Source organism: Paenibacillus baimaensis, from assembly GCF_025567575.1.
This window is the reverse complement of record NZ_JAOQIO010000016.1, coordinates 173,015-230,685: the sequence shown is the minus strand read 5'-3', so window position 1 is coordinate 230,685 and position 57,671 is coordinate 173,015. Positions and strand designations below refer to the sequence as shown.

General features: G+C 47.4%; 55 protein-coding genes (2 of these 55 running past the window's edge). 33 read left to right on the top strand and 22 right to left on the bottom strand.

Features of this window, described 5'->3' with window-relative positions; genetic code table 11:
- From OB236_RS07995 to OB236_RS07985, 3 genes are all read right to left on the bottom strand, one after another.
- Positions 1-396, bottom strand: partial view of a type 2 periplasmic-binding domain-containing protein gene (locus OB236_RS07995; protein ID WP_262683471.1) — the 5' end (the start) only. It extends 1,239 nt beyond the left edge of the window; 396 of the gene's 1,635 nt are visible here — the first part of the coding sequence; its start codon is at positions 394-396; its stop codon lies beyond the left edge, outside the window.
- Between the two features lie 82 nt (positions 397-478).
- Positions 479-1,363: a carbohydrate ABC transporter permease gene (locus tag OB236_RS07990; protein WP_262683470.1), complete on the bottom strand. Its 885-nt coding sequence runs from the start codon at positions 1,361-1,363 to the stop codon at positions 479-481.
- A gap of 26 nt (positions 1,364-1,389) precedes the next feature.
- On the bottom strand, positions 1,390-2,355 hold the full coding sequence (locus OB236_RS07985) for an ABC transporter permease (protein WP_408638425.1): 966 nt from the start codon (positions 2,353-2,355) through the stop codon (positions 1,390-1,392).
- Between the two features lie 205 nt (positions 2,356-2,560).
- Between OB236_RS07985 and OB236_RS07980 the strand changes: the two genes are divergently transcribed.
- The 7 genes from OB236_RS07980 to OB236_RS07950 all read left to right on the top strand — a co-directional run bounded on the left by OB236_RS07980 (position 2,561) and on the right by OB236_RS07950 (position 11,124).
- On the top strand, positions 2,561-4,849 hold the full coding sequence (locus OB236_RS07980; RefSeq protein ID WP_262683469.1) for a helix-turn-helix domain-containing protein: 2,289 nt from the start codon (positions 2,561-2,563) through the stop codon (positions 4,847-4,849).
- Positions 4,850-5,008: 159 nt separating this feature from the next.
- Positions 5,009-6,025, top strand: coding sequence for an LLM class flavin-dependent oxidoreductase (locus OB236_RS07975; RefSeq protein WP_262683468.1), 1,017 nt, complete (start codon positions 5,009-5,011; stop codon positions 6,023-6,025).
- 215 nt (positions 6,026-6,240) lie between these two features.
- Positions 6,241-7,068: a helix-turn-helix transcriptional regulator gene (locus OB236_RS07970; RefSeq protein ID WP_262683467.1), complete on the top strand. Its 828-nt coding sequence runs from the start codon at positions 6,241-6,243 to the stop codon at positions 7,066-7,068.
- Between the two features lie 93 nt (positions 7,069-7,161).
- Positions 7,162-8,190: an ABC transporter substrate-binding protein gene (locus OB236_RS07965; protein ID WP_262683466.1), complete on the top strand. Its 1,029-nt coding sequence runs from the start codon at positions 7,162-7,164 to the stop codon at positions 8,188-8,190.
- Between the two features lie 3 nt (positions 8,191-8,193).
- On the top strand, positions 8,194-9,213 hold the full coding sequence (locus tag OB236_RS07960) for a FecCD family ABC transporter permease (RefSeq protein WP_076233869.1): 1,020 nt from the start codon (positions 8,194-8,196) through the stop codon (positions 9,211-9,213).
- Positions 9,213-10,193: a FecCD family ABC transporter permease gene (locus OB236_RS07955; protein ID WP_262683465.1), complete on the top strand. Its 981-nt coding sequence runs from the start codon at positions 9,213-9,215 to the stop codon at positions 10,191-10,193. Before OB236_RS07960 ends, OB236_RS07955 begins: the two co-directional genes overlap by 1 nt.
- A gap of 205 nt (positions 10,194-10,398) precedes the next feature.
- Positions 10,399-11,124: a DsbA family oxidoreductase gene (locus OB236_RS07950; protein WP_262683464.1), complete on the top strand. Its 726-nt coding sequence runs from the start codon at positions 10,399-10,401 to the stop codon at positions 11,122-11,124.
- 248 nt (positions 11,125-11,372) lie between these two features.
- Here the strand turns inward: OB236_RS07950 and OB236_RS07945 are convergent, their stop codons facing one another.
- A complete protein-coding gene (locus tag OB236_RS07945) occupies positions 11,373-11,699 on the bottom strand; it encodes an MGMT family protein (RefSeq protein ID WP_262683463.1) in 327 nt (108 codons plus the stop codon).
- Between the two features lie 177 nt (positions 11,700-11,876).
- Here OB236_RS07945 and OB236_RS07940 point away from each other — a divergent pair, with 177 nt between their 5' ends.
- Positions 11,877-12,554 carry a class I SAM-dependent methyltransferase gene (locus OB236_RS07940; RefSeq protein ID WP_262683462.1) on the top strand — a complete coding sequence of 226 codons (678 nt, stop codon included), beginning with the start codon at positions 11,877-11,879 and terminating at the stop codon, positions 12,552-12,554.
- Between the two features lie 102 nt (positions 12,555-12,656).
- Here the strand turns inward: OB236_RS07940 and OB236_RS07935 are convergent, their stop codons facing one another.
- From OB236_RS07935 to OB236_RS07895, 9 genes are all read right to left on the bottom strand, one after another.
- Positions 12,657-15,008: a glycosyl hydrolase family 95 catalytic domain-containing protein gene (locus tag OB236_RS07935; protein ID WP_262683461.1), complete on the bottom strand. Its 2,352-nt coding sequence runs from the start codon at positions 15,006-15,008 to the stop codon at positions 12,657-12,659.
- A 34-nt stretch (positions 15,009-15,042) separates the two neighbouring features.
- Positions 15,043-16,656 (bottom strand): extracellular solute-binding protein, encoded by a 1,614-nt coding sequence (locus tag OB236_RS07930; RefSeq protein ID WP_262683460.1) that lies wholly within the window; start codon positions 16,654-16,656, stop codon positions 15,043-15,045.
- A 169-nt stretch (positions 16,657-16,825) separates the two neighbouring features.
- A complete protein-coding gene (locus tag OB236_RS07925) occupies positions 16,826-19,138 on the bottom strand; it encodes an AraC family transcriptional regulator (RefSeq protein ID WP_262683459.1) in 2,313 nt (770 codons plus the stop codon).
- Positions 19,139-19,370: 232 nt separating this feature from the next.
- A complete protein-coding gene (locus tag OB236_RS07920) occupies positions 19,371-21,026 on the bottom strand; it encodes an ABC transporter substrate-binding protein (RefSeq protein WP_262683458.1) in 1,656 nt (551 codons plus the stop codon).
- 18 nt (positions 21,027-21,044) lie between these two features.
- The gene (locus OB236_RS07915) at positions 21,045-21,938 is read right to left on the bottom strand and encodes a carbohydrate ABC transporter permease (RefSeq protein ID WP_076233860.1); all 894 of its coding nucleotides are present in this window, start codon (positions 21,936-21,938) and stop codon (positions 21,045-21,047) included.
- A gap of 15 nt (positions 21,939-21,953) precedes the next feature.
- Complete coding sequence (locus OB236_RS07910) at positions 21,954-22,928, bottom strand: ABC transporter permease (protein WP_144026536.1); 975 nt, start codon at positions 22,926-22,928, stop codon at positions 21,954-21,956.
- A gap of 116 nt (positions 22,929-23,044) precedes the next feature.
- On the bottom strand, positions 23,045-24,859 hold the full coding sequence (locus OB236_RS07905) for a cache domain-containing sensor histidine kinase (protein WP_262683457.1): 1,815 nt from the start codon (positions 24,857-24,859) through the stop codon (positions 23,045-23,047).
- A complete protein-coding gene (locus OB236_RS07900) occupies positions 24,859-25,881 on the bottom strand; it encodes a response regulator transcription factor (protein ID WP_262683455.1) in 1,023 nt (340 codons plus the stop codon). Before OB236_RS07900 ends, OB236_RS07905 begins: the two co-directional genes overlap by 1 nt.
- 150 nt (positions 25,882-26,031) lie before the next feature.
- Positions 26,032-28,359 carry a chondroitinase-B domain-containing protein gene (locus OB236_RS07895; RefSeq protein WP_262683454.1) on the bottom strand — a complete coding sequence of 776 codons (2,328 nt, stop codon included), beginning with the start codon at positions 28,357-28,359 and terminating at the stop codon, positions 26,032-26,034.
- Positions 28,360-28,645: 286 nt separating this feature from the next.
- On the opposite strand from OB236_RS07895, the gene OB236_RS07890 reads away from it, so the two are divergent.
- The 4 genes from OB236_RS07890 to OB236_RS07875 all read left to right on the top strand — a co-directional run bounded on the left by OB236_RS07890 (position 28,646) and on the right by OB236_RS07875 (position 32,546).
- Positions 28,646-29,602: an ATP-binding protein gene (locus OB236_RS07890; RefSeq protein ID WP_262683453.1), complete on the top strand. Its 957-nt coding sequence runs from the start codon at positions 28,646-28,648 to the stop codon at positions 29,600-29,602.
- Positions 29,603-29,616: 14 nt separating this feature from the next.
- Complete coding sequence (locus tag OB236_RS07885; RefSeq protein WP_262683452.1) at positions 29,617-30,507, top strand: tetratricopeptide repeat protein; 891 nt, start codon at positions 29,617-29,619, stop codon at positions 30,505-30,507.
- Between the two features lie 386 nt (positions 30,508-30,893).
- Positions 30,894-31,337, top strand: coding sequence for a DUF1641 domain-containing protein (locus OB236_RS07880; RefSeq protein ID WP_262683451.1), 444 nt, complete (start codon positions 30,894-30,896; stop codon positions 31,335-31,337).
- Positions 31,338-31,367: 30 nt separating this feature from the next.
- Entirely contained in the window at positions 31,368-32,546 is a 1,179-nt protein-coding gene (locus tag OB236_RS07875; RefSeq protein ID WP_262683450.1) for an NAD(P)/FAD-dependent oxidoreductase, read from the top strand.
- Positions 32,547-32,640: 94 nt separating this feature from the next.
- On the opposite strand, the gene OB236_RS07870 is transcribed toward OB236_RS07875, so the two are convergent.
- Positions 32,641-33,540 (bottom strand): NAD(P)-dependent oxidoreductase, encoded by a 900-nt coding sequence (locus tag OB236_RS07870; protein ID WP_262683449.1) that lies wholly within the window; start codon positions 33,538-33,540, stop codon positions 32,641-32,643.
- Positions 33,541-33,561: 21 nt separating this feature from the next.
- Entirely contained in the window at positions 33,562-33,963 is a 402-nt protein-coding gene (locus tag OB236_RS07865) for a DUF3052 domain-containing protein (protein WP_317259325.1), read from the bottom strand.
- Between the two features lie 241 nt (positions 33,964-34,204).
- Between OB236_RS07865 and OB236_RS07860 the strand changes: the two genes are divergently transcribed.
- The 6 genes from OB236_RS07860 to OB236_RS07835 all read left to right on the top strand — a co-directional run bounded on the left by OB236_RS07860 (position 34,205) and on the right by OB236_RS07835 (position 40,375).
- Complete coding sequence (locus OB236_RS07860; protein WP_262683448.1) at positions 34,205-35,950, top strand: cache domain-containing sensor histidine kinase; 1,746 nt, start codon at positions 34,205-34,207, stop codon at positions 35,948-35,950.
- 1 nt (position 35,951) lies between these two features.
- Complete coding sequence (locus OB236_RS07855; RefSeq protein ID WP_262683447.1) at positions 35,952-36,710, top strand: response regulator transcription factor; 759 nt, start codon at positions 35,952-35,954, stop codon at positions 36,708-36,710.
- Positions 36,711-36,833: 123 nt separating this feature from the next.
- Entirely contained in the window at positions 36,834-38,177 is a 1,344-nt protein-coding gene (locus OB236_RS07850) for an ABC transporter substrate-binding protein (RefSeq protein ID WP_262683446.1), read from the top strand.
- Between the two features lie 97 nt (positions 38,178-38,274).
- On the top strand, positions 38,275-39,168 hold the full coding sequence (locus OB236_RS07845; protein WP_262683445.1) for a carbohydrate ABC transporter permease: 894 nt from the start codon (positions 38,275-38,277) through the stop codon (positions 39,166-39,168).
- A complete protein-coding gene (locus tag OB236_RS07840; RefSeq protein ID WP_076233831.1) occupies positions 39,158-40,000 on the top strand; it encodes a carbohydrate ABC transporter permease in 843 nt (280 codons plus the stop codon). The genes OB236_RS07845 and OB236_RS07840 overlap by 11 nt, the downstream gene beginning before the upstream one ends.
- A gap of 90 nt (positions 40,001-40,090) precedes the next feature.
- Positions 40,091-40,375, top strand: coding sequence for a hypothetical protein (locus tag OB236_RS07835; protein ID WP_262683444.1), 285 nt, complete (start codon positions 40,091-40,093; stop codon positions 40,373-40,375).
- A gap of 65 nt (positions 40,376-40,440) precedes the next feature.
- On the opposite strand, the gene OB236_RS07830 is transcribed toward OB236_RS07835, so the two are convergent.
- Complete coding sequence (locus OB236_RS07830) at positions 40,441-41,655, bottom strand: MFS transporter (protein WP_262683443.1); 1,215 nt, start codon at positions 41,653-41,655, stop codon at positions 40,441-40,443.
- 229 nt (positions 41,656-41,884) lie between these two features.
- On the opposite strand from OB236_RS07830, the gene OB236_RS07825 reads away from it, so the two are divergent.
- A complete protein-coding gene (locus OB236_RS07825; protein ID WP_262683442.1) occupies positions 41,885-42,463 on the top strand; it encodes a TetR/AcrR family transcriptional regulator in 579 nt (192 codons plus the stop codon).
- A 591-nt stretch (positions 42,464-43,054) separates the two neighbouring features.
- Here the strand turns inward: OB236_RS07825 and OB236_RS07820 are convergent.
- On the bottom strand, positions 43,055-43,714 hold the full coding sequence (locus OB236_RS07820) for a TetR/AcrR family transcriptional regulator (RefSeq protein ID WP_262683441.1): 660 nt from the start codon (positions 43,712-43,714) through the stop codon (positions 43,055-43,057).
- 280 nt (positions 43,715-43,994) lie between these two features.
- Between OB236_RS07820 and OB236_RS07815 the strand changes: the two genes are divergently transcribed.
- The 5 genes from OB236_RS07815 to OB236_RS40000 all read left to right on the top strand — a co-directional run bounded on the left by OB236_RS07815 (position 43,995) and on the right by OB236_RS40000 (position 48,186).
- On the top strand, positions 43,995-44,849 hold the full coding sequence (locus tag OB236_RS07815) for an SDR family NAD(P)-dependent oxidoreductase (protein WP_262683440.1): 855 nt from the start codon (positions 43,995-43,997) through the stop codon (positions 44,847-44,849).
- Positions 44,846-45,856 (top strand): zinc-dependent alcohol dehydrogenase family protein, encoded by a 1,011-nt coding sequence (locus tag OB236_RS07810; protein WP_262683439.1) that lies wholly within the window; start codon positions 44,846-44,848, stop codon positions 45,854-45,856. The genes OB236_RS07815 and OB236_RS07810 overlap by 4 nt, the downstream gene beginning before the upstream one ends.
- A gap of 31 nt (positions 45,857-45,887) precedes the next feature.
- A complete protein-coding gene (locus OB236_RS07805) occupies positions 45,888-47,048 on the top strand; it encodes an SMP-30/gluconolactonase/LRE family protein (RefSeq protein ID WP_262683438.1) in 1,161 nt (386 codons plus the stop codon).
- Between the two features lie 24 nt (positions 47,049-47,072).
- Positions 47,073-47,861 carry an SDR family oxidoreductase gene (locus OB236_RS07800; protein WP_262683437.1) on the top strand — a complete coding sequence of 263 codons (789 nt, stop codon included), beginning with the start codon at positions 47,073-47,075 and terminating at the stop codon, positions 47,859-47,861.
- A gap of 187 nt (positions 47,862-48,048) precedes the next feature.
- Entirely contained in the window at positions 48,049-48,186 is a 138-nt protein-coding gene (locus OB236_RS40000) for a hypothetical protein (RefSeq protein ID WP_408638427.1), read from the top strand.
- Here OB236_RS40000 and OB236_RS07795 read toward each other — a convergent pair.
- From OB236_RS07795 to OB236_RS07780, 4 genes are read right to left on the bottom strand one after another with little or no spacing between them, the layout of a single operon-like run.
- Positions 48,154-48,291 carry a hypothetical protein gene (locus OB236_RS07795; RefSeq protein ID WP_262683436.1) on the bottom strand — a complete coding sequence of 46 codons (138 nt, stop codon included), beginning with the start codon at positions 48,289-48,291 and terminating at the stop codon, positions 48,154-48,156. The genes OB236_RS40000 and OB236_RS07795 overlap by 33 nt on opposite strands.
- Positions 48,292-48,294: 3 nt before the next feature.
- Positions 48,295-49,068 (bottom strand): DODA-type extradiol aromatic ring-opening family dioxygenase, encoded by a 774-nt coding sequence (locus tag OB236_RS07790; RefSeq protein ID WP_262683434.1) that lies wholly within the window; start codon positions 49,066-49,068, stop codon positions 48,295-48,297.
- Entirely contained in the window at positions 49,065-49,736 is a 672-nt protein-coding gene (locus OB236_RS07785) for an alpha/beta hydrolase (RefSeq protein ID WP_262683432.1), read from the bottom strand. The genes OB236_RS07790 and OB236_RS07785 overlap by 4 nt, the downstream gene beginning before the upstream one ends.
- Before the next feature lie 47 nt (positions 49,737-49,783).
- Positions 49,784-50,170, bottom strand: coding sequence for a DoxX family protein (locus OB236_RS07780; RefSeq protein WP_076233932.1), 387 nt, complete (start codon positions 50,168-50,170; stop codon positions 49,784-49,786).
- A gap of 333 nt (positions 50,171-50,503) precedes the next feature.
- On the opposite strand from OB236_RS07780, the gene OB236_RS07775 reads away from it, so the two are divergent.
- Together OB236_RS07775 and OB236_RS07770 are read left to right on the top strand one after the other, a co-directional pair.
- On the top strand, positions 50,504-51,040 hold the full coding sequence (locus OB236_RS07775; RefSeq protein WP_262683431.1) for a helix-turn-helix domain-containing protein: 537 nt from the start codon (positions 50,504-50,506) through the stop codon (positions 51,038-51,040).
- A gap of 79 nt (positions 51,041-51,119) precedes the next feature.
- Entirely contained in the window at positions 51,120-51,656 is a 537-nt protein-coding gene (locus OB236_RS07770; protein ID WP_262683430.1) for a hypothetical protein, read from the top strand.
- A 52-nt stretch (positions 51,657-51,708) separates the two neighbouring features.
- Here the strand turns inward: OB236_RS07770 and OB236_RS07765 are convergent, their stop codons facing one another.
- The gene (locus tag OB236_RS07765; protein ID WP_262683429.1) at positions 51,709-52,218 is read right to left on the bottom strand and encodes a GNAT family N-acetyltransferase; all 510 of its coding nucleotides are present in this window, start codon (positions 52,216-52,218) and stop codon (positions 51,709-51,711) included.
- A 169-nt stretch (positions 52,219-52,387) separates the two neighbouring features.
- Here OB236_RS07765 and OB236_RS07760 point away from each other — a divergent pair, with 169 nt between their 5' ends.
- From OB236_RS07760 to OB236_RS07730, 7 genes are all read left to right on the top strand, one after another.
- Positions 52,388-52,960 (top strand): dihydrofolate reductase family protein, encoded by a 573-nt coding sequence (locus OB236_RS07760; protein ID WP_262683428.1) that lies wholly within the window; start codon positions 52,388-52,390, stop codon positions 52,958-52,960.
- A 334-nt stretch (positions 52,961-53,294) separates the two neighbouring features.
- Positions 53,295-53,885: a CD3073 family putative ECF transporter S component gene (locus OB236_RS07755; RefSeq protein WP_262683427.1), complete on the top strand. Its 591-nt coding sequence runs from the start codon at positions 53,295-53,297 to the stop codon at positions 53,883-53,885.
- Entirely contained in the window at positions 53,872-54,402 is a 531-nt protein-coding gene (locus tag OB236_RS07750; protein ID WP_240415694.1) for a CD3072 family TudS-related putative desulfidase, read from the top strand. Before OB236_RS07755 ends, OB236_RS07750 begins: the two co-directional genes overlap by 14 nt.
- Positions 54,403-54,421: 19 nt before the next feature.
- The gene (locus tag OB236_RS07745) at positions 54,422-55,234 is read left to right on the top strand and encodes an ATP-binding cassette domain-containing protein (RefSeq protein ID WP_262683426.1); all 813 of its coding nucleotides are present in this window, start codon (positions 54,422-54,424) and stop codon (positions 55,232-55,234) included.
- Positions 55,231-56,130 (top strand): energy-coupling factor ABC transporter ATP-binding protein, encoded by a 900-nt coding sequence (locus OB236_RS07740; RefSeq protein ID WP_262683425.1) that lies wholly within the window; start codon positions 55,231-55,233, stop codon positions 56,128-56,130. Before OB236_RS07745 ends, OB236_RS07740 begins: the two co-directional genes overlap by 4 nt.
- Positions 56,118-56,912, top strand: a complete 795-nt coding sequence (locus tag OB236_RS07735) for an energy-coupling factor transporter transmembrane component T family protein (protein ID WP_262683424.1) — start codon at positions 56,118-56,120, stop codon at positions 56,910-56,912. The genes OB236_RS07740 and OB236_RS07735 overlap by 13 nt, the downstream gene beginning before the upstream one ends.
- A gap of 368 nt (positions 56,913-57,280) precedes the next feature.
- Positions 57,281-57,671: the 5' portion of an ROK family transcriptional regulator gene (locus OB236_RS07730; protein ID WP_262683423.1), read on the top strand. The gene runs 767 nt beyond the window's last position; only the first 391 of its 1,158 coding nucleotides appear in the window; the start codon lies at positions 57,281-57,283; the stop codon falls past the right edge of the window.

Below are 57,671 nucleotides of genomic sequence, written 5' to 3'. Positions count from 1 at the left end.
ACCATATTTCATCAAATCCGACGCAGGTACACGGGAAGAATAAAAAGCATCAGGGTAATCGCCTCCAGCCAAAGCCAGATTGCGCTTCTCTGTCAAATTGTCAAAAGGGACCAGTTGAAACTTAACATTGACGTTCGACAACTTTGCATATTCTTTCCATACTGTTGTTTCCTCAAAGTTATTACCGTTGGTCGCCGCCTTGCCCGTGAAAAATGTGAGCGAAACGGGCTGTTTAACGATCGGCATACCTGACTTCTCCAAATTGGGAACTTCCCCTTTTTTACCATCGGGACTGTTTGAATCTGGCGCGCTCGCGGAGTTTCCGCTACATGCGGATAAAAGGCTTCCTGCCATGGCGACGACTAATGCTGCAGATGTCCAACGTCTTCTTTTCATATGATGAATTTTCCTCCCTTATTCTGCTTTCTTATTGTATCTATAGACTAAAAGGGTGTCATCCCTTAATAGCTAATCCCTATCAACCTTTGACCGCTCCGATCATGACACCTTTGGTAAAATATTTTTGCAGAAACGGATACAGCAGCAGTACCGGCAGGTTGGCTACGATGACGACAGCGTACTTGATCGCTTCGCCTTCCAGAACGATTTGACTCTGAGTGTCATCACCGATGCCCAACATCTCCTGCATTTGCCCCTGAATTAATATTTCACGTAAAAATAGCTGCAGCGGATATTTATCGCGATCCGTCAAATAAATAAGGGCACTAAAATAAGCGTTCCAATGACCGACACTGTAGAACAAAATCATGACTGCTATGATCGGCATGGACAGTGGAAGCACAATCCGCATCAGCGTAGTCATATTCGAGCAACCATCAATCGAAGCGGCCTCCTGCATCTCATAGGGAATGCCATTTGCAAAAAACGTACGCATAATCAAGATGTTGTACACGGAAACGGCTCCAGGAATAAGGAGCGCCCACATGGAATTCAGCATGCCTAAATTTTTTACCAGCAGGTAGGTCGGAACCATCCCCCCGCTAAAAAACATTGTAAATACCATCATTGCAGCGATCACATTACGGCCGTAAAAGTCTTTGCGTGAAAGTGGATAGGCCGCAGCGACGGACATGATCAGATTGATGGCGGTACCAACGACCGTATACACAATCGTGTTAACATAACCAGTCAGCATTTCACTGTTTTGAAATATTCGCAAATAACCGATCCAGGTAATGTTTTTGGGCCACAGCCATACCTCTCCTCTCATAACCGCCTCGGGGCTGCTAAAGGAGGCGACAAGAACGAAGAGCAGCGGGTACAAAACCAGGATACATATGATCGCCAATATAGCATTAACGATCCAATCGAATATTTGTTCACTGGTGCTTTGATGATTCATGGGTAACCTCCCAGTCGTTATAGCTCTTACCATAAGCTTGTTCCGTTCACTTTGCGGGCCATACGATTGACAAATACAAGCAGAATGAAATTAACCACGGAATTGAACAGTCCAACAGCAGCCGAATAGCTATACTGTCCATCAATAATCCCTTTGTGATATACATGGGTGGAAATGATATCAGATGCGGCGATATTAAGAGAATTCTGCATCAGAAACACTTTTTCGAAGCCTACACCGAGCAAAGAACCCATGTTCAGAATGAGCAAAATCGTAATGGTCGGCATGATACCAGGCAGATTGATATGCCACACACGCTGCCATCGGCTTGCCCCATCCACCCTCGCTGCTTCGTGAAGCTGCGGATCTATGCCAGTCAGCGCGGCGAGATAAATAATGGAGCTCCACCCCATCTGCTGCCATACGCCGGATAGCACATAAATACTTTTGAACCAAGCCGGCTCTGTCAGAAACTCGATGGGCTCCCCAAGGAACCATACCACCACTTTGTTCAATAAACCCGTTTGCGGTGACAGGAAAATGAAGATGATTCCCACCATTACGATCGTAGACAAGAAATGCGGTGCGTATGTCACGGTTTGAACGAAACGGCTGAACTTCTTGGAGCGCACCTCATTAATGAGAAGAGCTAGAATGATCGGTACCGGAAAACCGACGAGCAGCTGGTACAGTCCAATGCCAAGCGTATTCTTGAGCAGCCGCCAAAAATAATAGCTGTTGAAAAAACGTTCAAAATGATTGAACCCGACCCATGGACTGCCCCAAATACCTTTGGTTGCGATAAAATTTTTGAATGCAATTTGTACGCCATACATCGGGATATACTCAAAAATAATAAAGAAGGCGATCACAGGCAATATGAGTAAATACAGGTCCCAGTTTTTTCGTATTTGTCTCCTGATTGCCAGATGCTTCGGTTTGTATTCAGCCTTTGCTGTTCCTACTGCTGATATCGAAGATTGCTTCGACAAATCCCCACCTGCTTTCTACTTGTTCTTCCCGGATCATAGCAGAGGGCTGCGAGGAATCAAATTTACATTTTTTTTGTTACCTTCCAACTCATGATGTCGATGATAAAATGATAACTTTATAAAAAAGAGTCAGGTTCTACAAAATGCGTTATAAGGTATAATGAAGAAACTGTACCAACAATAAGACTAACAAGACAAAAGGAGCATGCTGCGCTTGAAATGGGTAAGCCTGAACCGACAAAAGCTAATTGTCAAAATTTTTTCCAGCTTTCTAGTCATCATTGTTCTGTTTTCCGGGTTTAACCTGTTATCCGTTCATTTGTTCAGCAATATCGTACAAAATGAAATCATCCAATATAACCGCTTAATGCTGAAAAATACGTCAGAACGTTACCAGACTCACTTTGAACGGATCAAGACTCTCTTATTTGATATGTACATGAATGAAGCCACTGTCGCGTTTAACCGCCAGTTGATGAAGAAGAGCGAAGCGGACGTCGAGTTCTGGACAGCAACGGATCCACTGAAGGTTCTCCGTACTCAGGCTTACAACCCGATGTTTTATCTTAATAATTTGCTGATCTATTTCAATTCCCGCTCCCTTGTTATTGAAAAAGAAGGCAGCGTCCATGCGGATATGATGTTTTCACAGTTTTATGTAAGCAACGACTATCCTTTACTTTTCTGGAAGAATCAATTTTACCGAACCAGCAATTATGTGCTGCATCCGGAAAAAACGTTTACCGTAACCAATCTGAATTCTTCAGTAAAGGCTCAGCTCATACCCTTCTCGTTCCGTATGCCATCATCCAACTATCAGGTGATTGCGTTACTGGACGCCCGTTTGATGAAGGAAGCCTTCTATGGTGCAGAGGATAATCGGCAGTTCATGATTGTGCAAGAGGATGGATCGCTGCTGTATAGCTCTCCAGGGGAGCTGTCTGCAAGCGATATTCCTACTTTCCTTGACGGAAAAGAATACGGCTTGTCCGGTGATTATTACTTCTTCTTTGAGAAAAATGAAGGCTCGCCTCTCACCTATGTGACGGCCGTACCTTATTCCAATATTGCTTCCAAAGTAAAGAATGCCAGCTGGACGCTGGTTCTGATATTTGCGGTGTCCATTATAATCGGATTGCTTACTTCCGTATTTTTCAGCCGCAAGCTCAATCAGCCGGTCAAGCAGATGGTCAACTCGATTCTACGTCGTGACCCCGTCAAGCTGGAGAGCGCCATTCATGAATTCGATCTGATTCACCAAAACATCCGCCAATTACTGGACGAGAAAGATGCGGTTCACCAAGAGCTGGTGGACAAACGATCACTCCTGACCAGCTTTGGCTACATCAACAAGTTGAAGGCGATAACCTCTGACATCAATGACTGGAAGGATATCGCCGAAATGGATGAGCCCTTCATCATCGTACTGTTTCAGCTTCATTTCAAGGCGCGCTCCGTAGAGGACAGTGAGATGAAAACAGACCGTATGGCCTACTACATTCAGGAGTATATTAAGGTCCTCTTCTCCGAGCGTTTTCCTTCTTCACAGACGTTTCAAATGGAGAACAACCAAATACTGTCATTGATCTGTGGTACAGATGTAAGAAATGAGCTGGACCGCGCACTCATGATGCTGAAGACGATATTAGACCGTGATAAAGCCTATTTCCTTGTGACAATTGCCATCAGTTCGGCATATGAGCAATCGTCCCAATTCAATGAAGCTTATCGCGAGGTGCTGGACATGGTCCAGTTGGCAAGGCCCGTGGATGAAAGTCAGGTGATTCGGGAACGCAGCAGCACGCCTACTCAGCTGGTATTCACTGTGCCGCAGGAGCAGGAGCTGTACGCCAATTTGCAAGCAGGCAATGATCTTAACTGCATAACGTTTATGAATCGTATGCTCTATCAGCTGGACAAAAGAGGAGTGAGCGTTCAGCAATTGAGGCAGCTTGCCGAGGGGGTCATTGCCAGGGTCGTGAAGTTGTTAGAGCCTTATGGAATCGATGTGAATGGTTCCTCTTATCACCAGCAGCAGTTGGCGCTCATGGAGGAATGCTACACGCTTGACCAGTTTAAGCAATTTTATGCGGAGCTGTTTCAAACCAGCGCAGCCGTCATCCGATCCAGAAAGGACGAACAGGACCCCACCATTTCTTACGTCATGGATTACATTGAGAACCGGTTTGCGGACGATGTATCGCTCGACCAGCTTGCCGACAAATTGAACATTTCTGTAGGCTACCTGTCCGTCTATATTAAGGAAAAAACAGGAGCCAACTTCAGCGATCACATTAATGCTATTCGCATCAACAAGGCGAAGGAGCTGCTGTCCGATAATGCTCTCAGCGTACAGGAGATCAGCGTACTGATCGGTTACCGTAACGTCACCTCTTTTATCCGAATGTTTAAGAAGATGATTGGTATCCCGCCAGGGGAATACCGGAAAAATAAAGTGCTAGAGGCTGACGCAGAAAGCTTAGATCACAGATAATCAGGCTCTGAGCCCCCTGTTTGAGAGCGGCCTGTTTTATTCGATGCATTTTTTATATAATACATAGAGATACTGCGTTTAGTAGTAGCCTGTGACGAAGTCTTTGGATGGTCACAGCAGCTTTTTATATCGATGTAACTGACAGGAGGCAACTATACGATGCTTACTCGAGATATCCCGATTTCTGTGCTGGATCTAGCCCCTATTGTTGTGGGCGGCACAGCGGCAGATTCCTTTAGAAACACCCTTGATCTCGCACGCCATGCCGAGCAGTGGGGTTATCACCGCTACTGGCTTGCTGAGCATCACAATATGCCGGGGATTGCCAGCTCTGCAACTTCGCTCGTTATTGGTTATGTTGCTTCAGGCACCCAAAAGATACGAGTCGGGTCAGGCGGCATCATGCTGCCTAATCATGCTCCGTTGGTCATTGCCGAGCAGTTCGGTACGCTGGAATCGATGTATCCCGGTCGCATTGATCTTGGACTCGGCAGAGCTCCGGGCTCGGACCAGCCCGCTGCAAGAGCGCTGCGTCGCGGCCTCGGCAGCGACGGTAATGATTTCCCCGAGCTGCTTAGCGAGCTACGCGCTTATCTGGATAATACACCGGAGGCACGGCCCGTTGGGGTAAGGGCCATTCCAGGCGAGGGGCTCAGCATCCCGATCTGGCTGTTAGGCTCAAGCGGCTTCAGCGCGCAGCTCGCCGGACATCTTGGTCTGCCCTTCGCCTTTGCGAGCCATTTTGCTCCCGATTATTTGCTGCCCGCACTGGATCTGTACCGCAGCAGCTTCCGTCCTTCGGAGTCGCTGGACAAGCCTTATGCGATGATCGGCCTGAACATTATTGCTGCCGATACCGACGAAGAAGCCCGCATGCTGGCAACCTCCCAGGAGCAGCAATTCCTTAACCTCATTCGCGGTCGTACAGGCCCGCTTAATCCGCCTGTCGACAGTATGGATGCACTGTGGAATCTTCAGGAAGAGGCCCATATCCGCAAGCAGCTGAGCTATACAATTACGGGTAATAAAGCAACGGTTCAGAAGAAGCTTCAGCAGGTCCTGCAGGATACAGGAGCCGACGAAATCATTGTGAGCGCACAAATCTATGAGCATGAGGCCCGTTTACGTTCTTATCAATATTTGGCAGAGCTCGTGAAAGCCGGAGATCACGCTTAATTCAACCTCATCCTCCATCCTATGCAGCAAGCATACAAGGAAAGGATGTCCTTCGAGGTGGCAGCGTTGCCCATGGCCACGCTGTCCATTGCCTCGGACAAAGCATAACGGAAACCGCCGTTCACCTATTGTATGGGAAAACGACAATACCTACCGAAATCTCGATATGCTTATATTCCGGTTATCCATCAACATGCAAAGAAGGCCGATCCGCCATGTACTTCCAACAGCTTGTTCACATCATACCCACGCTCGACGAGATCACTCCGAGTCACAGCTCCCAAACCCTTGTCACTACTGGGGGAAGCCATCAGTTAATCATCGTCCAACGCGGCCATCTTCTCATCGCTGCCAAAGATCAGGAGCCTACCGTTTGTACGCAGGGCTTTGCTTGTCATCCGGACTATGGTCCCTATTTCATCCAAGTCCCCAAAACCAAAGAGGTCGATTACGTAGTCATCACCTATCGCGTGCTGCCGGAGACCAGCACATGGACTCTCTATGGGCCACTCCATACGATCAGTGAAATTAAAATCCACTATATGATCGAAGAATTGCTGCGCACCATGTACGAGATCGACACCCATTCCGTAGATGAAGAGGCGGCACAGCAGTTTCGAAAACGTTTGATGATGGAGCGAATCCTGTTCATTTATTTGTACGAATCACGGATGCGAGAGGAATTAAAGTCCTCTGTGAGTTCGATCGAGGAGACACTCTCTTATATCAATGAGCATTACATGCTAAAGCTTACGCTCCCTATGCTATCGCGTCGCGCAGGTATGAGCGAAGGCCATTACACCGTGCTGTTCAAAAAACATACCGGTGAAACCTTAATGACGTATGTCAACAATCTGCGTATTGAAAAAGCCAAGCTCCTATTCCAGCAAACCGACCTGCTCGCCAAAGAAATTGCGCAAAAAGTAGGTTACGTGGATTATTTTCATTTTAGCAGGGTGTTCAAAAAGATAACCGGAGCCTCTCCCTCCATCTTTCAACAAAACCATGCTCCCAAAAATACGGATCGAACATCTAAAGATTAGACATGTCCAATCTAATGATTAGATATGTTACTTTCAAAAGGAATCGGCTATAATCCAAATGATAATAATAATCATTTTCAGGAGGATATACAGATGAATCTTTGGATGAAACGCCCACTCAGTATTGCACTGGTGAGCTTATTTACCGCATTAAGTCTTGCCGCTTGCGGAACCTCGACTACGAATCCATCCGGGGCAGCGCCACAATCCAACTCTGCACCGACAGCATCTACAACAGCAACAGCAACAGCAACAGCAACAGCAACAGCAACACCAGCACCGACAGCAGGTACAGAGGGTAAAATCACCGTTCAAGATGCACAAGGAACGGTCGAGCTTGCCAAAAAACCTGTAAAAATCGTCACTATGGATTTCAGCTTCACGGATGCACTGGTTACCTTAGGGACCTTACCGATTGGGGTTGCTGACGATTCCAGCCCAGACCTGTTCATGGATAGCGTCAAAAGCCAATTGAAAAACTATACATCCGTCGGGTCCCGTTACGAACCGAATATCGAATTGATCAGCTCGCTGCAGCCGGACCTGATTATCGCAGATCTGAATAAGCACAAAAATGCACTTCCTCAATTAAAAGCGATCGCTCCTTTGCTCGTTCTGGACGATTCGCAAGCAGACTATAATCAAATGCTCAAAAACTATGCAATCATCGCAAAAGCGCTTGGTAAGGAAGAAGAAGGCAAGAAGCGCCTTGCTGAGCACCAAACGAAAATCGAAGCTGTAAAAAAGAAGCTGACCAACACCAATCTGCGTGTACTGCCAGCCGTTACGAATTCCAAGGGCTTCTATGCGCATTCGGACCACTCCTTTGGCGGCTCCTTCCTGATGCTGCTCGGATTTACAGATCCAGTGAAAAACACAGCAGCTAACCCGCAGCTTACTCTGGAGCAGCTGGTCGAAGCCAATCCGCAAGCTATGTTCCTACTGCCATCCGAGAAAGAAACGATCGTTAATCAATGGGAAACCAACCCGCTGTGGAAGCAAATCGATGCCGTTGCCAACAAGAAAGTATTTACAGTAGAAAGACGTGACTGGTCACTATCACGCGGATTGCTTGGGTCCGAGAAAATCGCCGAGGATATCCTCAAAAACCTGGGAGCCTAGCCGATGATAAACAAGGTCCAATTGGAAAAGCAGAACCGAACCAGGTCTCTGCTCTTTCTTTTTTCTGCTTCCTTTCTGTTACTGGTCATTGGATTCCTCTGCAGTGTCAAATGGGGCCAGGCGCAAATATCATGGCGTGTCTTATATGAAGCCTTAACGTATCAAGGACATGATAAAAATCATCTCTATATTCAGACGCTGCGCCTGCCGCGCACTTTAACAGCAGGCATAGTAGGCATTCAACTGGCACTGGCCGGATTGCTGACCCAGCTCACAACCAAAAACCCGCTGGCCTCTCCCCACGTATTCGGCATCAATGCCGGGGCCGCCATTGCAGTTGTGTTTGGTTTGGTGGTGATCAAGAATGTTTCGCTTACAGGCTCTGTCTACCTTGGCTTTATCGGGGCCGCACTCGGAGCACTTCTCGTCTGGACACTTGCGGGGACTGGCTCGAAGCAATATGTCCGTTTGGCTCTGGCAGGGATTACGATCCATTTTCTGCTCTCCTCGCTGACGGAGGGGCTCATTATATTGAATCAGCAAACCACCGACAGTATGATGTTTTGGCTCGTCGGCTCTGTCAGTCAAGCAGCTTGGAAGGAGATCAGCACGATCCTTCCGTTCTTTATCGGCGGATTGCTCGTCTTTGGCCTGATGCTGCCTTCCTTCCGCTTGCTGCTGCTGGATGATGAAGTAGCGGCGGGTCTCGGACAGCGGGTATTGGTCATTCGTGCTATTAGTGTGCTGCTTGTTATTGTACTGGCCGGCTCTGCAGTTGCGATATGCGGACCGATCGGTTTCATTTGCCTGATTGTCCCTCATATCGCGCGCGCCTTGGTTGGGAATCAACTTCATGTGCTGGCACCGCTCACAGCATTACTTGGAGGGACACTGCTTGTATATGCCGACTTTTTCAGCAGGTTTATCGCGTTTCCTTATGACTCTCCCGTTGGCATCGTGACAGCAGCGATCGGCGCTCCCTTCTTTATTTATTTGGCCCGCAAAAAGGGAGGTGCCCGCTAATGAGCAAAACTGTTGCTCTGATTGTCGCGTTTGTGCTGATGCTGGTGCTAGCGGTAGTCTCACTCCGCCTGGGAGCTGTTCCCGTTTCCTTTCAGGACGTTTGGTCCAGCATTTTGCATGAAAATAATAAATACTTTTTTATCATTTACGAGGTTCGCCTGCCGCGTGTTCTTGTCGCCATTCTGGCGGGCTTTGGCTTGGCTGTCGGCGGTGTCATTCTGCAAAGCGTTGTGCGTAATCCGCTGGCTAGCCCCGACGTGATCGGCATTACCAAAGGTGCAGGACTGGCTGCTTCCGCTGTCATTTTTCTATTTCCCAAAGCGCCAGGCTATTTCCTCCCGATAGCTGCTTTTATCGGCGCCTTTGCCGCCTTTGGCATTTTACTGCTGCTCAGTAAACGCTTGACCATGACGCCTGCCTCGCTTGCGCTGATCGGTATTGCGATTGGAGCTGTCTTTCAGGCGGGCACGCAATATTTGATTGTGATGCATCCGACCGACATTAATATGGCACTGCTCTGGTTGGCCGGAAGTTTGTGGAGCAAGCGGTGGGATGCCGTCTACTCCCTGCTCCCATGGATCGCGGTACTGCTGCCTGTGGTCTGGCTCAATTATTCCAAGCTGAATGTATTCCAGCTTGGCGACGAAACGACGACCTCGCTCGGCCTGAGCATTGTGCGGCAGCGCTTTTGGCTGCTGCTGCTTGCTGTGGCTCTCGCTGGCATATCTGTATCAGCAGTTGGTGCCATTGGCTTTATTGGATTGATCGCCCCGCACATTGCCCGCAGTATTGTTGGTGCCCGGCACCAATGGCTGATCCCGCTCGCTGCGCTGATCGGGGCCGACCTGATGCTGCTCGGCGATTGCCTGGGACGCATCCTGATTATCCCGCGGGAGATTCCGGTCGGCATTATGACCGCTGTAATTGGGGCGCCTTATTTTGTATATTTACTCAGAAAAGCACGCAGCAAGCCTGCTTGAACGAATGTAATTCGAGCCTTTCGATATTCACAGCATGGAGCTAACCCAGAGCATTGGCCGCTTCATCGATTCAGTCTTACCCAATTAGACCACTTGCTCTTGCAATGCTGGATTTATGCTTCACCATCAAGTACACTTCTATAGTAAGCATGAATCGATGGAATCGCGAGCTTCCATCATATCCCCACTTACCTGGAGGTTAACTATGAATATTGAAATATGGTCCGATTTTATGTGCCCCTTTTGCTATATTGGTAAACGTCGTTTTGAGGCGGCCCTTGAACAGTTCCCGAACAAAAATCACGTCGAGGTGATTTACCGCAGCTTTGAGCTGGATGCCCATTCAGAACGCGATGTGCCTCATGGCGTAGATGAAATGCTGGCTTCCAAGTATGGAATGAGCCTGGAGAAAGCCAAGGAAATGAACGCGGGTGTCGCCGCTCAGGCACAATCCGTTGGATTAACCTTTAAATTTGATACTATGATTTTGACGAATACGTTTGACGCGCACCGATTGGCGCATTTCGCTGCCCAGCATGGTCTAATGCGCGAAATGACCGAGCGGCTTCTGCATGCGTATTTCACTGAGTCCAAGCACATTGGCGATCATCAGACCTTAGCCGCTTTAGCCGCAGAAGTCGGTCTCAACCAGGAGGAGGCTCTCCAGATGCTCTCTGGCCAGGCATTCACAGCCGAGGTCCGTAGCGATGAGGAGGAAGCAGGCAAATTAGGTGTGCGCGGGGTTCCTTTTTTCGTGATCAACCGCAAATATGCGATTTCAGGCGCACAATCGAGCGAAGTGTTCTTAGGTGCTCTGCAGAAGGCATGGGAAGAGGATCAGCCGCTGACCCTTCTTAATACTTCCGACAGCACAGCAGAGGGTGGAGCTTGTGACAACGGGGTTTGCGCACCTTCACAGCAGAAGCCGTAACCCAACCTCTGATTCGAATGCTGATCTCGTTCGTCACCGGACCTCTAGCTGCGCTTCATTAAGTGGATACGTCATTAAAAAAAGTCTTCAATCAGTCCTGTCTGAACTGTGACCTGTAAGATGGACACCTTGAAAAAGGTGCTCTATTACTACGGGTCATAAGCTTAGTCAGCTGCTGATTAAGAAGACTTTTTTGTTTGAATAAATGAGACGGATCAAGAACATTCAGAAATCACTTCAAGTGGACCTCATTCCTGCAATCCTTCCAGGTCCGGCATGTAGCGGTACTGCTCCAGGTCAATGCGTCCTTCGTCGCTCACAGCCACACCTTCACTATTTAAATGGAACATCTGCAGAAATCGCGACTCCTCATTATTAAAGGCGATTTCTCCCTTTGCATTCACTACACGATACCAGGGAAGCTGATGGACCCGACTTTGCGAATGCAGGATGCGTACAACCTGCCTAGCCCCTCTCGGACTGCCTGCGAGCTCGGCAATTTGCCCATAGGTCATCACATACCCTTCAGGGATACTTTTAATGATTGCGATAACGTTCAACGTGAACGGCTTCATACGGTTCCCCTCCCTGTCTTCGACAGAAAAAGCACTTACCGAATGTTATTGTGCTTTTCTAATTGAAGTCCTTGACAACATATAGGATTCCCCTATAGTCACCATTCATTTTATATATTTCCTCAATTATACATCTCTCGCTACAATGAAGGAAACCCATGCCACGGAGGTTTTCATATGAACCCATCAGTCAAAACACTGTTCGACGCCGTCGCCAATGAATATGACCAGCAGCGAAAACAATTGATCCCCTGTTTCGATGAGTTTTATGGGATGGCTCTATCGCTAACGGAAAGTCATAAGCAAGCCCCCCGTATACTCGATTTGGGTGCGGGCACGGGACTATTCTCCCGAATGGTGCTGCAGAAATACCCAAGCGCTCACCTTACTCTGATGGATCTCAGCGATCAAATGCTGGAGGGAGCACGTCGTCGGTTTCGTGAGGAAGATCACGTTCAATACATCGTCGGTGACTATTCCAGCTACGTATTTCCTGAATCGTATGACATTATCGTCTCTTCGCTGTCGATCCACCACCTGACCCATCCTGCCAAAAGACAGCTGTTCGCAACCGTTTATCAGCTGCTGAATCCAGACGGTGTATTTGTCAACGCTGATCAGGTTCAGGGCAACACCCCAGCGATCGATCAATACCATAAGCAGCGCTGGTTAGCCCATATTAACGACAGTGGCCTTTCCCGAGAGTCCATCGACGCCTCGGTGGAACGAAGAAAGCTCGACATCAACGCCAAGCTCGGCGAGCAAATCGAGTGGCTGGAGCAGGCTGGTTTCACTGACGTGGATTGCATGTATAAATATCTCGATTTTGCTGTTTTTTTCGGCAAAAAGAACTAGGCTCGGCTGCTCGGGGGGAAGGCTTGGCCTGATTCCCCGCTGCACAGTCCTTCCCTGATGCTGCCTTATGAGTCTGCCGCGCTTCATATCCGTGAAGCTATCTCATCTTGTTGCATGCACACGCCAAGGCTTATGTCCACCGAAATAGCGGATGGGCTGCTGCTTTATTTGAGCGGCAGCATGGATAACCAGATCAGGGACAGTATCCCCCTGGTACAGAACGACTTCATCGTCTTTAACCAAGGACAATTCCACCACTCCGCGTTCGTCAGGCTGCAGCTCCACCACACCAGCAGCATGAGATTCCGACCTACTCCATGCAGGCGCTGGCCCGATGGCCATCATATTAACGGCGCCGCTCCAGCCTGTTTTGATCTTGCAGGGTTCACCCGCCAAGCTTTTCACGCGGATAAACCGTGTACTCCCGTTCTCACGCTGCGCGCTGACCAGAAAAGCACCTTCCGTGAGCAAATCATGGAAAGCCGCTTCTCGCCATGCAATCGGCACAGCCGGAAATATGCGAATCGTGTCTCCCCAGCTTTGCAGCAGCATATCCTGAAGCGACTCCGCTCCAGCAAGCGGCGTTTCCATAACAGGCCCAGCTTCCTTGTACATCGTATTTGGCTTGATGATATGCAGCAGCGTCTGCAAATAGCCAAGCGCTTCGTCACCACGTCCCAGAGTGGCGGCAATCGAAGCTGCGCCCGTAAAGCTGAAGCCGCGCAGATCACCTTCTTTTCCAATCCAGTGCTCCAGCGACCTGGCGATCAGCGCTCTATCCTCAGAGCTGTCGCTGCCGATCAAGTGAAGCGGGAACACCGCAAGCAGATGGCTGAAATGGCGATGACCATAAGCAAGCGGCGTATCGCGTCCAACCATCAGCCCGGTTTCATCGATCGGGAATGGTGTGAGCCGTTCCAGCACGTCCACCCATTGATCGCGCAGCGGGTCTGTCACTTCCAGTCGTTCACACATCCACATCAGCGTTTCGCAGCCCCACCTCAGCAGCGCCAGATCATAATGACAGTCTCGGACTTTCGTTTTCATAAAAGAACCGTATTCCGGGGAAATGGTTGGCGGCAGGTGCAGCTTGCCATCCTCCGCTTCTTCCAGCAGATGAAAATAAAAATTGATGCTTCTACGCAGCAATGGGAACAGCATCTCTCGCAGCAGCGTTTCATCCATCGAGTAGCGATACTGCCGCCATACATTATGGCAAATCCAGGTCAGATTGCCGACTTCATCGCCTACCTCGCTGCGCAGATCGTAGCTGCAGCTGCGTCCAAGTCCGGCCGAATCGTCCCGATAAAGCTCAGAGACATTCGCAATCAGCTGCTCCTTGCAGGCAGCCAGCGTCCGCACCAGTGATTCCCCGATATCGAGGCGGTTCGCGGTATACACAGGAGAATAGCTCAACTGCACGTTCATATTAAACCAGACGCCCGCCCAAGGTGTCGGGGCCAACCACGGCCCTTGATTGTCGATCAGCGGTCGGTCAGCTCTTGTAGCCGAAGCGAGCTTGTACATTTGAATCCAGTAAAAGCTCTCCAGTCGGGCATCGGGGATCGTGATCAGACTTCGTTGATAATAGCGGTGCCACCAAGCGCGGTGTGCAGCTACCCATTCATCAAAGCTCTGAGAAACTGCGTTCATCACATGTTGGACAACCTGCTCCTGTGCCTGTTCGTCATGTCCCTTCTCAATGGACAGGTAGTAGATTCTTTGGTTCGGTGATAGTTGAACTTCATTCCACGCACTAACGCAGCCTTCTGACTGCGGGACAGGAGCTCCTTGCGAGTAACGCTGGATGCAGACCTCAACGACGTCTGCTGCATGCCCCGACACCGCTCTGCCTTCCGTCTCTATTTTGATTTTCGTATCTGATGATTCGTTTCTTTGGACAACCTGCTTCCGTTCCACTTCAATCTTCGGTATATACTGATTGAGATTGATACCATCGGCATTTATCAATACGGGATCAACCTCAGGGTACGGATACCAGACAAAATTGGCACCGTGCTCTCCTTCGGATGTCTCGATTTCAACAGCCATAATCGTCTCTTCACTATGGGCCAATGCCCGCAGACGTACTTCACCCCGGGTGGTAGTTAGAACCGCACATGCCTCCGCATTCCACAAATCGACTCGGATACAGGTCGGATGGTAGATCATCCCCTCCAGCTCCAGATGAAGCTCCCCTATCGGCACACGTGGGCTAAAGCCTGCACGGTCTGTTCGGGTTGCCGTTATGTCGGTGCGCCCCACGATGAAGCGCAGCACCCGCCGCTTGGACGAATGCTCCTCCCCATAGATCATCGCGCCGATATTACCGTTGCCAATGAATGCCCCTTCGTCCCACGAGACTGGCTTCACGACCCATTCCATATCATGATTGCCCATATAGGACTCCCAATCGAGATCAAGCTTGATACCATCTGAATGCTGATTATGCATAGGCCCCTCCTTTTATCCATTTATTCATACAAACCTATCGCTTGTTATAACGATCCCAGGCATCCTGATAAATTCGGGTTACCTTATCCACGCCCATCTCTTGAATCCGCCTCGTATAGTCATCGAACCGGTCCAGCGGTTCTACGCCTGTAATGAATTTAAGGAACATTTCCTCCTTAAAGCTGGTAATCGCCGTGTTCAGCTTCGCCATTTCCTTGCTTTCTTCTATCGTAGGCGTTAGAAATAACGGCATGACATGCTTGGCGGCATCCGTTTGCTCCCAGATCCGGATCGTCTCTTCCTGCTCGGGGAACGTGTTGAAGCTCTTGCGTCCATCTCCAAGAAAGGGACCGTTAGGCTTAGTGTACTGTGAAATCATTTGCTGGAAATTGTACTTCCCGCTCCTCGACATCTTATCGGTGTACTGTGGCACTCCATTCATAACCTCATAGCTCTCGCCTTTAATGCCGAAGTTGAACAGTTGACTTCCCTGTTCGCTGAAGGCATAGTCAAGCCACTGGACGGCTAGCTCGGGATTTGTGGCGGCGGATGAGATAGCCTTGCTGCCCACTGGCGCATATTGAAAATCACGCTGCCCAATGAACGCCCGCTCGCCCTTCTTCAATGTTGGATAGGGAGCACCCACCAGCTGAAATTGGGGATTTTTTTTCCTGCCCGTCTCCATCCAGCGCCCCATGCCACCACTGACCAAATAAACGGTTGCCCCTGAGCTGTCGCTTAGCATCCTGTTATCCAATGCTTTCGAATCATTATTCAATGCAAAATCCTTATCGATCAACCCTTCTGCGTACCATGTTCTCAATAGTGTGAGCGCTTCCTTGAACTGGGGATCGATAGGCCCGTATTTTACTTTTCCTTGGTCATCGATATAATAGCGATTGGCAGTTCGGTAAGCCCCGATAAAAGCGTCCTGAATCATCAGCTCATTACTATACATCGCAGTAAGCGGTGCCGAAGCACCTTTGTGCTCCTTGAACGCCTTCAATACGGTATACCATTCATCGATTGTCGTCGGTACTGTAAGCCCCAGCTCATCAAGCCAATCCTTGCGAACCATCGGCCCTCGGAATACAAGCCCGTTATCCGGTCGAACCATCGGAAATATATAATATTTGCCGCTGTCGGTTTTGACCATTTTGTCGAGTTCCTTATTGCTTTGAAGCAGCTTTTTTAAGTTCGGTGCCTTCTTGTCGATCCAATCATTCAATGGAATAATGACCTGATCAGCCATCGCTTTCTCCGGCCCGCCCGGATAAGCACTATTCCAATCATACTCAATCACATCCGGCAAATGGTTGGAGGCAATCAGCAGGTTGAACTGCTCCTTCGCCTGCCCGTCAGCGGGGTGCATATACTTTACCTTAATCCCCGTGTCCTTCTCCAGCTGCTTGCCAAACGGCGTTTCCGCCATATTATTGACGATAGTAAACAGATTCGTGTTGATCGGCTCCCATGAGGTTAAAGTCTTCTGCGTCTGATCCCGATTCAGCTCCCCGGAAGCTTCCGCTGTTGACTTGGCCGCATCCTGCTGTGGTGCCGTCTCCAAACTGCAGGCTGAAAGAAGGCATATCGCTGCCAGCAAGCACACTGAAATATGGAGCGGGTTGACGTTCCTACTTATATGCATGGTAGTTCCCCCTCAATTCCCCTAAATACGCTGCTTCTGTCTACCCTACAAGCTATTATGCAGGGGGCTCCCGGTTAAGGGAACCCATCAAAATCGGAAATGGATCATTAAAATCGCAAATCCATAAACCATTCAAGCCTCTAACCTTAGTAACCAGGAACAGCAGCGGCTACTGCAGATCCTTATATTTGCCCGGTGTGATGCCCTCGAGCTTTTTAAAAATCCGGTTGAACGTATTGATGTCCGCATATCCCACTCTTCCGGCGATTTCTGTAACTGTCAGATTTTGCAGCGCGAGCAGCTTCTTGGCTTCCTCCATACGGGTTTTATTGATGTAATCCAACAGCGCTTCACCCGTATACGTCTTGAACTGCTTGGACACATAGGAAGGTGTCAGGCTGAACGCCTCACCGATCATCGAGATATTCAGATTGCTGTTGCAGAAATTCGCCTGGACATATTCAATAATTTGCCCGGCAAGCGGGTTATGCATGTGTCTGTGATCATTGGCAACCGTGCTACACACCTGCTCCAGTACCTCGACAATTTGTGCCTGCATATCTTTGATCGTTTCGCAGCCTATCAGACGTTCGATAGGATCAGCATGCTCCAGCACCTTGGACTTATCGACCGTGTGAAGCTCACTCATTGTCTTCAATAGTGTGCTGATCAAATCGAACATCAGACATTTGGCGAAGGAGACAGAAATCGGAATTTCCCCCACATTGCTGCGAATGATCTCTTCGATCAATTCCCGTGAACGTTCAAAATCACCGATTTTCACAAAGTTAATCAACTGCTGCTCAACATGTAGCGGATAATAATAGCTTCCGGGCTCCCCGGACGCACGAGGAATCGGCAGCTCCGCATAGCGAATAATTTCACCGCTCCCCATAACCATACGGTATTCCATCGCTTCCAGCGTTTCCTGATAGGCAGTAGGTATCGCATATAAATCATGATGAATACCGGAGATGGACACCGTAAGATGGACATGAAAATGGTCGAACAGGAATGATTGCACCCGCTCTGCCATTAATTTCAGCTCCATCTCATCGGGTTGTGCAGCGAAATTAACGATGCACACCGACATATTATCCATTTCCGTCGTGAACGCCTGGTGCTGCTCACCCGCCACATCCTCGGCAACATTCAGAATGATGAAATGCAGCAGCTTGATTTTCCGTGGATCGGCAGTCCCTTCCGCTTGAAATTTGCCGTACGTTTCAATATGGAACAGCAGAACGGCAAAATCAGTGGAAACTATTCGCAGATCATGCGCTGCGAGTGACTCATGCAGTGGAATATTATGATCCAGCCTTCCCTTAAGCAGCCCTTGAAGAAAGCTCGCACGGATCACATCGCTATGCTGCATCAGCCTGCTATCAATTTTCTCTTTTTCGTCAAATGTGTTGTTAAGTGCAGCCTGCAAATATAAATATTCGTTGGAGCCCTCGTCGAAGGACACACCTGATTTGAGCGAAAAACTACGGATCAGCAGGCTGATCGGTGTATAATTCCTCCTCAGGTAGATGTAGGCGACAAGTCCACCAATCAAGATACACAATACGAGACTCATGATGATCAGCTTCTTCAAATACAGCATCTTGTCGTCAAACAGCTCGGCCGGAATGATCGAAACATACTTCCAGCCCGTAATCTCCGAGGTCGTATAGGACAACGCCAATCGGTTCCCATTGTCCTCTTCATAGAAGAGTCCTTTGGCGTCAACAAGCCGATCATAGGTTAAAAATGCGGGGCTCTGTACGAGTCCCTTGGATGCAACAAGGCGATTCTGTGAATCCAGAATCGCAAGGGAAGCGTTAGGGGCCGGCATCATGCTGCCCAACAGCTTGGAATCCTTGATCACGATCAGGATCACAGCCCCGGACTGGTCTGAATTGTCCAGTGTTGCCGATTTGGCGTACACGATAGCCTTCTCGACCTGTTCACCGTCCCCATATTGCATAGGTACATACTCTTTCATATAACGCTTATCGAAAAAGGCCTTCCACTGCTCATAGCTCTTATCTTCGCTTCCGCGAACAGATCTGTACAACGTACGGCTGTCCATATGCTCCCGGGTCGATAGAACCGTATCGCTATTCTTGTAATATACAAAGATTTGCTCGATATAATCGTTCGCCACCTTATACACGCGCAAATCGTTGACGATATTGAACAGATCATATCGGTCACTATCCGTTAGCGGCAGCGTCGTATTCATGAAACCGGCTACACGCTTGTTAAGGGCAATCTCTATGCTGAGTCTTTCGATACCGAGGAGACTGTTGTCGATGGCCTGCTCTGTCTGGCCCAAAATCGATTCGTTGGAGCGATTGACCTCCGCCTCCACCACATGCCAGGTTGCTGTATAAATAAGTCCGCTAATCAACATCGGAACGAGCAAAACAGATACATAGGAAACGAACCATGTGACCAACACGCTGCGTTTATTGAATGGATTACGGGTCAAGCCCATAGACACGACTCCCTTTGTCGCGCACTCTGGATGCGTTGGATTTATGCTTCTCCTTTCAGTGTACCATACCTCGAATAGGTAGCTGTAGCTATCAGCAGAGCAGCTTTTAACTTTTAGCGCTGAACCTGTACTTCTAGCTATTCGTATTGGGTATTGATAAAGAGCCTTTGCTGATTACGGCACTTAAGCTCTACCGCCTCTCAACAAAAGCTCTCCTGTTATAGCTCTAATCTTACTTTTTGGACTTGAACTGTGTGTAGGCCTGCTGGTAAATGTCCAGGTAGCGCTTCAGGTTCATTTTATCGAGTGTGGCCAAATAATTGTTCCATTCCTTGTCGATGTCCAGAGCACCCGTAACCGTTTTGGCAAAAAATTCGGTCCTGTAGTCCGTTATCGTCTTCTCCAGATTGGCCAGCTCTTCAGCCTGCTCATTGGTGAAAAATATCGGTGGAACGATTTTGCTCACATCGATCTTGTAAGGAAAATAATTGTCCTTCGTTTCGTTATACAGTATGATTTCAAGCGGGTTCTTAGGATCTGCAGCAACACTTAACCGCCATTCATTCGTTCGAAGCGACGGTCCCGACTGTGCCCAGTGAATATTTTGCAGCTTGCCAAACGTCACAATCGGCTTCCAGATCGCCTGCTTCCCGTTAAGTGCGAGCTCTCCTTGGGCCGGTCGTACCCATTCCTGATCGGGGCGGCCTTGCGTGCTGCGAAGCGTCACTTCCTCGGAGAGCAGCAGGTCAGCCAGACGATAGGCGGCAGCCGGATTTTTCGTCTTATTGGTGATAACGAATTGACCCGTGGACACGGCATAAGGGTTATACGCGGTTGAACGTACACCAGCAGGACCTTTGAGCGGTGGTATCGAGACGTAGTCCTTGAACCGCGGGCTGTCAACATCGACAAATACGGTCTGATTTTGCGAAGCTATGACTCCGGCTATTGGAATTTCCGGATTCAAGCCCATTTGCTTCAGCTGGTTCCGATCCTGTGTGAACGATTGCGGGGCAATAAGACCCTCCGCATACAGCTTGTTCATATATTTCAGGGCTTCCTTCCACTCCGGTTGGTTATAAGCCACCTGTACCTTGCCGTCCTTAACGAAGCGCAGGTTGAAGTCCTTCTCCAGAAACGACCCGGTCAAAAATAAATCGAGCGTCGAGGAAGGTCCGTTCGTAGCACCTACAAGCGCGATTTCATCCGGTTTGCCGTTTCCGTTCGGATCCTTTTCTTTGAATGCCTTGAGCACCTGATAAAACTCATCGGTTGTGGTCGGCATCTTCAATCCAAGCTTATCCAGCCATGGCTTGTAGATCCACATTTTTTGGCCAAGCGCACAGTGGTAGCATTCATTGACCTGAGGGACCGAATAGATGTTGCCGTCCGGCATCGTCATAAGACCCTTTGCGTAGTCAACCTGCTGGAACATCTTTTTCATTTCGACGCCGTATTTATCAATGTAAGGATTCAGCGCAACAAACACACCGTCTTTTCCATAGATTGATTGCTGGATTGGAGACACGCTCATATTGAGCAGTACGTCCGGGTAATCACCGCTGGCGAGCGATACGTTGAGCTTTTCCTGAAACGTTTTTTCCGGGGCAACCTCCCAGTCGATGTGAATGTTCGTTTTATCCTCCAGCCACTTCGTAAATTCATTGGTAGCAAAATTCTCGACAATACTGGAGCCCTTGACCATAACCTTGAGTGTTGTCTTTTCTTTCGTTATCGGGAATACACCCGCTTCCGTCACCTGATCGCTGCTGCCTGCCTCCTTATTGCCAGCCGCATTGCCTTCGGGCTTGTTCGGGGTTGAGCAAGCGCTCGCAAGTAGAGCCAATGAGGTTGTTACGGAAAGTAACACCGTTAATCTTTTTTTCATATACCTATCTCTCCCCTTTTATCCTTTTAGCGATCCGATCATCATCCCTTTAACAAAATGCCGTTGAATGAATGGATAGATAATAAGAACAGGCAGCGTTGAAACTACAATCAATGAAAATTTCAGCAGCTCCCGCAAGCCTTCCTTCGCCGCTTGATCGGCAAGATCGGTAATCATTGATGCATCTACCTCGTTTTGCACAAGAATGTCACGGAGCACCAGCTGTATCGGGTACAGCTCCTGATGCTTCAAATACAACAGCGCATTAAAATATTGATTCCAGTGACCTACTGCATAAAATAAGGCAATTACTGCAATAATCGGACCCGATACCGGAATCACGATTTTGCGTACAAAAGTGAGATCACTGCAACCGTCCATTTGGGCCGCTTCAAGCAGCTCGTCAGGTATCGTGGTTTGAAAATACGTACGGGCAATAACCATATTCCATACGGCGAGAGCCCCCGGAATGATCAGCGACCATCGGGTATCAATCATACCAAGTCCCTTCACGACCAGATACGATGGAATCAAGCCTCCGGAAAACATCATCGTGAACACGAACAGGGCCATAATCACATTGCGCGGCATGAAATCTTTGCGGGATAGTGGATAAGCTGCAATTAATGTAATGAACACATTGATCACCGTACCCACTACCGTATAAAATACCGAGTTCAAGAAGCTGGAGCCGATCAGTCGGTGCTTGAACACCGCCTCGTAGCCCGCTAGTGTAGGCTCCACCGGATACAGCCAAACCTTGCCGGAAACAACCGCCGAGGATGAGCTGAAGGAAGCGCTAACAATATAGACAAGCGGATATAAAATCGTAATCGTAAAAATAAACAGGATGATGTAATTGACGATCGTAAATACTCTATCATCCGCACTTTCTCTAATTGTTCCTGTCATGCATAACATTCCTTTCTACCAGAGACTGGTTTGTCCCGCTTTTTTGGCTATTCGATTGACCAGTACGAGAAGAACTAGATTGATCACTGATTTAAACAATCCGATTGCAGCCGAATAGGAGTAATTAATCGCTGTAGATGCCAAACCCACTTTGTATACGAACGTATCGATGACCTCAGAGGCGCTCGTGTTCAGCGGATTTTGCAGCAGCAGGATTTTCTCGAAGCCGACATCCAGCACATGACCGGTGTTCATAATGAGCAAAATAATGGCTACCGGCATAATACCCGGCACATCAATATGCCACATTCGTTGTATTTTGTTCGCTCCATCCACGACGGATGCCTCATGCAGTGCAGGATCAACGGCCGCAAGCGCAGCCAGATAGACGATGCAGGAAAAACCGACGTTCTGCCAAATACCGGACCAGACAAAGATGTGTGAGAACCATTCCGGCATACCCATAAAGTTAATGGTCGGCAGCCCGATATATCTCATCAGCGTGTTAATGAGCCCGATACGCGGGTCCATCATCTGCAGCACGATCCCAACCATGACGACGACGGAAATAAAATGCGGCGCATACGTGATCATCTGTACTGACTTTTTGAAAAATCTGGAATTCACATAATTCAAGCTTAATGCCAGAATGATCGGAAACGGGAACCCGGCAACCAAGCTGTAGAAGCTGAGCAGCAGTGTGTTTTGCATAATCCGTACAAATTCATAGGACTCAAAAAAACGATAAAAATATTTGAGGCCCACCCATTCGCTGCCCCAGATTCCTTTGGTCGGGATGTAATTTTTGAAGGCAATTATAGCCCCGTACATCGGTACATACTTGAAAATGATTAAATAAATAATCGGAAGCAGCATGAGCAGATACAATTGCCAGCGGCTGGACATGTTCTTACGCAGTCTGGTCATGAGACTGTCCTTTTTCAAGAAAGCAACCGGTCGGGTGTTGGTTCGATTGGCTGATGCTTCCATAGATTCCTCCTTCTTTCGATAACGAATGCTTGGATTTGAGTTGATCTTTCCTATACCCAGCATACGAAATTGCGTATATAGGAGCATGCTGATAATTTGCGCTCCTATGACTTTTTTTACGATGGATATGCTCGGGAGCTTGCGATGGCTGGAGCATTGGAGGCGGGCATGCGGATGGTCACCGTAGTACCCTCGCCTTTCGTGCTTTGCACGGTAAGACCGTACTGCGCTCCGAACACCATCTGAATCCGGTTGTGTACATTCATAAGTCCAATGCTTCCTTCGGAGGTGGTCTGCGACCCCGATTTCTCTTCATGGCTGCGCATCAACCGCTCGTTCAGCCTTAATAATATGTCTGGCTCCATGCCGCAGCCATTATCCGTTACGGTCACACAAAAGTCCACGGAATCCTGCCAAGCGTCGATCACAATCGCATGAGAGTCGTCTATACCCTCCTGAAACGCATGCTTGAACACATTTTCAATCAAGGGCTGCAGCGTTAGCCGAACCATATTGTTCAACAGCCAATCCGGGTGTATGCGAACGTCAATTTCAAAATCGCGCTGAATCCGGTATTTCATAATTTCCATAAAATAAAGCACATGCTTCAGTTCATTAGCAACCGTAATTTGCTCCAGGTCGGTACGGATCGAATACCGCAGCATATAGGATAGGGAACGGACGATGTCCTTGATTTCCCCAGACTTCTGGATAACGGCATAGCAAATAATAATTTCCAGCGTGTTGTACAAAAAGTGCGGGTTGATTTGCAGCTGGAGCGACTGGAATTCAGCAAGCTGGCGTTTTAACAAATTTTCCTGATTATGCAGCTCGGTTTCATACACACGTTCCACCAGCTCCTCCAGTCGGGCTACCATCGTGTTATAGCTGGATATGAGCTGATCCATCTCATCACGGCTACCTGTTAGCGGCACTCTCGTCCACTGTCCTCTTTCCGTCTGCCGCATCCCGCTTTCCAGCAACCGGACCGGACGGATGATGGATTGCCCGAATCGATACGCGAGCAGCGAAGCTAGTGCCAGAGTCAGGATACCCACGATAATCGTCGTCTGGCGCAGATCCGAGATCGGCTGGCGCTGCTCACTAAGCGACATGCTGGCTACGAGCGTCCACCCCGAATACTCCGATTTGCGGCTGAAAAACACACGCCCCGGCTCACCTGGCAGCTCGAAGGTCTGATCCGTATTGGCCTCCACCGCTTGGTATTGATTTCCGTCCAGCTGCTTGCCGATACGCTGCGAATCGGGATGATATAAGATCTTGCCTCGCTCATTGACGATGAAGAAGTATCCCGATTTTCCGAGCTTGATGCCCTTCCAGAGTGTATTCAGCTCTCCTATTCGCAGCTCGAAGCCCATAATGCCCTTGAACGATTTGGAGGAGGTTCTGTCACCCAGCTGACGCACAAGTGTGAGATGGCCATCAAGAAATCCCGAGTCCCGAATCATCAGCTTTCCATTTAACCCCGTGTCTTCCTTAAGCTGTTCGACGTATTCTTCAAAGCCTTTATAATTAAACGACACGATGTGAATATTGAAATCTGTTGCCCGAAAGCCGTTATACCCCACGATGTAGGTCATCGAAATTTCCGGATTGTTGATCAGAACCGATTGGAACACACCTGTTTTGATCGCATTTTCGGCTGTATAGAAGTTGGAGCCTCTTGGAAGGTCCAACGTTTCCTTCACTAACGGAGAAGTAAGAATCGAAACCGTGGCTCGCTCATAGTTTTTCAAAAACAGATCAGTTTCGTGAACCACATTATCAACAATTTGCGTGAGCAGGCCCTCGTACTGGTTCTCCAGCTCGCTCGCCGAACGCCAATATCCGGTGAATGCCACGCTGATCAGGGTGAATGCAATAATAATGACAAAATAAATGTAAATTTTACGCCCCAAACTTTTTTTCATTACTGGATCCCCAGCAAAGCACGATATTCGGTAGGTGAATAACCGGTTGATTTCTTAAAGGATCTGGAAAAATGGGGATAGCTGTCATAGCCGATCTCGCCGACAATATCAATGATCTTGTGATGCGGAACAGCAAGCAGCTGCTTCGCCTTCTCCATTCGTTTGCGCAAGCGATATTGGACAAAGGTTTCGTTAGTTTTTTTCTTAAAATAGTGGCTGAAATAGGTTGGTGTAATGCCCAATCGTTCGGCAACCCGGTCCAGCGTAAGGTTCTCATCGAACAGATTCGCATCGATATAACAGAGAGCCGCTTCAAGTACATTGATCGTTTCGTGATTACGTTGTGCGCCCAATTGCTGGAGCCAAACGGCTATCTCCGTTTGGAACCGCTCGTAAGTCAACGTATGCTCGGCATTGGCCGCCATCAATGATTCCGTTTCAAATCGATACACGCCGCGGGCATTCAGTTTTCTGGCGAGCAGCATCATTCCGTCAAACACCCTCTGGCGCAGATGAGCCCCTGTAACGCCCGCCAATAGCTCATCTTTGCCCTGCGAGAGCAGCTCTTGTACGCGTAACCGATCCAGCATCCATATGGATTCTTCCAATTGATCGATCCACCGCTCTAAATCGGCATAAGAAAATATCGGAGCCTCCCGTTCCGCAAGCAGCTTATCCAGTACTGGAAAAAGCTCGATCTCGGTGATCGGCTTCAGCAAATATTCCTTGGCTCCATAGGACATACTTTTTTGTGCGTAAGCAAAGTCCCCATGGCCCGACAAAACCACGATTTGTGTGGACAGCTTATGCAGTTGGATTTGTCTGCACAGCTCCAAACCGTCCATTCGAGGCATCCTAATATCGGTTAGCAGAACATCGGGCGGATTCGATACCATCTGCGATAATGCCTTCACACTATCCGTAAACGTCTGAATATCGTGAAATCGCTTGTATTCTCCAATTAACGCTTTCAATCCAATCCCGATAATCGGCTCGTCATCAACGACAAAGATTGTAGCCATTTGTGTTCCCCCCATCCTATCGTCATTATCCGATGAACGGCTGTCATTTGGATATCGTCAAAACCTCGAAAGGATCTTCAAAATCGAAAGTCCGTCCCCGGAGGAACGGACTTTCAGCTCACATATCCATGCTTGGCTTACATACCAGCCTTAAGGGGCGTTCGTTCCTACCTCGGAAGGCGATAGCTGATGAACGACAGGAATAGCGGTTGAGGCGGAATATTCGTCCGCACCCACATCGTTTATGGAACGGGTTTCTCCATCCATGTCTGTGGTGACGTACGTATAGCTGCCAACTGCAGAGTTAATCGCGGCCGTGCTGGTGGATGATAGCTTTTGCAGTCCATTAAACGTTCTGAACAACGGGTCAGCAAGACGAATTTCAGCCGTCGTTCTTGATTTATTGTTCAAGGTGCTTCCGTAACCGAGATTTCCTTCGAATACGGTATTCGTCGTTGCCGCTTCATTATAGAGCGTTCCTGTTGAATTTTTCACAATATTGTTAGCCACCTTGACGTCCTCTGGAGCATAGGTTTTACCCGATCCGACGATGATCCCCGAGGTGCTGTTCACAATCGTATTGTTGACGACCTGTGCGCGATAAACCTTCCATTGTGCCGTTAACTGTGTCGGTGTCGGATTCGGCGGATAACCACCTGTTCCCCCATCAAAGCTACCGCTGTCGATGATGATCGCGCTTTGCGTCAGGTTTTCCATGTAATTATTGTAGATCTTATGATCGTTGCCGTAAATTCGAATTCCTGCCTCTTCAGTTTCAACCCCGTCTCCAAGGAAGAAGTTGCCGTAGAAGCTGTTGCTGTGGCCATGTCTGGACGTCAGCCCACCCTTCGAGGTTTTAAACGTGTTATATCGGACTGTGTTGTTGCTGCTTTTGACCGACACGATTTCCGGCTCGCCGTCGCAGTTCTCGAACAGATTGTACTGGATCGTGTTATACCCGTTGGACAACGAAATTCCGGACAATCCCAAACGTATTGTTTCCTTGCCGTTCGCTACCCAGGGACCGACATCGTGGAAATAGTTGTATTCGATCGTATCATACTGCGAAATATTGCCATTGCCATCGCCCTCATAGGCAATGAGCGGAGCCGTATCCTTCTTTCCGCCAAAATCATTGTGGTCGATCTGGTTATGATGGCTGTTCACACCCCTGACCTGAACCCACATCGAATTGGTACCACTCTCTGATAAAGCAAACAAATTGCGTGTCAGCCTTATATTGTTCGATCCGTCCAAAATAACAGCCGATTTGTCAAACGATGCGTTCGTTGAGCTGCCTGGCTGCGTAAATTTCAGTCCTTCGAGGGTCACATAGGATGAGTTTTGCACATAGAAAAATGCGCCGCCGTTAATAATTGCCTGACCCTGATTGGCCGCAATAAGCTTGATCGGGCTGCTGGCTGTACCGTTTTTACCAGCAATCTGGATTGGGCCTGAAGCCGAGTAGTTGCCATTCGCAAGTACTATCGTTGTGCCTGCAGACGCATTACTAATCGCGGTCGCCAATTGGGCCGCCGTCGACACGTTCACCACACCTGTACTCGCTTCACTGTGCCCATATATTTCAACCTCGCTGTAGCTGTTCCAGGTGCTGCTCGAATTACCATGGCCAACAATTCGCACATAACGGGCATTCGACACATCTGGGAAGTCAAAGGTTTGCAGGGCATCGCTCAAGCTGCTGGTCACATTGGACCGCGCCGTTGTAAACGTCACATTATCTGCAGATGTCAATATATCGAAGGTAAAGGTTCTTGCAGCGCCGTTAAAAGGAGCCAGCTTGATATAAGACACGGTCTTGCTGGACCCCAAATCGTATTGGATCCATTGACCATCACCGTTGCTCGACCAACGGGTCGCTGTATTCCCGTCTACTGTATTGGCCGGCACATTACCGTCATTGCCACTATCGCTGATCGAAGCGGCAGGAACCGTCAATTTGACGTCTACTGCTGCATTGTTTGTCGATGCATCTCCGTAAATCTCCACTTCCGTGTAGCTGTTCCACGCATTCACAGAGTTGCCGTGTCCAATAATTTTCACATAACGAACCGGATCTACATCCGTAAAATCAAAGGTTTGCAGGCTTGCACTCAAGCTGCTCGTGACGTTAGAGCGCACTGTCGTAAAGGTTACATTGTCCGTGGAGGTTTGAATATCAAAGGTTGATGTGCGTGTATCACCGTTCAAAAAAGCCATTTTTACATAAGCCAGCTTCTTGAGGTCCGTCCCCAAATCAAACTGAATCCACTGCCCGTCGCCACTAGACGACCAGCGGGTAGTCAAATTGCCGTCCAGTACATTTTTCGGTTCGTTTCCATCATTGCCGCTTGCCGTTACGTTGGTTATCGGGATGATAAACTCCGCATCTGCGGCATAAGTGGCGGAGATCGGGAGCATCGTTACCATTAAATAAATGAACACCACCAACGCACAAACTTGTTTACGCTTTACCATTGCACACGTCCTTTTCATTTTTTTAAAACGCTTTCAAATGGTTAGAGTGCACTCTATTGCCATTGTTGCAACAAGCCTAGCCAAAAGTAAACCTTCAAAATCGAAACAGATCATCAAAATCGATACTGAGGCGTTCATTTTACAAATCCCATCGTTATTTTCAGAACAACTACCGGTTGCCATGAAGTCAAGAAACTTGAAACCGCCGTGGCTTTGCTGATAAAATCATATTAAATTCAAGTTCGAATGGATGATGTTCTTCTTACCCTTTAAGGAGTTGAAGCTAATGTCCGATGATACCCAAGGTAAAGACGAAAGAAAGAACAAATTAAAGGTCATTTCATTTAATAAAGAACGAAATCATCTGATCGAAATGGAACAACCCCGGATTACGTTTGAGCAGGTTGGCGGCATGGAGCAGATCAAGAAGAAAATCCGTATGAACTTTATACTCCCGCTCAAGCAGCCGGAAATGTTTCAGGCATTCGGTAAAACCGCTGGCGGCAGCTTACTGCTCTATGGGCCTCCCGGCTGCGGCAAAACCTTCCTCGCCCGTGCTATCGCTGGTGAGATTAATGCCAATTTCCTTCATATTGAGCTGCAGGCTATTTTATCGATGTATGCGGGGCAGAGCGAGCACAATTTGCATGATTTTTTCGAAAAGGCTCGCGCCGAAAAACCGTGTGTCATTTTTATTGATGAGCTTGACGCTATGGGCGGGAGCCGTCATCAAATGCATCAGCACCACGATCGCATGCTCGTCAATCAACTGTTAACGGAGCTGGATGGCTTGCAATCGTACAATCATGAGGTGCTCGTGGTTGGTGCCACCAACACGCCATGGTATCTGGATTCCGCGCTGCGCCGCCCAGGACGCTTTAATCATCTGGTATTTGTACCGCCACCGGAAGCTGCCGAGAGGGAATTAATTCTGGGGTTGAAGCTGGAGGGCAAGCCACAGGAGCCTTTAAATCTGAAGAAGTGGGCCGAGCAAACTACACATTTCTCGGGTGCGGATCTCGAGCAGGTGGTCCGGGATGCAATTGAGCAAGCCCTGGAGCGATCCCTGGAGAGCGGAGACATCCAGCCCATTACGGACCACGATCTGAAAAAGAGTGTAACAGGCCGCAAGGCGACCACTCTGGATTGGTTTTCAACGGCCAAAAATTATGCAACCTTCAGCGATATTAACAAAGACTATGAGCATGTGCTGGAGTATATCAAAACCTATCGAATCAAATAAGAAGAAGGCTGCAGGTGATTGCGGTGTCCTTGCGTTATGAGCAATCTGACCATATGACCCGGGTGTTTCAGCTGACGAACTGGAGGCGCTTTGACGAAGCGATTTCTGAGGCCGAGCAGTGGCTCAGGGAGGAACCAGAGAATGCCAATGCTTATGGGATGCTAGCCCAAATCTATATGAAATCCGGTAAATATGACAAAGCCCTGCATTGGTCGGCGGAGTCTCTGAAATATGACCCCGAGAATAAAATCGGCTGGTTCGTGCGTGTCATTGTTTTATATTCCCAGGGTAAGGAAAAGGAGTATTTGCAGGCGGTCAAGGAAGCGCAGCGAATCGATCCCTATGAAAGCCATTATTTGTTCCTCAGCTTTAATTTGTATCACAAAAAGGGCAAGCTTCAGCAAGCGAGGGAGGAACTGGACCAAGCGCTGCAGTTGGCTCCCGACAACTCCTTGTACTTGGCTGGTGACAGCTATCTGCATGCCAATGCCCGCAATTTCCAGGCTTCGCTGGCATCTGAGCAGGCCGCCTTGTTCCAGAACCCGGATCACGATCAAACCTTTCTCTATCTGGCCTGGGCCGCTGAAAAAAGAGGCGACTACGATAAAGAACAGGAGTATTTGAAAAATGCAATAAGACTCGATCCCACAGATGCACAGATCCGCCGGGAATACCTGAAAAGCCTGCAAAAAAGCTATTGGTTTTACCGCTTACTTCTTTTGCCCTCATTTATCAAAAAGATGAAGCCGTGGCAAATCTTCCTCACCTGGGTCGTCGCCTGGCTTCTATTCAAACCGTTGATACTCCTATTCATCGTGCTGCATGTCCTCTCGCATTGGACGAGCAAGCTCCTGGTTAAAGCCAAGGTGTTCGGCTGGCGGTCGATTTTTAGAAAACAATCATAAAATGCGAGTTACTTATGACGTGAAGAAGGAGATGTCACCAGCAGCTTGGCTGCTTGAGGGACATCTCCTTTGGCTGGCGGCTCCCACATTCTGCATGTAAATCCGCATCATAATTTCCTTTACAGCAATAACTCCAGGAACACCGAATAATTTGTAACTAAATGATGAAAAAACTATTGTCTCGCAGCGTTATAAGGTATACAATATAGCTTAGCAATTACTTGGTTCGCAGCAGCTTAGACACGGAAACTTTCTAACTTCTATGTGATTTTTTTCACAAGTGAATGGATAATATAATAATAACCTATATTATATTTCATATAGATCGCGGAATATCGTTTATTGCTACTTGCGAACAATTCAGATGAATAAAGGAGGAACAAAGAATGGCACAAACCACTGCTCAAGTATCAGAACAAGAAGTTTCAGTAGCTCCGGCAACCGTTAAAGCAGATGTATTGGATCAATTGTTAAAACCTGAGGTACAAGAGGCATTGACCGTATTGGTAGATCAACTGCCACGACTTACGGAAATGATGACTCTGCTTACCAAAACGTATGATTTGGCTAATAAAGTAGCCAACGACCGTGTATTGATTCAAGACATGGTAGGCGGCATTCAGGAAGTTGTCAAACCGCTTGAGGAAAAAGTAAAGGGTTACGCATCGGCTGCTATTGAAGCCAACGATCGCGCTGATCAAAGCGAAGCCACGATTGGCCTATTTGGCATGCTAAAGCTGCTTAAAGATCCGGAACTGCAAAAAATGCTTCGTTTTAGCCAGGCATACCTTGACATTTTAAGCGAAAGAAAAAAGCAAGATCACCTATAAAACAACCTATTGCCAGAATGGAGGATAAACGTGAGTAAACAAATTTTGATCTTGGGTGGCGGCTACGGCGGCTTGTTGAGCGCTCTTTCCGCTCGTGCCCATCTAACGCATGAAGAAGCAGAAATTACCGTTATTAACCGCGTGGGCTCGCACCAAATTATTACTGAGCTGCACCGTCTTGCTGCAGGCAATGTTGCCGAGAAGGCAGTAGCTTTGCCATTGGAAAAGCTGCTTAAAGGTAAACAGATCAATGTGGTGGTTGGTACGGTTGATGAAATTAATGTGGAAGAACGCAGAGTGCTTCTTTTGGGTGGCAAAACGTTCAGCTATGACGCTTTGGTGCTCGCACTAGGCAGTGAAACCAACTATTTTGGTATTCCAGGTCTGCAGGAAAACAGTTTCACGCTGAAATCCGTAGCCGATGCCAACCGTCTATTTGCGCATGTGGAGCAAAGCATTCGCAATTACAGCAGCACCAACAACAAAGCAGACGCTACTTTCGTTATCGGTGGCGGAGGCCTGACAGGCGTTGAACTGGTGGGTGAGCTTGCTGATGAGCTGCCGGGCATTTGCCGTAAATATGGCGTCGATTTCGCAGACGTTTCACTGTATCTGGTTGAGGCTATGCCAAGCATTCTGCCAATATTCTCTGCTGAGCTTATTGAGCGTGCAACGGTCAGCCTTCAAAATCGTGGTGTTGAGTTCTTGACGGGCCTTGCGATTACCGAAGTGAACGGACCAACCGTAAGCCTCAAAGACGGAAGAACCATCGATACGAATACATTGGTTTGGACTGGCGGCGTACAAGGCAGCTCGCTGGTAGCGAATTGTGGAGTTGAAGTGAATCGTGGTCGTGCAACGGTTAACGAATCGCTGCAATCCGTATCCCATCCTGATGTATTCCTCGCTGGCGACTGCGCAGTCGTATTCGGACCGGAAGGTCGTCCGTTCCCGCCAACTGCACAATTGGCTTGGCAAATGGGTGAGCTGGCAGGCGCTAATATCGCAGCTCATTTCAAAGGCACAACCATGGATAGCTTCAACCCTGTATTCTCGGGAACATTGGCAAGCCTCGGCCGTAAAGACGGTATCGGCTCCGTAGGTGGAAGCGGTATTGAATTAAAAGGTACTCCGGCATCCTTGATGAAAAAAGCGAGCAACGCCCGTTACTTGTCCCACATTAACGGATTGTTTGCCCTTGCTTATTAATAAGCTGGTTATGCAATCAAGCCTCTCCACAGCATATTGTTGTGAAGGGGCTTTTTGTTATACAGATATATACAGATTATTTAAAAAAGTGCCTCTACTTTCTTTCCACCTTGGTCCCCGTTAGCAGCTCCAGAGACAAGATCACAGCAGACATGTCCAGCTCCCCCAGCTGCTGCTCCACAGCCTTTTGCAGTACGGCTTCCACATGATTTCCGGTCGATATTTCTATCCCAGCTTCGGCTACGAGTCGGTTAGCCAATCCGACATCCTTAAGCAGGTACTTCAGAGCGCCCCCGGGTTGAAAGCTGCGATCCAGAATATGCTGCTCAACATGGCGTCGCAGCATACGGCTATCCCCGTAGCTTGTGGAGAGAATTTGATACAGCTGCTCGGGATTGATTCCGTAGGCACTGCCTGCTGCCATAGCTTCTGCAGCTGCTAAAGTATGTGTGGCAACCAAATATTGATTCATCAGCTTGGCTACGCTGCCCAAGCCCGAGCTGCCCAAATACTGCACATTGGAGCCTAATTGTTGGAGCACAGGCAAACATTGCTCATAGGCATCCGCTTGTCCACCCACCATGATCGTCAAGGTACCTCGCTCTGCACCCTCCGGGCCGCCGCTCACAGGTGTGTCCAAGTAAACCAGCTTATAGGATGCCGCCTCCACACCTAACTGCACACTCAGCTCGCGACCGACGGTTGTAAAATCCATACAGATGGCACCTGGCTTCGCTTGTTTAAAAATACCCTGCTCATCCATATACAATGCCTGAACATCCTGCGGCATCGATAGACAGGTACATATCACGTCTGCCAGCTCTACAGCTTCCCTAATTGTCGCCGCACGGCTCGCCCCCAGCTGTACCAGCGGCTCTACCTTATCCGCCGAACGGTTATACACAGTGACCTCATATCCGGCTTTAATCAGTCGTGCCGCCATTCGGGAGCCCATAACCCCCATCCCAATAAAGCTAATCCGTTGCAGTTTCATCACCCTCCAGCTTGATATGTTCTATGTATGGCTATCTTGGGTGCGCTGCTTGCCCTTATCGGTTACAGCAGACGCTCTGACCATATTCTTAATTCGATCCACATGCCGAAATCGCAGTGCAGACCAATCCTCATCGATCGCGATCTGACGTACCGGCTCAAATCCCTCATCGGCGAGCAGTACAGCTACAGTCTCCCTGCTGCAATCCGAGCCTTTATAAGCTTTGGATGTTTTTTTGGGATAACACAGCCATAGGAGGCCGTCATCCCCCAGCACTGCGACTCCCAATCGAGCGGCTGTTTGAAGCGAATCATTGCTGATTCCGAATACCTGTACGAACGGATAGGAATCGCGAAGAGCCTCCCGATCGACCTCACCTTTAAAATATGTGATCACTTCCTCATACACCTGAGGGGCATTCATAACAAGAACGGCCTCCCCCCTGGTCTTTGTATTGCATTTTCTGAAATAGCGGATGTACACTCAAATCTGTCACCTCCTCATGGAATGATTCGTAACAAGTGGCCATACCCAACGGTTCATCCAACTCATTCATCATACCATATTACGGAAAAATAACTTATGTGATACGATAGCAGCAAAACACCGGGGTCCCATGCTCGCAGCCTTCCAAATAAGAAACCATTAGGGGACGTGATCGATCTTGCTGGTACATCTTAACCGTACATTTCTTTCGCTCCGCACGAAATTTATGATCTTGTTCATGGCTCTGATTACGATACCGTTCATGATCAGCGGCGCTTTCACGTATACAAAATACGCGGCGAATGTCGAGCAAAGCACCAAAAATTACACACTGCAGATCGTCGATCAAATTCGGATTAATCTGGACAGGTATGTGAAGGAGATCGATAGATTGACCCTGTCTCCGCTGTACGATCCCAACGTGCTTGCCATTCTGAAAAACCACAGCAGCTCCTATCAGAAAGGGGTCTATTTGACTGCTGAGGAACAGTTTAAAATGAATTTGTTTATCTCCTCAATGGCTTTTGAGCGGTCAGAAATTGAAAGCATTCTCATCTTCACCGACGACGGCAGCATGTTCAGCAATTCGGATACGAGCGTCATGAACTATTGGTCGCAGGATACGAATAACTGGATGGCAGATGACATCCTGGAGGACGGTGGGCTCACGATTAATCCCCCTCATACGGTCTCCTATTACACCTCTGGACCAAAAACGGTCGTATCTTTGTCACGCCTGATTCGTGAGCCCTATACCCATAGCAAAATTGGCTATATCAAGGTCGATCTCAAAACGGAAGGCTTTGAAAACATCTTTTCCTCGGTTCAATTCGGCAATAACAGCAAGCTGTACATTTATGATCAAAAAGGGACGATCCTGTATCCCCAAGCTTCAGCATCGGAGCCTGACCTGAACGATCCGGGATTGTTAAGCGCTTCAACCCGATCCAAATATACAGGGCTGCAAATATGGGGCCAGATTCCACTGGCGGAGCTGCGAAAGGAAGCCAAGGATATCACCAGTTACACCTTGATGATCTCTCTGATATCGCTCGCGGCGGCTCTGCTGCTGGCCGTCCTTTCCTCTGATCGGTTGGTCAAGCCTATCCGGCATTTGCAGAGTAAGATGGAGCTGGTCAAAAAAGGTTTTTTCAAAGAACGGGCCATCGTGTCCACCCATGATGAGATCGGGCAATTGACCGAAGTGTTTAACCGGATGGTGGGGGAAATTGAACGTCTCGTGCGTGAAGTGTATGAAACCAAATTGCGTGAACGGGATGCGGAAATATCGGCGCTGCAGAGCCAGATGAATCCCCATTTTCTGTACAACACCTTAGAATCGATCAATATGATGGCAGTCAAGCATCATTATCTGGCGCTCTCGGATGTCGTAACCAATCTGGGCAAATTGCTGAGATATACCGTGGATAAACGCCAGACGTTTGTATATTTGCGAGATGAGGTTCGATTTGTAGAAGCTTATTTGCAAATTCAGGAGCTGCGCAGCGGTGACCGTTTGCGTGCGGAAATTTTCATTGATCCTTCACTGCAAATCGTGCTTGTGCTCAAGCTGATCCTGCAGCCGCTTGTAGAAAACGTCATTGAGCATGGCATGGGCAGCGAGCCGGTGACCATCAGGATCAGAGCAGTAACGGAAAACGACGATTTGATCGTATCCGTGGAGGACGATGGTTTGGGGATGGACGAAGCAGAGATGGAGCAGGTGCTGCGCCGCATCGATTATGCCGGGGAAGATCCCTACGTCAAGCAGGAATTCGGGCACAAGAGCAGCGGTTACGCGCTTCGCAACGTCCATCAGCGAATCCGGCTTTTGTATGGAAAGCCATACGGGCTCGTCCTGCGTAAAAATGCACATAAAGGAATGACGGTGCTCATTCGATTACCGTTCCAATGGGAGGAATAACATGTACAGTATTATGCTTGTTGAGGATGAGGATCTGATCAGACAAGGCTTGAAGACGCTGATTGAAGACGTTATCGGTGGATTTAAGGTAACGCAGGAGGCTAAGAATGGCCGGGAGGCTCTGGAAGCGATGAAACGTTGTCTTCCCGATTGCATTATTACCGACATCCGTATGCGGAATATGAATGGGCTTGAAATGATTGAGCAGGTGCGGCACAATTTTCCCGATATTGCGATTCTGGTGATCAGCGGCTATGGGGATTTTGAATATGTAAAAAAAGCGCTCCGTTTCAAGGTCGATGATTATTTGTTGAAGCCGGTCGATAGAGTGGAATTGACGCAATACTTAACCCAGCTCAAGGAACGACTGGATGAAAAGAACAGCAGCGTAGTCCACAAACATTCTTTTGCACCTGACGCTCCTATAGAGGAGAACGAGAAAAAAATTATCCGTGAGGTCCGGGAAATCATCCATGCCCATCTGGGGCAGGACATCTCTCTTCAATTCATTGCCAATAAAGTACATATGAATACTCAATACTTATCGTATTTATTCAAGCTGGAAACCGGACAAAACTTTGTCGATTATGTAATTCAATGCCGTATGGAACGGGCCAAGCAGCTGCTGCAGGAGACGAATTTAAAGGTCTACGAAATCGCCAAGCTGTCAGGATATGACAATGCCAAATATTTTATGACCGTGTTCAAGCAGCTGACCGGTACTACCCCTTCGGATTTTCGGGAAAGCCACCCGCGCTAGCTTACGCATAACACTCGAAATTTTGAACCATAACTCGAATCTTTTGGATTTTTCCGGGTACGGTTTTTTACTATTATAGAGGTGTAAGCGCTTATAAAAGTGATCTATGAAGGGGAATCGAATATGAAAAGACATTTGTCGCTGGTTTTGCTTTCTGTATTGGCCCTAAGCTCCATCATCGGGTGTTCAGCAGGAGCGGACACAGCCAAGGGAACGACGGCTGCGCCTAAGCCGGGAGAAGTTAAGAAGACTGACAAGGAAGCGCCTAAAGAAGAGGTGCTGCTGAAGGTCGGAATGTGGGGAGAAAACGATTCACGCAAAAAGATACTGGAGGCGTACGTCCAGCAATTCACCGCCAAAAATCCACATATCAAGGTAGAGTTCATGCTCGTTCCGTTTGCCGATTACCAACAAAAACTTTCCATTATGGTCGCCTCCAGAACGGCACCGGATCTCGTATGGATGTCGGATAAAATGATTCCGCAGTTTATCGAAGCCAAGCAGTTGGCGGATATCTCTGAGATTCAGAACGATAAGGCCTATGATTTTAACGATAACATCCCTTCGAGCTTTCAACGTTTGAAAAAAGACGGCAAGCTCTACGGCGTACCCTTTCTGAACCCGCCGAAGGTGATCTTCTATAACAAGACACTGTTTAAGGAAAAAGGACTCAAAACTCCATTAGAGCAGTACAAGGATGGCAAATGGACCTACGATGAATATATCCAGGCAGCCAAGACGATTAGCGACCCATCCAAGGGCATTTACGGAAATTTCCTAATCACAGCCAACGGCTGGAAGGCTTGGGAGGATGCTTTCCTGGATACCTTCTGGGCGTACGGAGCCGACTTCATGAATGAGGAAAGCACCAAGTTTATGTTGAATAGTCCTGAGGGTGAAAAAGCCTTCCAGCTCATATCGGATATGATGTTCAAGGATCAAATCCATCCGAAGCCAGGGGATCAAATCACATTCGAAGGCGGAAAAATCGGGATGTCCCGGCAAAATTACGCTTATGTCAATACAGCCAGAAATATCAAAAATTTCGAATGGGATATCGCTCCGATGCCCAAGGGTCCGAACACCGATGCACCAGCAGCAACAGGACTGGCCGCATATTCTGTCATGCAGGAATCCAAGCATAAACCGGAGGCTCTCGAGCTGTTGAAGTTTATGACAAGTAAAGAGGCTATGACCGAGTTCGCCTTTATGTACGTGCCGAACCGCAGCTCCGTTCTGGCTTCAGATGCACTGACCAAGGGCTTCGAATCCCCAACCAAGGAAGGCATTAAAGCGGCGCTGATCGATCCGATGAACGGAAAGCTCAGAGCGCAAAACGCCCATAAAAACTGGCAGCAAATCGATGTGAAGGTTCAGACGATCATTGACCTGCTGTATACCCGCAACATGACACCGAAGGAAATGCTCAAAAAAATGGAGGAAGAAGTCACCCCATTGATGAAATAAGCAGCACGTAATGTCAGGTTTATGACATCCCCTTCGCCAAGCCCGCGCTTGGCGATATTTCTTGAACCTATTTTACCGAAGGAAGGAACCGTCTACCTTGTTAAACAGTGCGAAATTCATGCAGCGCGAGAAATGGTACGGTTATCTGTTCATTTTACCGATGGTGATCGGGTATGCGCTATTTTTGTTAGGTCCTATTATCGCGGCATTTACGATGAGCTTTACGGATTGGTCATTAATTAAGGAAGAGCAGTTTATTGGTCTGGGGAATTATATCAAGGCGTTTACCAAGGACCCTGTTTTCTGGAGCACCGTATGGAACTCCCTTTACTTCACGCTTGTATTTGTACCGCTTAATATCGTACTGACATTGGCCTTGGCCTTATTGCTCAAGGATAAGATTTTGGGTGTCGGCTTTTTTAGAACCGCTATTTTCACGCCTGTAGTTACCTCAATAGTAGTATGGGCAACCGTCTGGAAATATATTTTCCAAACTGACAACGGACTCGTTAATTCCATATTGCGCATAGTTGGCATTACGGGACCTGCTTGGCTCTATGATCTTTCACTGGCGATGCCGACGGTTATTATCGTGACGCTGCTCAAGGGGCTCGGGATCAACATGGTGATCTTTTTGGCGGCGCTGAACGATGTCCCCCACATGTACTATGAGGCAGCCAGGATTGATGGAGCCAGCAGGTGGGCAACCTTTCGCAACGTGACGCTTCCGCTGATCACTCCCTCCGTGTTCATGGTCGTCATGATTACGATGATCGGATCATTGAAGGTATTCGGGCAAATTTACGTGCTGACCGGAGGCGGACCGGGAACAAGCACCTATGTGTTCGTCTATTATATTTACGAGCAGGCGTTCAAAATGTACGAATTTGGTTATGCCTCGGCGGTAGCGTTTATCCTGTTTTTCATTATTTTCGTTCTGACGATCCTGCAATGGAGCTTGAGGAGAAGGTGGGTGCATCATGAGCAATAAAAAGTGGTCAAAAGCTGTAAAAGCCATTCCGAAATACACAGTGCTGCTGGTGATTACCAGCTTTATTCTGATTCCGTTTTATTGGATGGTCAGCACATCGCTGAAGGATTTCCAGCAAGCCTTATCGTTTCCACCACAGTGGATACCTAGTCCAATCCAATGGAGCAATTACTTTGACCTGTTTGCGAAGCAGCCCTTTCATTTGTATCTATTCAACAGCTTGTATATCGCCGCTCTGGTCACAATCGGAACCTGCCTGTTTGCCGCGCTGGCCGGTTATGCCTTTGCCAAGATCGCCTTCCCATGGAAAAATGCTACTTTTCTGATACTCCTGAGCAGTATGATGATTCCTACGGAAATCACTACGATCCCCTTGTTTATATGGTTGTCCAAAATCGGATTGGTGGACACGCATTTTCCGCTTATTGTCCCTCCGATGCTTGGAGCTGGCGGGATGTTCGGTGTTTTCCTGTACCGTCAGTTTTTTATCACGATTCCGAATGATCTTGATGAAGCCGCCAAAATTGACGGATGCACGCCATGGACCACTTTTCGCAAAATCATGCTGCCACTGGCCTCGCCTGCGATAGCTACCTTGTCGATTTTGACTTTTCTGCACAGCTGGAATGAGTTTTTTGAGCCATTGGTATATTTGAACAGCAGTAAGCTGTATACCATTCCGCTTGCGCTTTCTTTATTCACCTCGGATAGCGGAACAGAATGGCACCTGGTGATGGCTGCTTCAGTTGTGGCCACCCTCCCACTACTCACGGTGTTTTTCTTCGCACAGAAAAAATTTATCGAGGGAGTAGCCATGACAGGCTTAAAGTAAGCAAGCTGTTTACCATGCATAAAATCCAATTATTTTGCCATAGTAAAGAAGTAGTTCTCTTGCATATTACGATACCTGGAGGTTATGGATATGGCAAAACATACAGAAACGAGCTGGAAGCCAAACCAGCCCATCAACCAGCTGTTCAATTCCGTCAATAAAGTAACAAGTGCGGTAGAGCAAGCGGCCTCGCATCCCAGCGAGCAGTTGATCGAGCAAGCGCACAATGCGTTGGAGCGGGCAGATAACGGGCTGACGAACACACTTAAAATCGAAGATAATGAAGAGGCGCTTCAGCAGCTGCAAGAGCAATTGGATGACAATCGTGAGCTCTTGCAACAAGCGGAAGCTCAAGCTATCAAGAACGAACAGTAGGATTACTTACAAAAGGTCTGTCCATTTGGGGGCAGCCTTTTTCAGTTTGATGTCCCCCCGGTCTCTTACATGCTGCTTTGCCCCTCCGTTGCAGTTCTTTTCTCAGTGAAAAAGTAAAGCAAGGCAATAATCGGCATGAAGAATCCGATAAGAGAGGTAAAACTCCAGCCCCCATAGGCATAAGCCCAACCACCCAATGAGGAGCCTATAGCTCCACCAATGAAAAAAACAGCCATGAATAGTCCATTCAGTCGCCCTCTCGCCTTACTCCCCAATGAATAAATCACACGCTGCCCAAGAACAAGATTTCCTGATATGGCCATATCCAGTGTGATTGCAGAAATAAAGAGCAGAATAAGAGCTGTAGTTGAATGGCTATTGAAAAGATGGATTAACAAAAAGGACAAGGCGGCAATGACCATAGCAAGCCCGGTTAACCATTTGCTCCACCCTTTATCCGCCAACCTCCCAGCAATCGGCGCTGCAATAGCTCCTCCTACACCCACTAAGGCAAACCATGCAATACCTGTTTGAGACATTCCGAAATCATCCGCCAATCGTAAAGGAACCACGGTCCAAAAGAGACTGAAGGCTCCAAACAAGCAGGCTTGATAAAAGGCACGGCGGCGTAATGCAGGTGTTTGTTTGAATATAGTGCCTAAGGAAATAATTAATTTACCGTAGGAAACCGATGGCGATGGTTTGCGCTCTGGAAGAACAAATGCTAGCAGAACAGCCAATAACGTGATCACAATGGCCGATAAGACAAACACCGCTTGCCAGCCCCATATGCTGGTTATAAAGCTAGCTGTCGGCCTGGCAAACATAATTCCAAGCAAGAGGCCGCTCATCACATTGCCAACTACACGGCCGCGCTTTTCTTCAGACGCTAAATAGGTCGCATACGGCACCAGAATTTGAGCAACAACAGACCCAATACCGATAAATAAAGACGCAGTCAGGAACACCGTTGCATTGGGTGCAATTCCGGCTACAAGCAGAGCACCGACTGCTACCATTAACGATACAACTGTAAGTCGGCGATTTTCAACAATATCGCTGAGCGGTACGAGAAACAGGAGTCCTACAACATAACCGATTTGAGTTAAGGTGACGATCAGCCCTGCCGCTGTGGAGGAAAGGCCCGTAGAGACACGGATAGGACCTACTAGGGTCTGAGCATAATAGAGATTGGCAACGATCAGTCCACACGCGGCTGCCAACAAAAACATCATCCAGCTTGATATGTCGATATTCTCTTTCACTTGTTCCTCTTTCATAATAATCCTCCTCATAATTGTTTTCTGAGCGTGCGTCAGTATCATTCGTTATATAGTTTCTACTTCCATTAAATAAATACTGTACGTACAGTTTATTAATTTATAATCAAATAATATACTGAACGTATCGTTTTGTAAATAGGTGTTTTCATTTTCTTTTGAGATGAATCTTAGTATACTGAACGTATCGTTTATTTTTAGGGACAATTTACAAAAGGGGAGATTAAGCTTGCAGGGCAAAAAAGGGCGGCCTCGAAATGTTGAAACGCAAAATGCTATTCTTTCCGCTTCTTATTCTTTATTGTTGGAAAATGGATTCGGTGGGGTCACGGTTGAAAAAATTGCTGATCGTGCGAAGGTGAGCAAAGCTACGATATATAAATGGTGGCCTAATAAGGCAGCCGTAGTCATGGATGGTTTTATGTCTACGGCCACAGCAAGATTGCCCGTGCCTGACACGGGTTCAGTATTCGACGATATACTCATCCATGCCACAAATTTATTGAAGTTCTTAACTAGTCGGGAAGGTATCATCATTACGCAGCTATTAGGCGAAGGGCAGTTTGATCCGGCATTGGCAGAGGCCTATCGGACCCGATATTTCCGTCCTCGCCGGATGGAGGCCAGGAAGCTGATTGAACGAGGTATAGAGCGCGGGGAATTGAAAAACAATCTCGATATTGAATTATGCACGGATCTCATTTATGGGCCGATTTTCTATCGTCTGCTGGTAACAGGTGATCAACTGGACGAGTCCTATGTGCAGCAATTGGTCAAAACCGCATTCGCTGGAATCCGCTCGTCATGAAAACAAAATAAAAATAGCAGCGGCACTTAATCAAGTTTGATTAAGGTGCCGTTGTGCGGTGACACTATACTCTCTTTTTTAAACGTTCTCTCTTTTCAATGATTACTTGTCGGATGACAAGAATATAGCCCTATTCCAACCTGCTAAAAATCGCTGGTTTTTCTTATTATCGGAACACATTCTTTTTTCTAATCGATTTGGCATTGGCGTCTGGGTTTTGGTCGCGATCAGTTTTATGATTTTTGGACCCAAGAAAGCATTGTTGCATAAGTAGAGCGTGAAGATCGTCGCGCCCGCAGGCGATTAATCGTGAGTGTTTTGTAGCAATACATAAGTGCCGACTCTTTTGATGGAGTAATTGGTTATAATTCTAGTGGCAAAGCCGTAGAAAAAATAACAAGTGAACTATCATCTCTTTGGTAGCTTTTAATATCTGGGTAAACGTCAAACATCCCCCAACTTATAAAAAAGTTGCGGGATGTTTGACGTTTACGGAGGAGCACGGTATCTGAATTTACCGTTAAAAGTCCCCGGCGATATGAATTGTCGGCCATTAGATCAAAATTCGCTCATCCCTTTAGGGGATGCCATTTAGGTGATTTGTTCTGGCATCAAGGAGCTGACAATCAAAGACAACGTTTGCCTGTATACCGCATGAGCCGATTGTACATCTCCCAAGTGTCCACCATGGTAAAGATGAATAACGCCGTGGAGCGAGGCCCATACTATTCGTACAATGGATTCCGTGTCATACTGGCCAGGAATCCGTCCTTGCTCTTGCGCACTGCTGATCACGGTTATTAATTGCCGCATGGCTGTTACGGTGCCATGTACACTTTCCTCGTCCGGTTTGAAATCTGCAAAGGCTCCTCCGAACATCAACTTATAATAGCTGGAGTAACGCTGCCCGAATTGCCAAAATGTTTCGCCTAAATTCATCATATGCTGTACTGGATCAGCAGCTTGCGGCGGCGTCTCGAATTCGTTTGCGAGAAGCTTACAACCATCCAGATACAACTGCTGAGCCAAGCCCTCTTTATTAACAAACAAGCTATAAATAATTTTTGTCGAGCAACCCATTTTCTGCGATACTTTACGAACCGTAACGGCTTCCGGCCCCTCTTCTTGCAAGAGCGTTGCCGCAGCATCAACAACGAGCTTGCGGAGATTTTCGGTATTTTGCAAGCGAGCTTCTTGGTAGGTTTTCAACACTCGTGAGTTCGCATTGGAGGAGATATCTTGACTGTTCATAATCATCACCTTCGGTTATCGTGTTTGCATCAGGAAACAAATTTCCTGACTCTCTTGCAAGGAATTTTATACAGTTGTTAAACAGTTGTCAATGAGACGGTAGATATTCAAAGAGCATATTGACTTTCTAGAAAAGGCGGGTTACAATCAAACCATTCGGAAACACCGTTACCAAACGGTGCAATGATTCTTATCTTTTTAGGGCATTAGGAATTACTTATACTCTATTGGTAACAGTGTTTCTATATTATAACACAGTATTTAAAAGGGGAGTAGCATTATGATAATTCAAGGTAAATGGACGCTCGTCACAGGAGCTTCTTCTGGTATAGGAGAGCAATTCGCGAGACAACTAGCCAAACAAGGCAGCCACCTGATCCTCGTGGCTCGATCAACGAATAAGCTTGAGAGCCTGGCAGATGAGCTTAGAAAGAAGTATGGCATCAAAGCTGAGGTTATCTCAATGGATCTTGCGAAAGAGGGCGCACCCAGCGAGTTATATCGGCAATGTGAACTTTTGAAAGTGGATATCGAACTGCTAATCAATAATGCAGGCTTTGCTACACATGGTTTGTTCGAGCAAGTGTCAGGTGAGCGTCAACATGAAGAAGTTATGCTCAATGTCGCTGCTGTTGTAGATATGACGCACTTGTTTTTGCCAGGCATGTTGCGCAAAAGCTCAGGTGCAGTTATTAATGTGGCTTCAACCGCCGGATTTCAACCGCTTCCCTTTATGGCAGTATATGGGGCGACGAAAGCTTTCGTCCTGTCGTTTACTCAAGCGTTATGGTGGGAAAATCGCGACCGCGGCGTGAAATTCTTCGCACTTTGTCCTGGTTCGACGGACACCAGCTTTTTTAATGTTGTAGGAACGGAAGAAGCCTCTGTCGGAAAGAAAGATACGCCGGAAAGAGTCGTAGAGGTTGCACTTCGTGCGTTGAAGGAAGGGAAAATATATGTCGTTCCGGGTGTGCAGAATTATATCGGGGCGCAGTTATCGCGATTCATAACACGCAAGCAAGGTCTTCGACTTGTTGGAGGCATGCTTCGTCCACGTGGAGGATCCGGCAATAATAATAATAATTATAAGAATACAGGTAATCAATCTGATCTTGCAGGGAGGACAATTCAATGAAAGCTATACAACTGACAAACGGCTTCGGTTTTGAGGAATTAAACTTAACGGAACTCGACAAACCAACGCCAGGCCCCCATGAGGTGTTGATCCGCATGAAGGCAGCTTCTCTCAATTACCGGGATCTAGTGATCCTCAGCGGATTAATGCCGATTGAAATAAAATTCCCCTTCATTCCATTATCAGACGGAGCGGGAGAAATTGTAGCCGTTGGCCAAGGAGTAACAAGGTTCCAGGTCGGACACCGAGTAGCGGGTAATTTGCAACAGCGATTTTTTGCCGGCAACCCAAGACCTGGGGTATTAGAAGACAGTCTGGGAGGTCCGTTGAACGGAGTAGCGGCTGAGTATGTCGTTCTACATGAAGACGGAATCGTCCATATTCCCGATCACCTCACTTGGGAGGAGGCTGCCACACTGCCGATCGCGGCATTAACCGCATGGAGCATGCTAATCGAATACGGCGGTCTGCAAGCGGGGGATACCGTGCTGCTGCAAGGAACAGGCGGGGTTTCTATCTTCGGGCTTCAATTCGCTCTTATGGCTGGAGCACGAGCGATCATCACATCGAGCAGCAACACCAAGTTAGAACGAGCAAAAGCTCTCGGCGCATGGAAAACGATCAACTATTCGGAAGTTCCCGATTGGGATAAGGAAGCGCTAGAGCTGACTGGAGGCGTCGATCACGTTCTGGATGTTGGAGGAGCGTCTACGATGGTAAAATCCATAAATACGCTTCGCATTGGAGGGACCTTGAGTATGGTCGGATTCTTATCGGGCTTGACCATTCCGGAATACGATGTCACGAGCATCTTGCAGAAAGCCGCAACGATTCGCGGCAGTCAAGTCGGCAACCGGGATCACTTTGAAAAGATGAATCGAGCGATTGCCCATCATCGTTTACAACCCGTCGTCGACCGTGTATTCCCTCTGGATCGAATTGGAGAAGCATTCGCGCTCTTGGCTGAAGGAAAGCAATATTTTGGTAAAATCGTAGTTCAAATTTAAATCTCACATATAAGACACAGGAGGCACTCTAATGCCAAATACACAAGTTCGCTCCGTTAAATCTACTGAAGATGTGAATCGCCCTAAACGCTCACCGCGTAAAGTGCGCAGAGTGGGGCTATCGCTGCTTGCGGTGCTCCTTATTGGAGTCATTATTTTCTTGCTTATTCCTTCACCGATCGAACCGGCAAAATGGTCCGCGCCGACGGCCCCCTCTTTTGAGGAAGCGGGCCCTTGGAAACAGAACAACAAACTCAGCTCTGCTCAGCTTGTTACTGATGCCCCTAAATCCCCGGAATTCATTACCTTCGATAAGGAAGGCCAGCTATACACAGGAGATTCTGACGGGAAAATTTACAAGGTTGCTTTCGATGCAGAGGGCAATCCACAAAAGGCCCAAGTGTTTGCAGACACCAAAGGAACGCCTAATGGGCTTATATTCGATGCCAATGGCAATTTGATCGTTACTGATGTCAAGAAGGGACTCCTATCTATAAACCCATCCGGGAGCATAGAGGTATTGGCCGATCAAGTGGACGGCAAGCCGATCTATTTAGCTAACGAGCTTGATATTGCCAAGGACGGCGCAATTTATTTCTCCGATACCTCGAACTATGACAGTGTGACCTTCAAAGAAATTGCCGAGAACAAGCCGCATGGACGTTTGCTGAAGTATGATCCAAAGACCAAGCAGACGACTGTCCTGTTAGAAGGGCTCTATTTTGCAAACGGGGTTGCCTTGTCTGCGGATGAAGATTTTGTGCTTGTGGCGGAATCGTATCATTATCAGTTGACCAGATACTGGCTCAAGGGTCCAAAGAAAGGGACATCTGATATTTTTGCGGACAATCTCGCAGGTTTTCCAGACAACATTACGCGTGATGAGCAAGGTCATTTCTGGGTCGGTATCTTCACGACTCGCCTTTCCTTTGTAGATCAGATGCATAGCAACCCTTGGCTGGCCCGTACCATGGCCAAAATACCGCAGTCGCTGCTAAGCGGTGCAAGCGCACCGGCGAAGCATGGGATTGCTGTAGAGCTCAGCCCGCAGGGAGAGCTTATCGGAAGCTGGCACGATCCAGAAGGCACACTGTACGGCGTAACTACGGCTGTAAAACATAACGGATATTTATATATAGGAACGGCACCTGGAGGTAGCCTGGGCCTTCATCGCGTGCTTTTAACAAAATAATGTTGGAATCCGAGAGGGTGCGAAATGAAACTGGATGATTTAGCGTTATCATGGAATGCGAAGGAGAGTCTGGCCGGCAAAGTAGCCTTGGTGACAGGCGCCAGCAGCGGCATTGGAGCATCGATTGCTAGGAAGCTGGCAAAGCGCGGCGCACAAGTGACCGTAGTGGCACGCCGGCGGGAACGATTGGATGAGTTGGTTCAAGAATTGCATAAAGAGGAATTGTACGAGGTTATGGCGGTAACTGCTGATATTCAAAATGCAGAAGAAGTACAGCATGTGGTCAATGCAATTATTAATCGCTGGGGGCGTCTTGACATTGTAGTCGCCAATGCCGGATTCGGATATCGAAGTACTTTGGTAGATGTGGATCTGGAAAGGTGGGAGGAGATGTACAGGACCAATGTGCACGGTCTTATGCTGACACTGCGGTATGGGCTCCCCCCGATGCTGGGTCAGGGCAAGGGAGATGTCATTATCATCTCCTCGATTGCTGGCAAGGAAGTGATTGCCGGAGGAGGCCCATACAGCGCGACTAAATACGGCGTTAACGCCATAGCGTCTGCATTGCGTTTGGAGACACTTTCTCAGGGGATTCGCGTTACTACGATTCAGCCGGGGGCGGTGGCAACGGAATTTTCTCAGGTGGCCGGGTATTCCGAGGATGAAATTCGCGCGTTTGCTTCGAACGTCTTGCCGTTACATCCCGATGATGTTGCCGAGGCAGCACTCTATGCACTAGAGCAGCCTGAGCATGTCAACATTCCGGAACTGACCATTATGCCTTCAAGGCAAGCGCACCGGTTCAAATAAAGCGACGTCCATCACATGTACCATTGCCCAACCTATAAGAGCTCAAGCGGGTTAACGCTTGGGCTTTTGTTTTTCTAAAAAAACGGTTTCGACAGAGCCAGACTAGATGCGATATGTCTTCTGAGGACATCTTGCAAGATGAACATAAAAGAATGAAGGAGACGATTCAGAGGAAACGCTTGTTACGATTGATTTTGTCGAAAAGGACAATAAAACGGAGCTTGTTATTACGCATTCCGCCTTCTCCACGATGCAAATAGCGAAAAAACACAATAACAACTGGACTCATTCTTTAGAAGGCGGCTTGTTCAACTATTTTAATTAAGGCAATTTCATTGGAGGGCACAAGCCCTCCTTTTACTTTTTCAGTTCCTACTTCATCAAACCGGACGTGAGGTTTCCCTCGCTTGTTATTTTCATCACTATTCATAGGTCAGGCAAACTTCCAGCAGCTTAAGCTCAGGTTCCCATATTGGTAGCTGCGGTGCATCAGCGAAGCTGTTCGATTAGCATCTCCGGTGCCCATAGCCAGCAGCAATGGAATAAAATGCTCCGGAGTAGGCACCGCTTCCTTGGCGTAAGGAGCCAACTGCTCATACTGAAACAACGAGTCCAAATCCCACGCATTCAGCTTCTCTTCCAGCCACCCGTCAAATTGCGCTGCCCAATCCGTAGTTTGGGATGCTCCCCACTCCAGTCTCCGCAAATTATGAACCGTGCCGCCGCTGCCGATGATCAATATATCTTTTTCCCGAAGTGAAGATAGTGCTTTGCCAATCCGGTATTGCTCGGCATTCGACAAATGCCGATTTACGGATAATGCGATTACCGGGATATCTGCCGCTGGATACATCAGATGCAGAAGGACCCAGGCTCCATGATCCAATCCGCGCACGCTGTCGAGGCTCGCAGGGATTTGCTCCTGTTGAAACAAAGCTTGAATCTCCTTCGCTAGCTCGGGTTCGCCAGAAGCCGGATATTGGACTTGATACAGCTCAGGTTGAAAACCGGAAAAGTCATAAATCGTTTCGTATGGTGCTGAAGAAGCCGACACCTGCTGTTCTCTACTCTCCCAATGCGCGGAAAAAAGCACGATCGCTCTGGGCTTAGGATAACCTGCTGCAAAATTTTTGAGGAGTGCTGTGTAGTCGTTATGTTCGAGTGCCAGCGATGGGGCGCCATGAGCCATAAAAAAAGAAGGTATCATTGTAAGTCTCCTTTACCGGGTATTTGAGCTGCTGCATCTTGCCTGATCCAGCGTATAAAGTCTTGTTGGTTCTCCAGAGACACACCGTGTGCTGAAGGATACGTTGTATACGTAACATGATGGGACAACTGCCGGAAAAACTCATGATTATTATCGCCCAACTGCTTCGGAAAAATCGGGTCATGCTCGCCATGCGATATGAAAACCGACAAATCGGTTACCGATTGAATCCAATATTCATCCTTAACGAAGGTTGGGATGTATCCATTTAAAGCTACGATCCCCTTTATTCGTTCTCCCATGGTCAAAGCCAAACACATGGAAAGTACAGCACCCTGACTGAAACCAAGCAAGTAGCGGCGGGCAGGATCAATCGCATATTGGGTAGTTGCCATTTCAATAAACTGTTCCAATTGCTGCATCGATTGGTCAAAGTGTTCACGTATGGGGTTACCGATGCTTTTGATATGAAAATACGCAAAACCACTGCCTTGAGGAAGATGTCCCCGAATGCCAATCACAATAAAATCGGTGCTTAATTCACTTAGTAAACCGAGCATATCCTGCTCGTTAGAACCGAGTCCATGAAGAGCAAAAATAACGGGATATTTCATTTCCGAATTGTACTCGTCAGGCAATTTGACATCGTAGACATAATCGATAGACATAGGACCATTCCTTTACCTGGTTTGTTTTCAAGTCATTGACGATGTTGTTATTGGGTTTTCGTTTTGAACAACAGCCGATCCAGGCCCATCCCGCGCTCATCCGCAATTGCGAAATAACCCGCCATAACCAGCAGCGCCAGATCCAGCTCATAACCCGCCATTTGAGCGTTCCCCAGCAGCCCCACCGGAAGCTTCACCGTTACGATCGCCCCAACAAGCATAACCATAAAGCCGATTGCGAAGTAACGGGTTGCGAATCCGATGATCAAGGCGATTCCACCAATGAGCTCCAGGTAGGCAACCACATAAGCTGCAAATTCAGGAAGACCGATACTGCCAAACCACCCTGCTGCATTGCCAAGCCCCATCTGGAATTTTGAGATACCGTGTGCCACAAACAGAATACCTAATAAAATTCTCATGATCGTTACCATTGTTATTGTCTTCAAGTGAATAACACTCCTTTATCTTCATAAGTTGATTTGTTTTATTAAGCTCTCATACATTAAAGTTATCCCATATAAAAAGCTATCTCATAATTTTGAGAATGTTGTTATTGTAGTTTACTGTATATATTTTATTCATATTACAAAACCATTATCTAAAAAGATTGGAATTCCATCTCAAATCCTCCTCATTAGTATTCTTATACGATACTTATATCTGTATCAACAAAATAAATCTATCATTTCATCATTGGATTGTCAATAATAATTTGCTATTATGAATAATATATATATATTACAAAACCAAAGGGGTATACAACTATGGATATCGGATCTACGATTCGGGCGATACGCAAGCGAAAGAAACTAACCATTCCACAGCTGTGCGAAGGAACCGGACTTTCCAAAGGCTTTATCAGTAATGTAGAAAATAACAAAACGTCCCCTTCCATCGCTACTTTGGAAAGCATAGCCTCCTTTCTAAAGGTTCCCCTTCCTTATTTGCTGCTGCAAAAAGAACAACGGATGCAGGTCGTACGGCAAGCAGAAAGACAGCACACCACGACCGGCAAAGAAAAATTAAAAGTCGAGCATCTCTCTACACAAGGCAACCTGCGCATGCGGATCGTCGAGTTTCCTCCAGGCGCAACGACCGGGGATCATCCACATGCTCATGAAGGAGAGGAATGTCATTTTGTTTTGAACGGAACCGTCGTAGCCGAACAAGGGGAAGATAGCGCCGTACTGGAGCAGGGAGATTCCTTTAGCTGGAATGCGAGTGTCCCCCATAAAGTAACCAATACCCGGGACCAGCCTGCGTTAGTGCTGATCGCCGTTTACAGGGAACTGGATTCTTGAACTACAGAAATCGACCTCTATCATCTCGTATGCTAAAATTTAATAGCAGCTTATTCCAAATTCGAGGGAGACGATGACCATGATGCCGACTGAAAAGGATTTAGCTTTTCTTTTTGAAAGAGACGAGTCTCAACTCCAACCATTTCTGAACAATCATAAGAACGTTTTCGAGCGTTATGGGATGACGGAGACAGATTTCAAGGAGCTTACGGCCGAACCGTTAGACCAGCAGGTGATTCATGCTTTTGCACTTGTATTCGCGAAAACGATTGATTGGCGGGAATATGATGACGAAATTGTTCGCTTGCTTGGGGAATCGATTTCGGAGGCGGTTGAAGTCGAAAATACGGATGAAGGATTGCAGGTGACCTACGATGGGGAGGTTTATCCCATTAAGCTGAGCTTCTCTCCCCAAGACCGGTATATAACCATTAGAGGCTTCGCAGCTATTATTAAAGACAAATATGAGCCACGTCTTATTACGGAATCGTATATGTCTGATACGCATGAAATCTTGGTGCTTCCGAATGAAGTCTGGCAGCGGATGCAGCAGCACTATCCAGCTCAATTAGAGTCCATGTTTATGATTATCCACGATACATTGGATTTTCCTTAATACAATTACACTATTATTCCCGTTAGATCGCACTTTCTTCAGCCGCACAGACTTAACTAAAGCTTTTATAATAATAGATCGTTGCGTGTAATTCCCCAGTGGCAGACCTCGCATATTCCGGAATCCGTCCAGCTTGAATATAACCTATGGAAGCATACAGAAGATTGGACGGATCTCCTTCTCTTGTATCGAGAACCAATAGCGACCTGCCTTCCTGCCTGGCTCTTTCTTCGGTATTGTTCATGAGCAACCGACCGATACCATGGCGTCGATACTCGGGATGGGTCATCAATTTGGCAATTTCCGCTCTATGGTCGCCATTCTGCTTCGTACATAAATGTAACTGGACACTGCCCACTACCCGATTGTTTGTTGTAGCGATAAATAAGATCACCTCAGGACTTAATACGTTTTCCCAATAGCGAGTCGCCTCAAAAAGCTTCAATGGAGGCAAAAAACCAATCGATGCCCCCTCTTCTACTACCCTGATCAGCAGCTCCGAAAGCTCACTTTTATGTTCTTCTATCGAAAGTACTTGTTCAATTCGCACTTCATCAACCAATACAACCACCTCTAATTAGCAGAATATTATCTTCCTTATTTTAACATAATAAGTAGCAATCTATAAGAACCCTCTTCTTCTTGTGCATGCTAAAATAGGAATAGACAGATTCGACAGATATCGGACTGAGCCTAACTGACAGGACAGTGAGCATAAGGAGGCAAGCAATATGAGAAAGGTTATCGTGTTCAATAGTGTCTCTATCGATGGCTATTTTGCGGGTCCAAACGGAGAGGTGGATTGGTTTATCCATGACCCAGCAGTCGATAAAGCCGCTCATGAGATGATGAACCCGGATACGATCCTATTTGGCAAGGTTACTTATCAAATGTTCGAAAATTATTGGCCTCATGTAGCAAGAGACTCTCATGCAGCTGAGGGAGTTCGGATCATGGCGAATGAATTAAATCAGATGACCAAAGTGGTTTTTTCAAAAACTTTGAAAGAAGTTACCTGGGAGAATTCGAAGCTGTTCCACGGTAATTTGGCCGAGGAAGTAAGGAAGTTAAAGCAAGAAAAAGGCGCTGATATGACTATATTTGGCAGTGGTACGATTGTGCAGCAGCTTGCCAATGAAGGATTGATTGATGAGCTCTTGATCGTTGCAACGCCGATTGTTATAGGAACGGGAAAACAGCTATTTAAAGATGTCAAAGAAATGAAGCTCGAATTGTTAGAAACCAAGCATTTTGATTCCGGAATCGTATTGCTTCACTATAGAATTGCTACAAAGGGTCCTTGAACAATTAAATCTACAAAAACGAAAAAGGAGCTTTGCCACTCAAGTCGGGGCAGGTTCCTTTTTTGCGATGTACGTAATCGTTGTAAATCTGAATTTTATTTAATTATTTTTTGAAAAGCATATTGACTTATCGAAAATAAAACATACAATGAATACTTATAGTAATACTATAAACTAACTTGGTTTTATTCGTCGGTAGGTAACATTCGTAAGGCGCCAAAATGTTGTCTCGTTTATGTACAAAGGGGGAATCTGGATTCACTATTAAAGCGTGACGTTCTACTTAATAGAAAGTTCTGTTTTTATTAATTGAATCCTTGGAGGTAGTTCTTGCATGAATCAGAAAACATTAATTATTACTTTAGGTGCGTTGGCGGTTGCTATCAATGTGATCGCAGGCACTGTTATTGGCAGCCTGAAAATTCCGTTCCTTTTTCTCGATACCGTCGGTACGATCTTTATTGCAGCTATCTTTGGCCCCTTCTGGGGAGCGCTTGTAGGTATTCTTACTAACTTGGTGCTGGGTGTTACCAAGTCCTATACATCGATTCCTTTTGCCCTCGTTAATGCATTTGTCGGGCTTATAGTCGGCTTCATCGCCGTCAAACGCGGATTTAATTTCTTTAATTCCATTATCTCGGGTATTATTCTTGGCATCGTGTGCCCGGTTGTAGGAACAGTGATTGCGGTAGGCCTATTCGGCGGATTGACGGGCGGAATTCAGGATATTGCCGTATTATGGCTCAAGAACACAGGTTCCAGCGTGTTCGCCTCTGCTTTTTTGCCGAGATTATTCGATAACCTGATTGATAAGATTTTATCCGCTGTCCTGATTTATTACGTTATCAAAAGCATTCCCCAATCATTGTTGAAACGCCCGGATTTCAAACTAAGAAACAAAGGTGCTTCTCATGAAGCGAAATAAGAAAATTATCGTAACTTCTCACTGCGTGCTGAATCAAAACGCTGTAGTGGCCGAGTTGGCGCGGAGCAATGGGGTCATGACAAGTGTCATTGAATGGTCCCATGAGCAAGGCTATGGAATTATTCAGCTTCCGTGCCCCGAGTTCACTTTTCTTGGTCCTGAGCGTCCACCGATGACAGTCGAGCAGTATGACACCCCTGAATTTCATGCGCATAACCGTAAAATACTCGCTCCAGTCATTGAACAATTACAGGTTTATCAAAATCACGGCTATACAATCGTAGGGGGGCTGGGCATTGCAGGGAGCCCTTCCTGCGATCCGGGTAAAGGCGTATTTATGCAGGACCTGCTCGATATGGCTAACGAAGCAGATGTCCATATTGATTTCTTTTGGCAAATTCCTAACACGGTAGAAGGACACTTTGATCCTACAGATGACAAAAGCATTTTCGGTCCTATCGCAGCCGATCGGAAAACATCTGCCACTTCGCGGCAAGCAAATGATCTGAACAACTAGAAAAGGCGGTGTGGAAACGATGATTTCTATTCGCGATGTTTCCTTCTCCTACTATGGGAGTGAAACCGATCGATGGGCTTTGCGGAATATCCATCTGGACATCGCACCCGATGAATTCGTTGCTTTTTTGGGTCCTAATGGTTCAGGAAAATCGTCTTTATCCAAGCTTCTTAACGGCATCGAATGGCCAACGGAAGGTACCATCACCGTGGATGGACGATCTACGATGGACGCTTCGCAGCTTCCTGCGATTCGTAGAGCGGTACAGATTGTATTTCAAAACCCTGAAAACCAACAGGTGGGAATAACCGTTGGGGAGGATATCGCCTTCGGATTATCCAACATAGGATGGCCGCAGCACGATATTCAGAACCGAATTCAATGGGCGTTGGAGCTGGTTCAACTAAACGCGGGGGAGGATCGATTGGTCAGCCAATTATCGGGTGGGGAAAAGCAAAAATTGGCGCTGGCTTCCGTGCTTGCGTTGTCCCCGCGGTATCTGATTTTGGATGAGTCTACGTCCATGCTCGATCCTATTGCAAGAAGACAGTTTGTCGAGACGCTGCATACAGCGCGTAAGGCACATCCTTTTGCCATCATTTATATCACCCATCACCTGGAGGAAGTTCTGGATGCGGATCGCCTCGTCTTGTTTCAGCAAGGTTGGGTCCGTCAAATTGGCAAGCCTGATGATATTTTGACCGATGAAGATCTTTTGACTTCTTGCGGTTTAGAGCTTCCATTCGAAAGAAGTCTTGCTCTATCGCTCCACAAAGCGGGCATCCCTGTATCGGTTTCTTCAAGCATTGAGGAATTGAGGAAATGGTTATGAATATTGAACTGTCGGAGGTCTCATTTACTTACGAGAAGCGCAGCAGGAAAACCAAAGTTACGGACATTTCCTGCATCTTACAACAGGTGAACATTGATATTCAAAGCGGCGAGATGCTGGCGGTCGCTGGCAAATCGGGATCAGGCAAATCGACCTTCATGCAATTGATCAAAGGGTTTTTAAAACCGTCCTTTGGAAACGTGCTGTTGGACCAAACCAACCCATTTACCTCAAAGCGCCCCGAGCTCTTCGATCGAATTGGATTTATTTTCCAATACCCAGAGCATCAGCTCTTTTCGGTAACGGTCGCGGAGGATATTGCCTTTGGTCTGCGTCACAGCCGGCTTACGCCTGCAGAGAAGAAAGCCAAAGTAAAGCGTGCGATGGAAGCGGTCGGACTGGATTATGATGCTTTTGCAGAGCGAAGCCCCTTTGAGCTAAGCGGTGGAGAAAAACGGCGAGTCGCGATTGCCGGTGTCGTGGTCCTTGAGCCGGAGTTGATCATTCTGGATGAGCCTACAGCAGGGCTGGATTATCCATCCAGAACCTCATTGTTTGACATGCTGCACCGTCTTAATAAGGAGCTGGGCACAACAATTATATGGGTCAGCCATCAGCTTGAAGAAATGCTTGGGCACGCTTCTAGGCTGTTGATTATTAAGGATGGTACAATTGTTGCGGACGGCTTGCCGCAAGCGCTGCTTTCAGACCAGACGCTGCTTGCGTCACTGGGCTGGGAAAAACCTCCTGCCTTGGTGCTGCGTGACTTGGTACTGGAAGCCTGCGGTATTGAAATCAATCATCCGTACAACATCAGTGAAGTAACTCCATTACTGATTAGTCTGTTTAAGAAGCAGCAGCGCTCATTGGAGGAGGAACGTCTATGTCTTCCGTAGCCAGCTTTCTCATTTATCAAAAGAAGGATTCCTGGTTGGAGCGCTGGGATCCGAGAATGAAAATAATCGCCGCATTGTTGTTTGGAGTCGGCCTTTTATTATCCAGCAATTTGGAGCTGAAGAGCATTCAAATTGTTCTGCTGATCGTCTTGTGGGCTGTCGCCAAGCTGTCTTGGCGGATGTTGGCTTTCACGATCCTATCACTACTGTTATTTTTTGCTACTACGATGATTTATCAATCGATGCTGCTCACAGTACCAGGCGAAACGCTGATTCAATGGGGCTTTATTGAGTTTTCCTACAATGGGGCAATCAAAGGCATTATGATGTGCGAGCAAATATTCGGAATCGTCATCGTATTGTCTCTCGTTGTGAGAACGACATCGCCTATTATTTTGGCGGAAGGCATGGAACTGCTGCTGAATGTGTTTAAAAGGTGGAAGGTACCCGTTCATGAAGCTGTCATGATGTTTTCCATCGCTTTGAGATTCCTTCCGCTGCTGCTGGAGGAATTTGATAAAATCCAAAAGGCGCAGACAGCGCGCGGAGACGGTTTTCACCGTAAAGGCGTGTTAACCCGATTTCGCGGAGTGCTTCCGATGCTGGTACCTCTGTTCGTTCTCGCGATTCTTCGCGCCAAGGATCTGGCAACAGCGATGGAATCCCGTTGTTACCTTGGTGATCAGGGGCGAACGCCGATTCGATTATACCGATTCGAGCTTAGGGATTATCTCGTTTTGACAGCCTCCGTTGTGCTGCTCACGCTTACTATTTTTAAATAATCCAATGCCTGTGGTCACAAGAAAGAGGTATACTGCCTGTGCAGTGTACCTCTTTCTTGTCGTAGACAACTTGTTTATCGCATACAGCACGATATTATGCTATATGAGCTTTTTGAAAAAATACAACGGAAATGGAGAAGTTATCATGTTGTGTTACACCATTAAATCGCTTTCATTAGAATTAGAATGTAACTTTCTCCTGTTATTTATGTTGACATACTTCTAGTATGTCCTATATTATTATTAACACCACTGGAGAATATAATATGGTTAATAACAATTCCAGATGGAATTTATATGAATTTCGTTGATAATACATGAAAAATCCCTGCATTTAATTCATTGAAGAAAAAATGGTGATTAATGTCATGAAAAAACATGATCAAGACTTTATGAAGCAGCAAAATAGGCTAACCGTTTTTGAAATCATTAAGAACAATCAACCCATTTCCCGTGCTTCTATAGCCAAGCAAACTGGAATGAGTCCTACTACGGTAAGTCGCATTGTCGGAGAACTGGCGGAACGAGGATATTTGTTGGAATCCGAACAAGTGTCCGTTGGACTTGGAAGAAGGTCTACGCTGCTTGAGATGGTTGATGCGTCGGTATTGTCAGTTGGAGTCGAGCTCGATCACCACCAGATGATTGTCGGTATTGTCGATATTCAGGGTAATGTAGTATGCAGCGGCAAGTATCCTCGGTCTGCAGAAGAAAGCCCGGATGCTACGCTCAAGCTTATTGGAGAAAAGATCAATCAGT

Coding starts and splice junctions, on each gene's coding strand:
- OB236_RS07990 (WP_262683470.1), bottom strand. CDS start 1,363: ATGAATCATCAAAGCACCAGTGAACAAATATTCGATTGGATCGTTAAT.
- OB236_RS07980 (WP_262683469.1), top strand. CDS start 2,561: ATGCTGCGCTTGAAATGGGTAAGCCTGAACCGACAAAAGCTAATTGTC.
- OB236_RS07975 (WP_262683468.1), top strand. CDS start 5,009: ATGCTTACTCGAGATATCCCGATTTCTGTGCTGGATCTAGCCCCTATT.
- OB236_RS07970 (WP_262683467.1), top strand. CDS start 6,241: ATGTACTTCCAACAGCTTGTTCACATCATACCCACGCTCGACGAGATC.
- OB236_RS07965 (WP_262683466.1), top strand. CDS start 7,162: ATGAATCTTTGGATGAAACGCCCACTCAGTATTGCACTGGTGAGCTTA.
- OB236_RS07960 (WP_076233869.1), top strand. CDS start 8,194: ATGATAAACAAGGTCCAATTGGAAAAGCAGAACCGAACCAGGTCTCTG.
- OB236_RS07955 (WP_262683465.1), top strand. CDS start 9,213: ATGAGCAAAACTGTTGCTCTGATTGTCGCGTTTGTGCTGATGCTGGTG.
- OB236_RS07950 (WP_262683464.1), top strand. CDS start 10,399: ATGAATATTGAAATATGGTCCGATTTTATGTGCCCCTTTTGCTATATT.
- OB236_RS07945 (WP_262683463.1), bottom strand. CDS start 11,699: ATGAAGCCGTTCACGTTGAACGTTATCGCAATCATTAAAAGTATCCCT.
- OB236_RS07940 (WP_262683462.1), top strand. CDS start 11,877: ATGAACCCATCAGTCAAAACACTGTTCGACGCCGTCGCCAATGAATAT.
- OB236_RS07935 (WP_262683461.1), bottom strand. CDS start 15,008: ATGCATAATCAGCATTCAGATGGTATCAAGCTTGATCTCGATTGGGAG.
- OB236_RS07930 (WP_262683460.1), bottom strand. CDS start 16,656: ATGCATATAAGTAGGAACGTCAACCCGCTCCATATTTCAGTGTGCTTG.
- OB236_RS07925 (WP_262683459.1), bottom strand. CDS start 19,138: ATGGGCTTGACCCGTAATCCATTCAATAAACGCAGCGTGTTGGTCACA.
- OB236_RS07920 (WP_262683458.1), bottom strand. CDS start 21,026: ATGAAAAAAAGATTAACGGTGTTACTTTCCGTAACAACCTCATTGGCT.
- OB236_RS07915 (WP_076233860.1), bottom strand. CDS start 21,938: ATGACAGGAACAATTAGAGAAAGTGCGGATGATAGAGTATTTACGATC.
- OB236_RS07910 (WP_144026536.1), bottom strand. CDS start 22,928: ATGGAAGCATCAGCCAATCGAACCAACACCCGACCGGTTGCTTTCTTG.
- OB236_RS07905 (WP_262683457.1), bottom strand. CDS start 24,859: ATGAAAAAAAGTTTGGGGCGTAAAATTTACATTTATTTTGTCATTATT.
- OB236_RS07900 (WP_262683455.1), bottom strand. CDS start 25,881: ATGGCTACAATCTTTGTCGTTGATGACGAGCCGATTATCGGGATTGGA.
- OB236_RS07895 (WP_262683454.1), bottom strand. CDS start 28,359: ATGGTAAAGCGTAAACAAGTTTGTGCGTTGGTGGTGTTCATTTATTTA.
- OB236_RS07890 (WP_262683453.1), top strand. CDS start 28,646: ATGTCCGATGATACCCAAGGTAAAGACGAAAGAAAGAACAAATTAAAG.
- OB236_RS07880 (WP_262683451.1), top strand. CDS start 30,894: ATGGCACAAACCACTGCTCAAGTATCAGAACAAGAAGTTTCAGTAGCT.
- OB236_RS07870 (WP_262683449.1), bottom strand. CDS start 33,540: ATGAAACTGCAACGGATTAGCTTTATTGGGATGGGGGTTATGGGCTCC.
- OB236_RS07865 (WP_317259325.1), bottom strand. CDS start 33,963: ATGAATGCCCCTCAGGTGTATGAGGAAGTGATCACATATTTTAAAGGT.
- OB236_RS07855 (WP_262683447.1), top strand. CDS start 35,952: ATGTACAGTATTATGCTTGTTGAGGATGAGGATCTGATCAGACAAGGC.
- OB236_RS07850 (WP_262683446.1), top strand. CDS start 36,834: ATGAAAAGACATTTGTCGCTGGTTTTGCTTTCTGTATTGGCCCTAAGC.
- OB236_RS07840 (WP_076233831.1), top strand. CDS start 39,158: ATGAGCAATAAAAAGTGGTCAAAAGCTGTAAAAGCCATTCCGAAATAC.
- OB236_RS07835 (WP_262683444.1), top strand. CDS start 40,091: ATGGCAAAACATACAGAAACGAGCTGGAAGCCAAACCAGCCCATCAAC.
- OB236_RS07830 (WP_262683443.1), bottom strand. CDS start 41,655: ATGAAAGAGGAACAAGTGAAAGAGAATATCGACATATCAAGCTGGATG.
- OB236_RS07820 (WP_262683441.1), bottom strand. CDS start 43,714: ATGAACAGTCAAGATATCTCCTCCAATGCGAACTCACGAGTGTTGAAA.
- OB236_RS07815 (WP_262683440.1), top strand. CDS start 43,995: ATGATAATTCAAGGTAAATGGACGCTCGTCACAGGAGCTTCTTCTGGT.
- OB236_RS07810 (WP_262683439.1), top strand. CDS start 44,846: ATGAAAGCTATACAACTGACAAACGGCTTCGGTTTTGAGGAATTAAAC.
- OB236_RS07805 (WP_262683438.1), top strand. CDS start 45,888: ATGCCAAATACACAAGTTCGCTCCGTTAAATCTACTGAAGATGTGAAT.
- OB236_RS07800 (WP_262683437.1), top strand. CDS start 47,073: ATGAAACTGGATGATTTAGCGTTATCATGGAATGCGAAGGAGAGTCTG.
- OB236_RS07795 (WP_262683436.1), bottom strand. CDS start 48,291: ATGAATAGTGATGAAAATAACAAGCGAGGGAAACCTCACGTCCGGTTT.
- OB236_RS07790 (WP_262683434.1), bottom strand. CDS start 49,068: ATGATACCTTCTTTTTTTATGGCTCATGGCGCCCCATCGCTGGCACTC.
- OB236_RS07785 (WP_262683432.1), bottom strand. CDS start 49,736: ATGTCTATCGATTATGTCTACGATGTCAAATTGCCTGACGAGTACAAT.
- OB236_RS07780 (WP_076233932.1), bottom strand. CDS start 50,170: ATGGTAACGATCATGAGAATTTTATTAGGTATTCTGTTTGTGGCACAC.
- OB236_RS07775 (WP_262683431.1), top strand. CDS start 50,504: ATGGATATCGGATCTACGATTCGGGCGATACGCAAGCGAAAGAAACTA.
- OB236_RS07770 (WP_262683430.1), top strand. CDS start 51,120: ATGATGCCGACTGAAAAGGATTTAGCTTTTCTTTTTGAAAGAGACGAG.
- OB236_RS07760 (WP_262683428.1), top strand. CDS start 52,388: ATGAGAAAGGTTATCGTGTTCAATAGTGTCTCTATCGATGGCTATTTT.
- OB236_RS07755 (WP_262683427.1), top strand. CDS start 53,295: ATGAATCAGAAAACATTAATTATTACTTTAGGTGCGTTGGCGGTTGCT.
- OB236_RS07750 (WP_240415694.1), top strand. CDS start 53,872: ATGAAGCGAAATAAGAAAATTATCGTAACTTCTCACTGCGTGCTGAAT.
- OB236_RS07745 (WP_262683426.1), top strand. CDS start 54,422: ATGATTTCTATTCGCGATGTTTCCTTCTCCTACTATGGGAGTGAAACC.
- OB236_RS07740 (WP_262683425.1), top strand. CDS start 55,231: ATGAATATTGAACTGTCGGAGGTCTCATTTACTTACGAGAAGCGCAGC.
- OB236_RS07735 (WP_262683424.1), top strand. CDS start 56,118: ATGTCTTCCGTAGCCAGCTTTCTCATTTATCAAAAGAAGGATTCCTGG.